General features: G+C 33.4%; 44 protein-coding genes and 2 pseudogenes (1 of these 46 only partly in view). 11 read left to right on the top strand and 35 right to left on the bottom strand.

From position 1 onward, the window contains the following. From HMPREF2580_RS11130 to HMPREF2580_RS11115, 4 genes are all read right to left on the bottom strand, one after another. Positions 1-3,216: putative Ig domain-containing protein (locus tag HMPREF2580_RS11130; protein WP_141756900.1), on the bottom strand; the 3,216-nt coding region annotated here is incomplete at its 3' end. Positions 3,217-3,595: 379 nt separating this feature from the next. Next, positions 3,596-4,561, bottom strand: coding sequence for a biotin synthase BioB (bioB, locus tag HMPREF2580_RS11125; RefSeq protein ID WP_070833076.1), 966 nt, complete (start codon positions 4,559-4,561; stop codon positions 3,596-3,598). Between the two features lie 187 nt (positions 4,562-4,748). Then, positions 4,749-5,627 (bottom strand): 5'-nucleotidase, lipoprotein e(P4) family, encoded by an 879-nt coding sequence (locus HMPREF2580_RS11120; protein WP_070833073.1) that lies wholly within the window; start codon positions 5,625-5,627, stop codon positions 4,749-4,751. 126 nt (positions 5,628-5,753) lie between these two features. Next, entirely contained in the window at positions 5,754-6,668 is a 915-nt protein-coding gene (locus HMPREF2580_RS11115) for a LysR family transcriptional regulator (protein WP_070833070.1), read from the bottom strand. A gap of 220 nt (positions 6,669-6,888) precedes the next feature. On the opposite strand from HMPREF2580_RS11115, the gene HMPREF2580_RS11110 reads away from it, so the two are divergent. The 3 genes from HMPREF2580_RS11110 to HMPREF2580_RS11100 are packed head-to-tail and all read left to right on the top strand — an operon-like array spanning position 6,889 to position 9,441. Then, a complete protein-coding gene (locus HMPREF2580_RS11110; RefSeq protein ID WP_070833067.1) occupies positions 6,889-8,208 on the top strand; it encodes a GntP family permease in 1,320 nt (439 codons plus the stop codon). A gap of 20 nt (positions 8,209-8,228) precedes the next feature. Continuing rightward, on the top strand, positions 8,229-8,984 hold the full coding sequence (locus tag HMPREF2580_RS11105) for an SDR family NAD(P)-dependent oxidoreductase (RefSeq protein WP_070833064.1): 756 nt from the start codon (positions 8,229-8,231) through the stop codon (positions 8,982-8,984). A gap of 34 nt (positions 8,985-9,018) precedes the next feature. After that, positions 9,019-9,441, top strand: coding sequence for a lipocalin-like domain-containing protein (locus HMPREF2580_RS11100; protein WP_070833061.1), 423 nt, complete (start codon positions 9,019-9,021; stop codon positions 9,439-9,441). 135 nt (positions 9,442-9,576) lie between these two features. Here the strand turns inward: HMPREF2580_RS11100 and HMPREF2580_RS11095 are convergent, their stop codons facing one another. The 3 genes from HMPREF2580_RS11095 to HMPREF2580_RS11085 form a co-directional block, all read right to left on the bottom strand. After that, a complete protein-coding gene (locus tag HMPREF2580_RS11095; protein WP_070833058.1) occupies positions 9,577-10,779 on the bottom strand; it encodes an MFS transporter in 1,203 nt (400 codons plus the stop codon). A gap of 132 nt (positions 10,780-10,911) precedes the next feature. After that, positions 10,912-11,583 (bottom strand): MBL fold metallo-hydrolase, encoded by a 672-nt coding sequence (locus HMPREF2580_RS11090; protein ID WP_070833055.1) that lies wholly within the window; start codon positions 11,581-11,583, stop codon positions 10,912-10,914. A gap of 22 nt (positions 11,584-11,605) precedes the next feature. Beyond that, the gene (locus HMPREF2580_RS11085) at positions 11,606-11,830 is read right to left on the bottom strand and encodes a 30S ribosomal protein S17e (protein WP_002444860.1); all 225 of its coding nucleotides are present in this window, start codon (positions 11,828-11,830) and stop codon (positions 11,606-11,608) included. A 501-nt stretch (positions 11,831-12,331) separates the two neighbouring features. On the opposite strand from HMPREF2580_RS11085, the gene argF reads away from it, so the two are divergent. The 3 genes and pseudogenes from argF to HMPREF2580_RS11070 all read left to right on the top strand — a co-directional run bounded on the left by argF (position 12,332) and on the right by HMPREF2580_RS11070 (position 16,049). Beyond that, positions 12,332-13,333 (top strand): ornithine carbamoyltransferase, encoded by a 1,002-nt coding sequence (gene argF, locus HMPREF2580_RS11080; RefSeq protein ID WP_002444862.1) that lies wholly within the window; start codon positions 12,332-12,334, stop codon positions 13,331-13,333. A gap of 21 nt (positions 13,334-13,354) precedes the next feature. Then, positions 13,355-14,293 carry a carbamate kinase gene (gene arcC / locus HMPREF2580_RS11075; RefSeq protein WP_002444864.1) on the top strand — a complete coding sequence of 313 codons (939 nt, stop codon included), beginning with the start codon at positions 13,355-13,357 and terminating at the stop codon, positions 14,291-14,293. 191 nt (positions 14,294-14,484) lie between these two features. Next, positions 14,485-16,049: pseudogene (locus tag HMPREF2580_RS11070) on the top strand (YfcC family protein). A 105-nt stretch (positions 16,050-16,154) separates the two neighbouring features. Here the strand turns inward: HMPREF2580_RS11070 and HMPREF2580_RS11065 are convergent. From HMPREF2580_RS11065 to HMPREF2580_RS11050, 4 genes are all read right to left on the bottom strand, one after another. Then, positions 16,155-17,024 (bottom strand): patatin-like phospholipase family protein, encoded by an 870-nt coding sequence (locus HMPREF2580_RS11065; protein ID WP_070833053.1) that lies wholly within the window; start codon positions 17,022-17,024, stop codon positions 16,155-16,157. Positions 17,025-17,166: 142 nt separating this feature from the next. Further along, positions 17,167-18,528: a branched-chain amino acid transport system II carrier protein gene (gene brnQ / locus HMPREF2580_RS11060; RefSeq protein WP_070833050.1), complete on the bottom strand. Its 1,362-nt coding sequence runs from the start codon at positions 18,526-18,528 to the stop codon at positions 17,167-17,169. 101 nt (positions 18,529-18,629) lie between these two features. After that, on the bottom strand, positions 18,630-19,025 hold the full coding sequence (locus HMPREF2580_RS11055; RefSeq protein ID WP_070833048.1) for a type II toxin-antitoxin system death-on-curing family toxin: 396 nt from the start codon (positions 19,023-19,025) through the stop codon (positions 18,630-18,632). Next, complete coding sequence (locus tag HMPREF2580_RS11050; protein ID WP_070833045.1) at positions 19,025-19,252, bottom strand: AbrB/MazE/SpoVT family DNA-binding domain-containing protein; 228 nt, start codon at positions 19,250-19,252, stop codon at positions 19,025-19,027. Before HMPREF2580_RS11050 ends, HMPREF2580_RS11055 begins: the two co-directional genes overlap by 1 nt. 342 nt (positions 19,253-19,594) lie before the next feature. Between HMPREF2580_RS11050 and HMPREF2580_RS11045 the strand changes: the two genes are divergently transcribed. Both HMPREF2580_RS11045 and HMPREF2580_RS11040 read left to right on the top strand, forming a co-directional pair. Further along, a complete protein-coding gene (locus HMPREF2580_RS11045; RefSeq protein WP_070833042.1) occupies positions 19,595-20,632 on the top strand; it encodes a PTS sugar transporter subunit IIC in 1,038 nt (345 codons plus the stop codon). A 210-nt stretch (positions 20,633-20,842) separates the two neighbouring features. Then, the gene (locus HMPREF2580_RS11040) at positions 20,843-21,397 is read left to right on the top strand and encodes a DUF4334 domain-containing protein (RefSeq protein WP_256326452.1); all 555 of its coding nucleotides are present in this window, start codon (positions 20,843-20,845) and stop codon (positions 21,395-21,397) included. A gap of 74 nt (positions 21,398-21,471) precedes the next feature. On the opposite strand, the gene HMPREF2580_RS11035 is transcribed toward HMPREF2580_RS11040, so the two are convergent. Next, positions 21,472-22,578 carry an NAD(P)-dependent alcohol dehydrogenase gene (locus HMPREF2580_RS11035; RefSeq protein WP_070833035.1) on the bottom strand — a complete coding sequence of 369 codons (1,107 nt, stop codon included), beginning with the start codon at positions 22,576-22,578 and terminating at the stop codon, positions 21,472-21,474. A 137-nt stretch (positions 22,579-22,715) separates the two neighbouring features. Here HMPREF2580_RS11035 and HMPREF2580_RS12265 point away from each other — a divergent pair. Next, positions 22,716-22,829: pseudogene (locus HMPREF2580_RS12265) on the top strand (IS110 family transposase); the annotation flags it as partial. Between the two features lie 185 nt (positions 22,830-23,014). Here the strand turns inward: HMPREF2580_RS12265 and HMPREF2580_RS11030 are convergent. The 9 genes from HMPREF2580_RS11030 to cntK form a co-directional block, all read right to left on the bottom strand. After that, complete coding sequence (locus HMPREF2580_RS11030; protein WP_070833033.1) at positions 23,015-24,199, bottom strand: staphylopine family metallophore export MFS transporter CntE; 1,185 nt, start codon at positions 24,197-24,199, stop codon at positions 23,015-23,017. Positions 24,200-24,210: 11 nt separating this feature from the next. Then, entirely contained in the window at positions 24,211-24,960 is a 750-nt protein-coding gene (locus tag HMPREF2580_RS11025; protein WP_070833030.1) for an ABC transporter ATP-binding protein, read from the bottom strand. Continuing rightward, complete coding sequence (locus HMPREF2580_RS11020) at positions 24,953-25,768, bottom strand: staphylopine uptake ABC transporter ATP-binding protein CntD (protein WP_070833027.1); 816 nt, start codon at positions 25,766-25,768, stop codon at positions 24,953-24,955. Before HMPREF2580_RS11020 ends, HMPREF2580_RS11025 begins: the two co-directional genes overlap by 8 nt. Next, positions 25,765-26,634: a staphylopine uptake ABC transporter permease subunit CntC gene (gene opp1C / locus HMPREF2580_RS11015; RefSeq protein WP_002444882.1), complete on the bottom strand. Its 870-nt coding sequence runs from the start codon at positions 26,632-26,634 to the stop codon at positions 25,765-25,767. Before opp1C ends, HMPREF2580_RS11020 begins: the two co-directional genes overlap by 4 nt. Then, positions 26,631-27,566 carry a nickel/cobalt ABC transporter permease gene (gene opp1B / locus HMPREF2580_RS11010; protein WP_070833024.1) on the bottom strand — a complete coding sequence of 312 codons (936 nt, stop codon included), beginning with the start codon at positions 27,564-27,566 and terminating at the stop codon, positions 26,631-26,633. Before opp1B ends, opp1C begins: the two co-directional genes overlap by 4 nt. 12 nt (positions 27,567-27,578) lie before the next feature. Further along, complete coding sequence (gene nikA, locus HMPREF2580_RS11005) at positions 27,579-29,177, bottom strand: staphylopine-dependent metal ABC transporter substrate-binding lipoprotein CntA (protein WP_070833021.1); 1,599 nt, start codon at positions 29,175-29,177, stop codon at positions 27,579-27,581. An 85-nt stretch (positions 29,178-29,262) separates the two neighbouring features. Beyond that, a complete protein-coding gene (gene cntM, locus HMPREF2580_RS11000) occupies positions 29,263-30,558 on the bottom strand; it encodes a staphylopine biosynthesis dehydrogenase (protein WP_070833018.1) in 1,296 nt (431 codons plus the stop codon). Beyond that, entirely contained in the window at positions 30,551-31,366 is an 816-nt protein-coding gene (gene cntL, locus HMPREF2580_RS10995) for a staphylopine biosynthesis enzyme CntL (RefSeq protein ID WP_070833015.1), read from the bottom strand. The genes cntM and cntL overlap by 8 nt, the downstream gene beginning before the upstream one ends. After that, positions 31,363-32,205: a histidine racemase CntK gene (cntK, locus tag HMPREF2580_RS10990; protein ID WP_070833012.1), complete on the bottom strand. Its 843-nt coding sequence runs from the start codon at positions 32,203-32,205 to the stop codon at positions 31,363-31,365. The genes cntL and cntK overlap by 4 nt, the downstream gene beginning before the upstream one ends. Before the next feature lie 549 nt (positions 32,206-32,754). On the opposite strand from cntK, the gene HMPREF2580_RS10985 reads away from it, so the two are divergent. Next, complete coding sequence (locus HMPREF2580_RS10985) at positions 32,755-33,321, top strand: DUF5067 domain-containing protein (RefSeq protein ID WP_044466453.1); 567 nt, start codon at positions 32,755-32,757, stop codon at positions 33,319-33,321. Between the two features lie 603 nt (positions 33,322-33,924). On the opposite strand, the gene HMPREF2580_RS10975 is transcribed toward HMPREF2580_RS10985, so the two are convergent. The 8 genes from HMPREF2580_RS10975 to HMPREF2580_RS10940 all read right to left on the bottom strand — a co-directional run bounded on the left by HMPREF2580_RS10975 (position 33,925) and on the right by HMPREF2580_RS10940 (position 41,073). Beyond that, entirely contained in the window at positions 33,925-34,848 is a 924-nt protein-coding gene (locus HMPREF2580_RS10975; protein ID WP_070833009.1) for an ABC transporter ATP-binding protein, read from the bottom strand. After that, positions 34,848-35,540: an ABC-2 transporter permease gene (locus HMPREF2580_RS10970; RefSeq protein WP_070833007.1), complete on the bottom strand. Its 693-nt coding sequence runs from the start codon at positions 35,538-35,540 to the stop codon at positions 34,848-34,850. Before HMPREF2580_RS10970 ends, HMPREF2580_RS10975 begins: the two co-directional genes overlap by 1 nt. Before the next feature lie 188 nt (positions 35,541-35,728). Further along, a complete protein-coding gene (locus tag HMPREF2580_RS10965) occupies positions 35,729-36,376 on the bottom strand; it encodes an ABC transporter ATP-binding protein (RefSeq protein WP_070833004.1) in 648 nt (215 codons plus the stop codon). Further along, positions 36,369-37,139, bottom strand: a complete 771-nt coding sequence (locus HMPREF2580_RS10960) for an ATP-binding cassette domain-containing protein (protein ID WP_070833092.1) — start codon at positions 37,137-37,139, stop codon at positions 36,369-36,371. Before HMPREF2580_RS10960 ends, HMPREF2580_RS10965 begins: the two co-directional genes overlap by 8 nt. Then, positions 37,106-37,876: an ABC transporter permease gene (locus HMPREF2580_RS10955; protein WP_070833001.1), complete on the bottom strand. Its 771-nt coding sequence runs from the start codon at positions 37,874-37,876 to the stop codon at positions 37,106-37,108. The genes HMPREF2580_RS10960 and HMPREF2580_RS10955 overlap by 34 nt, the downstream gene beginning before the upstream one ends. A 1-nt stretch (position 37,877) precedes the next feature. Then, positions 37,878-38,828 carry an ABC transporter permease gene (locus HMPREF2580_RS10950; RefSeq protein WP_070833088.1) on the bottom strand — a complete coding sequence of 317 codons (951 nt, stop codon included), beginning with the start codon at positions 38,826-38,828 and terminating at the stop codon, positions 37,878-37,880. 2 nt (positions 38,829-38,830) lie between these two features. Further along, on the bottom strand, positions 38,831-40,384 hold the full coding sequence (locus HMPREF2580_RS10945; RefSeq protein WP_070832998.1) for an ABC transporter substrate-binding protein: 1,554 nt from the start codon (positions 40,382-40,384) through the stop codon (positions 38,831-38,833). Beyond that, positions 40,381-41,073, bottom strand: a complete 693-nt coding sequence (locus HMPREF2580_RS10940; protein ID WP_070832995.1) for a class I SAM-dependent methyltransferase — start codon at positions 41,071-41,073, stop codon at positions 40,381-40,383. Before HMPREF2580_RS10940 ends, HMPREF2580_RS10945 begins: the two co-directional genes overlap by 4 nt. A 408-nt stretch (positions 41,074-41,481) precedes the next feature. On the opposite strand from HMPREF2580_RS10940, the gene HMPREF2580_RS10935 reads away from it, so the two are divergent. Further along, on the top strand, positions 41,482-42,168 hold the full coding sequence (locus HMPREF2580_RS10935; RefSeq protein ID WP_070832992.1) for a Crp/Fnr family transcriptional regulator: 687 nt from the start codon (positions 41,482-41,484) through the stop codon (positions 42,166-42,168). On the opposite strand, the gene HMPREF2580_RS10930 is transcribed toward HMPREF2580_RS10935, so the two are convergent. The 6 genes from HMPREF2580_RS10930 to HMPREF2580_RS10905 form a co-directional block, all read right to left on the bottom strand. Further along, entirely contained in the window at positions 42,145-42,771 is a 627-nt protein-coding gene (locus HMPREF2580_RS10930) for a hypothetical protein (RefSeq protein ID WP_070832989.1), read from the bottom strand. The genes HMPREF2580_RS10935 and HMPREF2580_RS10930 overlap by 24 nt on opposite strands. Continuing rightward, positions 42,768-43,724: an insulinase family protein gene (locus HMPREF2580_RS10925; RefSeq protein ID WP_070832986.1), complete on the bottom strand. Its 957-nt coding sequence runs from the start codon at positions 43,722-43,724 to the stop codon at positions 42,768-42,770. The genes HMPREF2580_RS10930 and HMPREF2580_RS10925 overlap by 4 nt, the downstream gene beginning before the upstream one ends. Before the next feature lie 4 nt (positions 43,725-43,728). Continuing rightward, the gene (locus tag HMPREF2580_RS10920; protein WP_070832984.1) at positions 43,729-44,802 is read right to left on the bottom strand and encodes an insulinase family protein; all 1,074 of its coding nucleotides are present in this window, start codon (positions 44,800-44,802) and stop codon (positions 43,729-43,731) included. Then, entirely contained in the window at positions 44,786-45,919 is a 1,134-nt protein-coding gene (locus HMPREF2580_RS10915) for a hypothetical protein (protein ID WP_256326451.1), read from the bottom strand. Before HMPREF2580_RS10915 ends, HMPREF2580_RS10920 begins: the two co-directional genes overlap by 17 nt. Before the next feature lie 109 nt (positions 45,920-46,028). Beyond that, a complete protein-coding gene (locus HMPREF2580_RS10910) occupies positions 46,029-46,733 on the bottom strand; it encodes an ATP-binding cassette domain-containing protein (protein WP_070832979.1) in 705 nt (234 codons plus the stop codon). Positions 46,734-46,891: 158 nt separating this feature from the next. Continuing rightward, a protein-coding gene (locus HMPREF2580_RS10905; protein WP_070832978.1) for a radical SAM/SPASM domain-containing protein crosses the window boundary here: on the bottom strand, positions 46,892-47,316 show its end. It continues 910 nt past the right edge of the window; the window shows 425 of its 1,335 coding nt (coding positions 911-1,335); its start codon lies beyond the right edge, outside the window — the gene reads right to left on this strand; it ends in the stop codon at positions 46,892-46,894.

Here is a 47,316-nt window from a genome sequence, read left to right as displayed (position 1 = left end):
ACTATTATCTGTTGCTTCAATTGTTATTGAGTCAATTGGCGTGTTCACTTCTTTGGTTTGGTTCGCAATAGAAGTTACCACTGGTTTTGTTGTGTCTACAACTTTAATTGTGAAGTTCGTTTCTGTTTTATTGCCTTCTGCATCTGTTGTCGTCACTGTAATTGGGTAGCTGCCTACTTTTGTTGGTATGCCGCTAATTGTGTTTGTATTACTGTCGAAACTTACTCCGTTTGGTAACCCACTAACAGTATTGCTCACTGCCAATCCACTATTGTCTGTCGCTTCGATTTTGATTGAATCGATAGCTGTATTGACTTCATTAGATTGGTCTGCAATAGAAGTTACTACAGGTGATATTGTGTCCACCACTTTGATAGTAAAAGTCGTTTTCGTTACATTTCCTGATGCATCTGTGGTCGTCACTGTGATTGGGTAGCTGCCTACTTTTGTTGGCGTCCCGCTAATTATGTTTGTATTACTGTCGAAACTTACTCCGTTTGGTAACCCACTAACAGTATTGCCCACTGCCAATCCACTATTGTCTGTCGCTTCAATCTTGATTGAATCAATTGATGTATTTACTTCTTTTGTTTGATCTACAATTGTTTTAACTACAGGTGGCGTTGTATCTACTACTTTGATAGTAAATGTAGTAGTTGTTGTATTACCGTTCGTATCTTTAGAAGTCACCGTAATTGGATAGCTTCCCACTTTCGTTGGTGTGCCACTAATTGTATTTGTTGAAGCGTTGAATGTTACTCCACTCGGTAGTCCACTAACAGTATTAATTACTGTGTCTCCACTATTGTCTGATGCATTAATATTAATGTTATTCAGGACTGAGTTGACTTCTTGTGTTTTATCATTAATTGCAGTAACCGTTGGAGGTGTTGTATCTGTAACTGTAATTGTTATTGCTGGTGATACATTTGACCCTTTATCGGTTGAAGTTATTGATATAGTTTCTTTTCCTGTTAAAACAAAACCACTAGGTACAGACACTGAGAAATTCCCAGTACTATCTGCCGTACCAGATAACGTTCTACCGTCACTAAAGTTTAATGTAATTGTTGTATTAGCCTCAGCTGTACCCTTAATCGCAGTGTCTTGAGTAGTAATATTACTAGCTTTAGGCGCTACGGGGGCAATTCTGTCTATCATATCTATGTAAGAAGTTGCATAAGACCCCAATAAACGTTTATTAGCTGCTCCATTATCAGCTGTATCTAAATAATCCGTTTCTATCCATGATTGAAATGTTTCTCTATCACTTATTTGTGAGGCAATACTTTCCAAAGTATAACCACTCTTCAATTTATATTGAATTGTATAATTTCTTGATTGCCCTAATGCTCCATAGAATATATTTCTATCTAAACTTCCTCTAGCATCATTAAGATGCATAAGTGTATTTGTGTTTTTAATAGATATTTCATCAATTGTACTACTATCAAACATACCATCGCTACTTAAAGTACCATTTACAAACCTACTTGAACTAATCGGGTCACCCTTTACATCAGAAACGTAAATTTTTACAGAACTAGGATCTATATACGGTATTAAGTCTTTATTAACTTGTTCTTTAATATATAACACCCAATTATAGTCAGTTTGTAAAAAGTTTTCATCTGGCTTAAATGCATGAATAGATTTGATTGAGTTATCTGAGCTATCATATCTAATTCTGTTAACAACTTTACCTGAGGTAAACCCAGAAGACTGAGTCGTTTGAGGTGCTTTACTATAAATATTTGGTGCAATCGTAGTAACTTGAACACTTTCCCCCGCAATAGCTCCAGTATTTGTAGTCCAAGTATGTGTCAGATATACGGGTTTACTATTAGAATACCCTAAGCTTGCTATTGTTTGAGAATTCTTTAAAGTAATTAAAACTTCATTATTTGTTACTATTCCTTCCGTTCCCTCCACCGTTTTACTATTGATTGGTGCAGTCCAGTTTTGACCATTATTAGTAGTAGTCATGTAAACGCCATTAATTGTTATGTTTTGAATTTGACTATAAAAATCACTTTGTGAAAAAGAAAAATTTACTTTTCCTCCGTCTATCAAATCATTATTTTCTATCCAATTCGTTAAATTGAGTTTAATCACATTGCCAGTGTCATTTTGAAGTTGAGAAACTCCTGCATAACGTAATCCGCTGTTATCTTTTATAGTTGTTGCATCATATCCTAAATCGTTAAGTAAGTATGCATAATTGGGATTTGATGGTTTCGTATATGTTTTAGCCTTTGTGTCTTTAGTGGCTACAAGTACTCTAAATCTTTTATTATTATTTCTTGTCGTTGTCGTTGCAGTGACTTGATTCGTTAAGCTTGTTTTATTATCACTTAGTGGAATTGAACTTTCTTTTTTACTTTCAATTTTAGTCGTATCTTCGATAGGGGTTGTGGCATTTGTGCTACTTCCTACTGTATTTGTTTCTGTTGTTTCATTTGAAGTATTTGATTTACTTGAAGTTGAGTCTATGTTTGAATTTTGTTCTGAAGTTTTACTAGAAGTAATATCTGTATCTGTAGATTTATCTGTGGTTTTACTAGAAGAAGTTGAATCTGTGTCTTTAGATTGTTCTGTTGTTTGATTTGAACTTTTGTTATTATCTGTGGATTTCTCTGAGGTGCTCTCTTTAGTTGAATCGGTATTCACCAATTCTTCTGATATGTTATCTTTTCTTTCAGTCGTATCTTTATTATTTTCAGTTGCTTTTGTACTTTCGTTTGTTTCTTCTTTAGGTTGTTGTTGACTATCTTTTACTGTGTCATTTGCTTTATTGTTATCATTTGTTGTTGTTTTGTTATCACTTACATCTGATTTACTTTCTTCTGATGCATTTTCATTAGTAACCGGTTCGCTACTTGGTGTTTCATTCGTTTTCAGTTCTGTTGTGTTCTTTTCTTGAGCTAAAGATTGATTTTCATTTGTTTGATTTGTTGTTTTATCTGATGTCTCTTTCACTGATTGATTCGTCGTATTATCACTATTACTTAATTCTTCTACATCGACTGGCTCACTCTTATCTTTGGTACTATTCCCATTTTGAGAGGTTGCATTGTCTATCTCATCTGCTCTTGCTACGCCGCCAACACCAAATACTAATGTTGCGCCGATTAATAAGGAAGCTGTACCAACAGTGAACTTTCTAATTGCATATTTGTTAAGTACATTGGGCAAAAATCCTTGTTTATTTTTCATTTCAAAACCACCCCTAAAAACATTTCATACAATACTAATGATGTATTTATGTATTATAATGAGTTTATTATAAATATACAAATATCTTGTAACTATATATTTATATGTTTTATATTAATAATATATTTGTTTCTTACTAATTATGTTTTACCCTCAATCATAATTAGTATTAGTAATAAATATATTTTTTATATTTGGCCACGCACTTGATTATGATTCGAATTTTTAAGTTTAAACATGAGTAATTTTAAAAATTGAGATAAAGCTAGAGACTCAAATCAATCACTAATCAGTGTATAGGTATCAAATTGACTTTATTTTCAATAAAAAAAGGACATGGTTAACATGCCCTAGGTAAGATAATATCTATATTAATTTCTTAACAATCGATTTCAAATCCTAAATCTTCAATCATACGATAATCTTCTTCGTTAGGTTGGCCTCCGGTAATTAAATAATCTCCAACAAAAATTGAGTTAGCTGCTTTTAAAGCAATGGCTTGAAGTGACCGAAGATTGACTTCACGACCACCTGCTATTCGAATTTCTTTCGTTGGATTAATTAAACGAAACATTGCTATAATTCGCAAACATTTCATCGGTGACAATAAATCTAATCCACCGAATTTTGTCCCCTTAATTGGATGTAAAAAGTTGATTGGGATACTGTCCGCATCAATTTCTTTCAATGCAAATGCCATGTTAATCACATCTTCGTTCGTTTCACCCATTCCACAGATGACACCTGAACATGGAGAAATATTATTTGCCTTCATCATTTCAACAGTATGTACCCGGTCTTCATATGTATGTGTCGTTACTACTTCATCATGATAACGTTCACTCGTATTTAAATTATGATTATATCGGTCTACACCCGCTTCTTTAAGTTTTTCTGCTTGTTCTTCTTTCGTTAGACCTAAACATGCACAAATTTTCAATTGTGGATGCATTTTCTTAATATCTTCTACTGTTTCGCAAATATGATTCACTTCTTTATTAGTTGGACCCCGACCACTCATAACAATACAGTATGTCCCTATTTGATTATTTGTAGCCACTTGGGCCCCTGCTTTAATCTGATCTTGGTCAACTAATGCATAACGTTGCTTCTGTTTCATCTTTACAGATTGACCACAGTACCCGCAATCCTCAGAACAAATACCGCTTTTCGCATTGAGAATCATATTTAATTTTACTTTTTTACCATAATAATGCTTTCTAACAATGTAAGCTTCATTGAGTAATTCAAAGGTATCAATATTGGGATCTTCATATATTTCCAAACATTCATCTTGAGATAACCCATCGTGATAAAGTACGCGTTCTGCTAAGTTTAAATTCATCCTTTTTAACCCCTTACTTCTGAAAAATTAAAGTTCAACATGTACGCCCTTTTTAATGTAAACTTTTTATATATTTAAGTTTACATTAATACTTTCATGATTGAAACCTCACTTTCAAAAATAAAAAGCTACACCGATGAGATCATTCACCGACATAGCTATAAAATTCCTATTTAAACTATAAAAGTTATTTAACGTCGCCTGTTTTAGGATCAAATTGTTTAATAGACTGCTTTCTCAATTGATCCTTTTGCGCTTTACTTATTTGATAATTGTTGTTATAAATGGTTGATTCCCAACTACCATACATAGGATTTGGGAAAATAATGTATTTTTTACCAAAATCATCTTTATGTTTCTGAATTAATTCATCGCGAGATTGAGCAGTAGGTTGTTTAGGATCAGCGAAGTCTAATAAGTTATCACCAAATAACATGACTAATTTATGATGTTTTTGAACTTTCTCACGACGCGTTTCCTTGCTCTTGTCACTTTTACCTTTTAATAAAATATGACTGTCTGTAGCTTGAGGTAATCCTATATTTTTTAAATTCTGTTTCGTACCTTTAAAATCTTTCTCTTTATCTCTATCAGAAATGTAATAAATATCTACACCTTTTTTATTAGCATAATTTAAGAAAGATTTCGCACCATATACTGGTTTCGCCTTCGCTGCTGCGACCCATTCGTGCCAGCCTTGTGGATGGGGTGCATCATTAAGCGCTGCATAGCCTTGATATGGCGAATTATCTAAAACTGTTTCATCTAAATCGAGTGCAATAGCGAGCTTTTTCTTACCTTTATTCTTTTTAATCTCTTTGTCTAGTTGAACTTTCGCACTATTATAGCCTTGTAAATATAGTGCTTTCGCTTCTGCTGAATTTTGATACCAAGATACGGCCATAATATTTTCCGAACCAAGATTAGGATTCTTTTGTTGTTGTGTGGTTTGATGATTCTCATCTTGTTTTGCACGTGAATCACTCGCATATGTATTAAGTGGTGCAGAAATTGTAAACGCTGTTGCTAACGTCGCCGTCGCAATATACTTTGATAGTTTATTCATATATTCACCTCATTGAAAATTAATAAAAAATACTAATTAAAGTATATAGTATTTACAATTAAATTAGAATAGTCAGAATATTAATATTAGATATATTTTGGCTAAGCTAAAAGTATATAAAACATCTTAAATATGCTCTTTAAATCGCATCTTCGCGAGATTTAAAAAAACACTCGCTGCTTTTGAAATATCGCGATTTTTATTATAAGCAATTACCACATTATTTTTATAGTGTGTTTCATCAAGTTTGAAATATTGTATATTTTCATGAGTGGCCTTATTCTTCACACTTTTTGGTACAATCGTAAGGCCAATACCCGCGTTTGTTAAATAGAGTGCATTATCTATATTAATTGTTTCCATCACTGGTTTCGGTACTATATTAAAGTCGTTAAAGAACTTATCCGTAATTGTGCGTAACGTCATATTACCTTTCAACAAAATAAAGTTCTCATTATTTAATTGATGTATGGAAAAAGGAAGTTGATTCGTTTCTGTCGGATTATTATGCGCCAATTCGTGGGACCTTGGTATAGCAAGATAAAGTGCTTCAGAATATAACGTTTCGTAAGTAATTTGATCATTTCCAATTGGTAAAATCGTAAGACTAATATCCATCTTTTGATTTGCCAATAGCACTTCTATTTGATTCGCATTATCTTCTATTAATTCGATTTCAATTCCAGGATAACTGTTGATAAATTCCGGAAGAATATTGTACAACGTATGCGATGCTAAAAATGGATTTACTCCTATTTTCAATCGTCCTTTTTCTAAATTTGCGATTTCCTGTAATTCATATTCCATTTTCTGTTGTATCATTTCCATTTCATCTAAATATGCTAAATAACGTTCTCCTGCATATGTTAACGTTAGAGGATTACTCTCTCTATTGATTAGTTCTACGCCCACCTCATTTTCTAACTCTTTAATGACTTTACTAAGATATGGTTGAGAAACGTAAAGGTGCTTCGCTGCGTTAGAGATATTACCAAATCTCGTTACTGCTTCTAAATATGATTTAGTTTGTAGTTTATTCATACATAACCTTCTTTTTCTATTTATTTTATTTTCAGTTTATTCATTAAAATGCATACCCTCGCCCCAAAACATCATATATTAGTGCGTGATCCCCCACATTATAACTGTTTAGTTATTACCACAATAACTAAATACGTCTTTTACAAACCGCGATAACGAGCGAATAATTATAGTTATACAACACATTATTTTAGATTAACGAGTTAAAGGGGGGAGAAAAATGGAAACCATCGGAACAATTGGGATTATCCTAGGTATACTATTTATCATTTATTTAGCAATGAAAGGCTATTCTATTTTAATTATAGGACCTATAGCTTCAATCATCGTTATTTTAACTAACCGACTTCCATTTTTTGATTCTTTAATAGGAACAAAAGATTCTTATATGACCGGATTAGCTGGTTTTATTATCAGTTTCTTTGGTGTCTTTTTACTTGGTTCATTACTTGCAAAATACATGGACCAAAGTGGTGCAGCACAATCAATTGCTGAAACCATAATAAGTAAAGTGGGTACAAGTAACCCATATTCCATTTTAGTTGCCATATTTATTATTACAGCCATCTTAACATACGGTGGTATTAGTTTATTCGTGGTCGTCTTTGTTCTTGTACCACTTGCTAAACCTTTATTTAAAGAACTCAATATCGCTTGGAATTTAATTGGTATTCCAATCATGTTAGGGTTAGGTACTTTTACAATGACTATGTTACCCGGTACGCCATCAGTACAGAATGTAGTGCCGACTAAATATTTGGGTACAACATTAACAGCCGCACCTTTATTAGGCATTATCGGAACCATCGTCGCCATTGCATTTGGTTTATGGTATATGAAATTTGCCCTTAAGAAAAGTATTGCCAAAGGCGAAACGTTTAGCGACTTCAATTTAAATATAGACGAGTCTCAACCAACGCATAAAGAAACACCTAATATTATTTTAAGCATTTTACCTATTATCGTTTTAATCGCTATCAATATTATTGGGAGTGCCTTTAAAGTTGATAATATCATTCTGATTGGATTAGCTGTTTCAATTATCTTATCAGCGCTTATATTTCATAAATACATTCCTGTACACAAATCAGTGATTAATGAAGGTGCTATCAGTTCGGTGACACCAATGTTTTTAACAGCTTCTGCCATTGCATTTGGTACTGTAGTCACTTTAGCGCCAGGTTTTAATTCAATTAAATCACTTATTTTAAATATTCCTGGTAATCCGCTCATTAGTTTATCAGTTGCATCCGCATTGTTCGGTGTCATTACTGGTTCTGCCTCAGGTTCACTAGGTATTGTGATGCACGCATTTGGTAAACAATATGTCGATATGGGCATTGATCCAGAGGTGATTCACCGTGTAGCTACAATGTCGTCATCTATCTTTACTGTGATGCCACATACAGGATTTGTATTGACATTCTTTGCACTTACAGGACTTAACCATAAGAATGGGTTCAAATACTTATTTATTACTAACACAGGTTCAAACTTATTAGCATTAATCGTAGTTATTTTAGCATCATTAGTATTATAAATTTTTAGGAGGTTTTAAATATGAGTAGAAATGTTATCGTAACAGGTTCAGGACAAGGCATTGGTTACGCCATTGCTCAAGCATTTGATAAAGAAGGAGACCGTGTATTCATCTTCGATATGAGTAAGGAAGTTGCTGAAAAGGCAGCGCAATCACTAAACAATGGTATTGCCTATCAAGTAGATGTAACGGATGAAGAAACAATTCAATCATCTATCGAGGATATCACTAAACAATATGGTGCCATCGATGTTTTAGTCAATAATGCAGGCATTCAATTTATCTCTAAGATTGAAGACTTCCCTCTAGAAAAATGGAATCAAGTCGTCAACGTGATTCAAACAGGTACATTTTTAATGACAAAACATGTAATACCAAGTATGAAACAACAACAAAAAGGTAGAATTATCACAATTTCCTCTGCACATGGTGAAATGGCTGATCCATTTAAATCAGCATATGTCGCTTCTAAATTTGCGCAAATTGGTTTCACGAAAACAACTGCCCTCGAAGTTGTATCAGATGGAATCACTGCTAATGCAGTCTTACCTGGTCCAGTTCGTACATCATTAATCGAAAATCAACTTGCACACCTAGCAGAACAAGATCATTCAACAGAGCAAGAAGCGATGGAGAAATATATTACAGGTAAAATGCCTATGAATCGTCTACTAGAACCTTCAGAAATTGCTGACACTGTCATTTTCCTAGCGTCAGAAGGTGCCTCAGCAATTACTGGCGAAACAATTAGTGTGTCAGGCGGTTCTAACGCATAATATCTAAATAATAATTAAGAAAGGATGTCTTAAAATGGCTCAATTACAAGAACAATTAATCGGAACATGGAGATTAGTGAGATACCAAGATGAAACTGAAAACGGTGAAATCTTCTTTCCATTAGGTAAAGATGCCACAGGTTTCATTATGTACAATCCAGATGGCTATATGTCTGCGCAACTTATGCAACAAGGACGTCCAGCATACGAATCTGGCGATTTACACACTGGAACTACAGAAGAAATGTCTAAAGCAGCACATGGTTATGTAGCTTACGCAGGAAAATATGAACTAGATGAAGACAACTCAACTGTTTATCATACAATGGAAGTAAGCATGAACCCTACATGGTTAGGAGACACACAACCTAGAGTATTCACTTTAGAAGGTGACACACTCAGTATCATTAATGGAAATGTACCTAACCAAAAATTAGTTTGGGAACGTGTGAAATAACTATTTATTACAAAGTGAATCATTAAGCATTAATTAGGGAGCAGGACAGAAATATAATTTAACAAAATTATTTTCGTTGTCCAGCTCCCTTTTCCACTTCACTATGATTAATATCCAGTTTTAACTCGTAATGCTTTATTGCACGTTCGACTTTTTATAATTAATCATTAATAATATAAATGCTAAAATCGCGAGTATCACAATGATGATACTAAACACGATACCTGCGAGTTGGATACCTAATGCTAATTCAAGCAGTCCCACACCAACGACTGGAATTGAAATTGCGATATAAGCAATGGTGAAGAAAGCAGATGTAATTTCGGCTTGTTTGTCTTTAGGTGCTACTGCATTGACTGTTGATAATCCCGCACGAAAGCTAAATGCTTGTCCAAATCCTGAAATCATCGCACCGATAAATAAGATGACAAATGATTCCAATTGAATAGATAGCCCTACTAAGATAACGCCTATGATTAATGTACTACTGCCTAGCATTAGAATATGATAGTCGGATTTACTTTTAAATAATAATTGACCTAACGTTGACGCACAGAATACCAAGAATACCATGACGCCTATCACAGCTTTATTCGTAATATTTAAGATTTCTCCTAAAAAGTTTGGCGAAACAGCAGTAAATAAACCGAGCATTGAAAAACCTACAAAGACAGGAATCACGGCATATATAAATGTAGAACGAATGTCTGCCGGCACACTCAACTTTTGGACTTCAATCTTGAAACTTTGTTTATTCTTAACTGGCTCTGGCATAAACCAAACCCCTATAAACGCTAGGATGACAAGGATAAAATCTACGATAAAGATTAACCGCATCGCATAAGGTAGATATTGCGCTAAGATACCACATAACAAGGGTCCAAACCCTAATCCCAGCATATTGACACTACTAGCAATGGTAGAGGATCTCCCCTTTTTATCCTCTGCAGCTAAATTAACAATTGTAGTTGTCGCTGTACTTGTAAAAAGACCTGCAGAAAGTCCGGAAATCACACGACCAGTAAGTAAGAAACCAACATTCGTGGCAAATAAAAATATCAGTGCACTGATTGCAGATAAAATCACACCTGGAATGAGTACATAACGTCGTCCTATACGATCTGACAATTGCCCAAAAACGAGTAGACCTCCTATTACGCCAGCTGCATATACAGCATAAATAATTGTAATCATTAATGGAGATAAATCGTACACTTTACTATAAATAGGGTAAAGTGGTGTGGGTAATGTCGTCCCCATCATCACGATGAGAAATGCATACGCTGCACTTATCAATCCCCAGTTTACTTTACGATTTTGATGGTTAGAATTTTGCAAGATGCTTCACCTCAACATATGTATATCTCTATAGAAAGGACATGAAACATTGTTATTTTATCTTTAGAGATTCATTTAAAAAAGGTATACCCAACATTAAGCCGGATATACCTTAACGATTGATATTATGGTTTAAGTATTTTCTCCATTTCGAACACGATCTATGATTTTCTGTACACGTTGTTGTTTATCATTCTCATCATTAATAAAGAAGACCGGTGATTCGCCTTCAATTGAAACCCACGGTACGAGTGCATCAAAATCAAGATCTCGAATCATTTCAAGACTCTTTATGGATTGTTCTCTATCACTTGAAGGTAGGACGACTGTGCGCCACTCATCTCCTTCATAACAGAGGAAATCACCTGTAAATAAATAACGATGTTCGCCGTTATCCCACAAATATAATGTTGTTCCAGGCGTATGCCCAGGCGCAGGAATCACCTCTAAATCGTCATATAATTGTTCACGGTCTTTAAATGTTCCAGCAACTTGAAGCGTATCAGTCACAGCTTCTTTATCATCTTGGTGAATATAGTAAGGTGCATTGAAATGCGTTTGACCACCTAACGATTCATGTTCATGATTCATAAGTACGCGATCTGCGCCACCCAGTGACTGAATATCATCTGCTGCTTCGTCAATTCTACCAGAATGGAAAATCACAATATTCCCTTCTGAACGTTCAAGAACGAAAGATTTGAAACGAAATCGTTTATCAAATGGTAGTTCTGTTGTTGGCGTCGCATACAAACCATTTGCTACTTTATCTAATGTTTCGAAATTGTTTTCATTTTCAGCCATATAATCCCACACCTTTAAGACATTAGTCTAAATATTGATCAGCATGTTCTAGTCTATAGTGTTCGATTTTAGATTTTTCTTCATCAAATTCTTTATGCGTTAATTTTGTAATCTTTTCAATTGAATATCCTAACTTTTTTGCGAAAGCGTCAACTTCCCCCTTGTTTTTTGCCACTACAAAAACAGTTAAAATATTTTCGTCAACAATGTCTTTATTGTGTTGATAGTCTAATCTGAAAATCTTCATATGAACCCCCGCCTTTTATATTTTAAATGCCCATTTTCGTGTTAAATATAGTCCTGTTAATATTTTATTATCCCCTTCTTTTCGAAAAATCAAACGTCCCATTCCTACATAAATACGTCATACGTTATTTCTAATAGAAGAAAAGAGACAAGCTTGAACGTATCGTTATAATGACATGTTCTATGCTTGTCTCATAAGTATCATATTTAATTTTCCTATTTTATTACTTATATTTTAATCATTTCACCGTTAAAAGTTTTCAGTGATTTAAACCCTTCTAAACGCTTAAATTAACACAATATTTCATACAATTATACACAACTTTAAAATTACATATAATTTCACCATACTCCTTTTTTGTGAATTTTTCACAAATTCCTTAAAATCTTAAAAAAGTTTTCAATTATTTATTAATAAAAAATGACAACTTTTTAATTTTATTGATTATTATAAGTTAACGCTTACAATGACCTTGAAATCAAATTTAAGGAGTTGTAAAGAATGAAGAATTTACGCAATAGAAGTTTTCTAACTTTATTAGATTTTTCACAGAAAGAGGTAGAATTTTTATTAAATCTCTCTGAAGATTTAAAACGTGCTAAATACATAGGCACTGAAAAGCCTATGCTTAAAAATAAAAATATTGCTCTTCTTTTTGAAAAAGACTCTACAAGAACTCGTTGTTCATTTGAAGTCGCTGCACATGACCAAGGTGCAAATGTAACGTACTTAGGTCCTACAGGCTCACAAATGGGTAAAAAAGAAACTGCTAAAGATACTGCCAGAGTTTTAGGTGGTATGTATGACGGTATTGAATATCGTGGTTTCTCTCAACGTACAGTTGAAACGTTGGCTGAATTTTCAGGGGTGCCAGTATGGAATGGCTTAACTGATGAAGATCACCCTACACAAGTACTCGCAGATTTCTTAACTGCTAAAGAAGTATTGAAGAAAGATTACTCCGAAATTAACTTCACATATGTTGGTGATGGCCGTAATAATGTTGCTAACGCATTAATGCAAGGTGCCGCTATCATGGGCATGAATTTCCACCTCGTTTGTCCTAAAGAATTAAATCCTACTGACGAATTGCTAAGCCGCTGTGAACGCATTGCTTCTGAAAATGGAGGCAACATCCTTATCACAGACGATATCGATAAAGGTGTTAAAGACTCTGACGTGATCTATACAGATGTATGGGTATCAATGGGTGAACCTGACGAAGTATGGCAAGAACGTCTTAAATTATTAGAACCTTACCGTGTTAATAAAGAATTAATGGAAAAAACAGGCAATCCAAATGTAATATTTGAACATTGCTTACCATCATTCCATAACACTGACACTAAAATCGGTAAAGAAATTTATGAAAAATATGGCGTAACTGAAATGGAAGTCACTGATGAAGTATTCGAAAGTGACGCTTCAGTAGTATTCCAAGAAGCGGAAAACAGAATGCATACTATTAAAGCAGTCATGGTGGCTACTTTAGGTGAATTCTAGTACAGACAGGAGGTAATTCAAGTGGCAAAAATCGTAGTGGCATTAGGTGGTAACGCATTAGGTAAATCACCTCAAGAACAACTAGAACTCGTTAAGAACACAGCTAAATCACTTGTGGGGCTAATTACAAAAGGACACGAAATTGTAATTAGTCATGGTAATGGCCCTCAAGTAGGTAGCATTAATTTAGGTTTGAATTATGCTGCAGAACACGGTCAAGGCCCTGCCTTTCCATTCGCTGAATGTGGTGCAATGAGCCAAGCATATATTGGTTATCAACTACAAGAAAGCTTACAAAATGAATTACACGCACTTGGTATAGACAAACAAGTTGTCACATTAGTAACTCAAGTTGAAGTAGATCCCGATGATACAGCGTTTAGTCATCCTTCTAAACCTATTGGTCTCTTCTATGATAAAGAAACAGCTGAAAGCATTGAAAAAGAGAAAAACTATAGCTTTGTTGAAGATGCAGGACGTGGCTATCGTCGTGTTGTTCCTTCACCTCAGCCGAAATCAATTGTCGAACTTGCAAGTATCAAAACTTTAATTGAAAATGATGTGCTTGTGATTGCAGCAGGTGGCGGTGGCGTCCCAGTTATCCGCGAACAACACGATAGCTTTAAAGGTGTTGATGCAGTTATCGACAAAGATAAAACAAGTGCATTACTAGGTGCAGATATTCAATGTGATCAACTAATTATCTTAACAGCCATTGATTATGTGTATGTTAATTACAACACTGAAAATCAAAAAGCACTTAAAACTGTCACACCTGAAGAATTAGATGCATACGTTAAAGAAGATCAATTTGCTAAAGGTAGTATGCTTCCAAAAATAGAATCAGCAATCTCATTTATTGAGAACAATCCTGAAGGTAGTGTATTAATCACTTCCTTAGATCAATTAGACAACGCACTCGAAGGTAAAGTTGGTACTTTAATTAAAAAATCATTTTGATGACTTTTAATTGAACGAACATTGAGTGCTATCAATTGCAAGTCATTTTATTCATACTGACATAGTTGTGCACCCTGTTCTTCCATCTACTCCCAAACTATACAGGGTGCACTTCTTTATTGGAAAAATACGAAAATTTTTATAGATATGCATGAATTTCATGATTCTCGAATGATATAGAAAAAAAGGAGATGAAAATATTGGAACATGCTATCGATTCAAATAAAAAGAAGAAGCGATTTAAATTACGGATGCCCGGTGCATTCATGATTTTATTCTTACTCACAGTGGTTGCCGTGATAGCAACATGGCTAATACCCGCAGGTGCTTATTCTAAATTATCATATGAACCCGCTTCACAAGAATTAAAAATCGTAAACCCTCATAATCAAGTTAAAAAAGTTCCAGGAACACAAAAGAGCTTGATAAAATGGGTGTTAAAATTAAAATTGAACAATTCAAATCGGGAGCTATTAATAAACCCGTATCGATACCAAATACTTATGAACGACTTAAACAACATCCTGCTGGTCTAGATCAAATTACAAGCAGCATGGTAAAGGGTACCATTGAAGCCGTCGATATCATGGTCTTCATCCTCGTTCTAGGTGGACTCATAGGTGTCGTTCAGGCGAGTGGTTCGTTCGAGTCAGGTCTACTGGCCTTAACTCAGAAGACGAAAGGCCACGAGTTTATGCTCATCGCTTTTGTAGCAATTTTAATGGTACTTGGCGGAACATTATGCGGTATTGAAGAAGAGGCCGTCGCCTTTTATCCAGTACTCGTCCCAATATTCATCGCATTGGGATATGATTCCATCGTTTCTGTCGGCGCCATCTTTTTAGCGAGTTCCATCGGTAGTACATTTTCAACGATTAATCCGTTCTCAGTAGTCATCGCTTCTAACGCTGCAGGAACAACCTTTACAGATGGATTGTACTGGAGAATTGGAGCATGTATCGTCGGAGCTATATTTGTAGTAAGTTACCTTTATTGGTACTGCAAAAAAATTAAGAAAGAACCAAAAGCTTCTTATGCTTACGAAGATAAAACAGAATTTGAAAAGCAATGGTCAGTAATGGATCAGAATAGCTCTTCAACATTCACTTTACGTAAAAAAATCATACTTACCTTATTCGTATTGCCATTCCCTATCATGGTTTGGGGCGTAATGACACAAGGCTGGTGGTTCCCAATTATGGCATCAGCATTCCTTATATTTACGATTATCATTATGTTTATAGCAGGAATGGGTAAATATGGTCTTGGCGAAAAAGGCACAGTCGATGCATTTGTCAATGGTGCATCAAGCCTTGTCGGCGTATCATTAATTATTGGTTTGGCGCGTGGTATCAACTTAGTATTAAATAAAGGATTAATTTCAGACACAATCTTGCACTTCTCATCTTCCATCGTGCAACATATGAGTGGTCCTTTATTTATCATAGTCTTATTAGTGATTTTCTTCTTCTTAGGTTTTATCGTACCATCATCATCTGGATTGGCAGTGTTATCTATGCCTATCTTTGCGCCATTAGCTGATACAGTTGGGATACCTCGATTCGTCATCGTCACAACTTATCAATTTGGTCAATATGCGATGTTATTCCTTGCACCAACAGGACTCGTCATGGCAACCTTACAGATGCTCAACATGCGCTACTCCCACTGGTTGAGATTCGTCTGGCCGGTCGTCGCCTTTGTACTCGTCTTCGGTGGCGGTTTACTCATCGCGCAAGTATTGATTTATTCTTAGATATATTTAATTTCGGAAAATGAAGTTCCGAGATAGCACAGATTTTATAAGATGCCATATAAAAGCGAGGTTAGGTCGAAATCCTAACCTCGCTAAATTTTATCTTTATTCATTCCAAAATTGCTTAATCATTTCTGCATCTTTGCGACCTTGTGCTTCGCCTAGTTTTGCGATCTCTGGTCGAATGGATGGATCCACTGTATTACCACCCAATTCATTTAACTTATTGAATACATCTTGACTTGGTGTAACTAATTTAACCTCTGCACCGTTATCTTCTAGTTCTTTAATAGCGTCATCTAATCGATAAGGTGTAGAAATAGGAAGGTTTGTTGATAGAATCAATACTTTTTTAGCACCTTTTGCTAAATCTGCATTTTCCATCGAATGGCAACCACCATCAAAATGTTTCTGACCATTAACTGTTGTAGCAGGCCATACACCGGGTAGTGAGCCACTTGAAGCCATCGCGCGATATAAATCCACTTCAGATTCGGATGTGAATGCGACTCGCTCTGCTTTTTGCGCGTTGACAGCTGTAATCATTAAATTTTGAGGCCATTCATCCATTTTAATTCTGTGTTTTAATCTATTGATGTGTTCATTTTCATCAAATTTGTTATCCTCTAGCGCATATTCACTATAATTTTCAATCCATTCTTTTGGCGTGTTAGCGTTTTTCTCTATTTCATTATAACGGGCGAACACCCCAGACATGTCCTGACTTGGCGGTTCTTCGTTGGATTTTGGGGCAATTTGTTCTTCGAAAATATCTTCCCAACTTTTATTTGAGGTAATACCCGTTGCCGCTTGTGCCCCACCAGACGTCCCGATGACTAAATCTGAATGTCTAACATCTATTCCAGCTTGATCAAGAGCTGAAATATATCCTAATTGCCAACCAATGGCAAGCGAACCGCCTCCGCCTAATACTAGGGCATGGTTTAAATTCTCTTTATGATTTACCACTTTCATTCCACCTTTATGAGTGATGACTCTTCATTATCATAATTACCCTTTTTCATAGAATCAAATTTTAAAACTTTAATCCAAAAAATAAGCTATGCATACCTTATCACTCACGGTATACATAGCTTTTTAAAATTTTTTAATTACATTAATATGTTTGAGGTTGTTTGTTTCCTCGTATTTTATATACAACGAATCCGATAATGAACCCAACTAACGCTGGGATTATCCAACCCATTCCTATAGTGAAGAATGGTAAATACTTTTCACCTAAAGAAATAATGAAACGGGCGAAACTCGTTTTGGCGAAGAATTCAGGACTTGCTTTCACACCATCGATAAATGCAGCAATCATAGTAAAGAATGTTGTAAATCGATACACTACTTTAGAATGATTGAATAATGGACTTGCTAAAGTTAAGAGAATTAACGTAATTGCGAGTGGATAGATAAACATTAATACTGGCGTTGAGTACATAATAATTTTTGTTAAACCCACATTGGCGAAGATACACGCCAACACACTTACCACTGTCGCAAACATAATATATTTTTGTTTAGGAAAGAGCTCTGTAAATGTCTCTGAAAATGCTGTAATTAATCCGATTGCTGTTTTTAAACATGCCACAATGATAATGAGTGACAGCACGATGATGCCGTAATCTCCAAGGTAATGTTGAGCTATTTGCGCGAGTGCGATGCCCCCATTTTCACTGACTTTAAAATTACCTAAACTCATCGTACCCATGATTGCAAGTAAGCTATAAATGAGCCCCATACCGACGATACTAATTGTTCCTGATTTGAATGTTTCTTTAGCAATCGTATTCGGGTTCGTCACACCCAATTTCTTAATCGTCGTCACGATAATGATACCGAATGCTAAAGATGCCAGTGCATCTAAAGTGTTATAACCATCGATAAATCCTTTGAGCAACGCACCATCTTTGTATTGTGGAGTCACCGGCGCATGGCTCACGCCACCCATTGGATGAATAAATGCAAGTAAAACTACGATACCAAGTAAAATTAAAAATACAGGATTTAAAAATTTACCTATATAATCTAAGATTTTTGATGGCTTTCTGGCAAAAAACCAAGCTGCTAGGAAAAATAAAATACTAAATATCGGTAACACAATTTTTCCTTGGCCCGGTGAAATAAATGGCGAAAACGCAATTTCATATGACGTCGTTGCCAATCTCGGTAATGCGAAAAATGGCCCAATCACAAGATATAATCCAATAGTAAATAAATACGCATAGATTTTACTCACTCTTGAAGAAATTTCAAAAATACCATTTGTCTTCGATACACCAATGGCAATAATTCCTAAAAATGGTAAACCAATAGCTGTGATTAAGAAACCTAAATTAGCTGTAAATACGTTAGAACCAGCTGTTTGACCTAGATGTATTGGGAAAATTAAGTTTCCTGCGCCAAAGAAGAGACCAAACAACATCGATCCAATAAAAATATTTTCTTTAATTGTAAGTTTGTTTTTTATCATTAATGTATCTCCTATGTCTATGTTATTAGCTATTATACATGAGATTAAACTCTTTTTTCAGATTATTCAATAAATTATCGCTATAATTATATACACTTTAATCAAAGTAAATTAGTTTTAGTATGTTTTCTTATCCACTCAACAATTATTTTTTCTTCTAAATTTTCAGTAGCTATTTTAACAGTAAATTCTACCGCTTCTTGTGAGTTAACTTCTAAAATTAGTCCATTTTTTCTTAAGAAAATGTTCAATGCCATAAAAGCCGTTCTTTTATTACCATTAAAAAATATATGTTTTTTTACTATATTCCTGTACAAATTAGCACCTTTCATTTCTACAGAGTAATATAGTTCTTGACCAAAAACATTTTGTTTCACAGACTCAATAGTCATATTTAAAGCAGTAGGCTCTTTTACTCCTATAAATTCTTTAGGCGAATATTCTTTGATTACAAATGTATTTAATAAAATTAAATCTTTTTCACTTAAATATTTCATTATCTTTCGACCAATTTTTCAAATACTGTTTTATATTTTTCTGATATTTCCCTAGCTAAATCTAAAATTTCTTCATCATTATCATGTGCAGTCGTTATTTGATAGCCATTTTCTTTTTTTATAAATTGTATACTCATTCCTTCTTTAACGTTTAAGTCCTCTAATACTTTTTTGGGCATTCCGACTACTAGACCATTGCCACTTTTTCTAACTTTTCTAGAAATCATATAATCAACTCCTAAATTAGCTATAAATAAATTCTGTTAAATTAAATATTGTTCTTTTTAGCTCAACTGTTAATTAATCCTATTATAATAAATTAAGTATATACGTAATCACATGTATATACAAATAAATGTTTACATTTTTGAAATCAAATGGCTTTACATAGCCTAGTTGATTTATTACTCACGACCTAATTTTTATAGAATTGTTGCACTTTTGAATTTTCAAAAATATTAAATTCGCATTAACACTCAAAACACAATTAAATTTCCTCCAATTAATTGTGTTACAATTGAGAAATGTTTTGGGAAACATATAGATTTACACTAAAGGGGTTATAAGAGATGAATATCATATTAGGAGTTGGGACATTAGTCATAGTACTAGTTATTATGACATTGTTCTTAAAATTTGCGCCATATGGTAAAGAAGGTCTACAAGCGCTATCAGGGGCAGCTTGTGCAACATTTCTACCACAGGCCTTCTTAAGTTACGCTATTGGTGGCATTTTCCATATTAAATTCCTACAAGAGATTGGTGACCTTGCAGGGAGTCTTGGTGGCATTGCGGTCGGAATTCTCGCATGCATCAACTTAGGTGTTTCACCAGTCTTTGCAGTGATTGTAGGATTAGTATTAAAAGACTTTAGTTTATTACCTGCATTTATAGCAGCGTATCTAACTGCATTTGTGATTAAATTTATTGAAAAGAAAGTTCCAGAAGGCTTAGACTTAATCGTCGTTATCCTTATCGCACCAGCGCTTGTCTATGGATTAGCAACATTGATTAACCCAGGCGTCACAGCAGTATTAAATCAAATTGCGAATGCCGTTAATTCAGTTGGAGATAGCAGTCCATACGCACTCGCGATTATTCTAGGACTCATCATTCCAGTAACAAGTATGACACCATTAAGTTCAATGGTCCTTGCAAGTATCTTAGGACTTACTGGCTTACCTATGGCGATCGGTGCAATCGTATGTACAGGTGCATCATTTGTTAACTTTACATTATTTAACCTTTTAAAAATTGGTCAAAAACCAAATCGATTTGCCGTATTTATCGAACCACTCACACAAATCGATTTAATCGTGAAATACGCACCCGTCTTATATGGTACAAATGCGATTATAGGTATGGTCAACGCATGTATTATCGCGTTCAGCGGTCTAAAAATTGGTGTTACTGGCATGGCCACACCAATGGCAGGTGCGATTGTATTATTCGGTTTCAATAGTCCTATTAAATCAATTATTACGATTGCAGCTGTTGCAGTGACAGGAACTATCTTAGCATTTATTATTGGCTCATTAATTAAAAAATTCGACTTATTACACTTGCATATTCCAATGCCATGGAATAAAGGTAAAAGTCATTCATAATATAGAAGAAACATCTACCCGTTGCCAGATGATAACGCAACCAAGGTAGATGTTTTTTATTACAAATTTAGAAGTAATCATAAATTTTCCAATGGTTTGAGTAGAATATCGACTTTAAAGTGTCGTATTTAACTTTACCGGGTAAATTAAAATATGTGACCTATCATCATCAATATAAATTAAATAATAAAAATGATGGAGATGAAATCAATGGCTCAATTAGATAAATTAAAAGAATTGGCTAAAAAACGCATTTCTCAAGAGGAAGCGTTCGAATTCTTTGATTCACTAGACACTGTAAATTTAGAAGACACTTATGGATTATGGAAAGGTGAAGAGCTCAAAACAGGTCATCCTATGGAAGGTTTACTCACTGCTTCTTCATGGTATGGTAAAAAATTTATCGATAATGAACATGTGCATCCATTAGTATTCCAGAAAAAAGATGGCTTTTTATTCGCAGGCAATCCTGGTCGTGTATCACTTGACCCAATACTTTCTAAATTACCAAAAACGTATGTATCTTTATTTATGAAACTGGCACGCCCATTCATTATTACTAAAAAAAGTAGAGCGCGATTACGTCTTGTGGATTATAGAGGTAAAGCAAGTGCCTCTATGATATATGACCAAAAACCTATTATAGATATCTTCCGTAAAATAGATGAAGATACCATGTTAGGCGTAATGGATATTAAAAATTTCCCATCTGAAAAATCTTATTTCTTCTATCTTAAAAGAGTTCAGAAACAAGAAATTCAATAAATGATTTGTATTAAAATATCATCCAAGCTTAATGCATATTAAATATAAGCTTGGATGATCTATTTTATATTTACTTATTGAAATGACGCATCAAAAACAACAATTGGCTTAATAGTATTTCCGGTTCTAGAATCTTCAAAAGCTTGTCCGATTTCATCAGGTTGATAGAATTTAACCATTTTATCCATTGGGTATTGTCCACGTTTAAAGAATTGAACTAATTCTGGAATTAATAACTGTGGCATTGCATCGCCTTCAAGCACACCTTTGAGTGTTAACGCATTTCTCATAATATCATTTGTAACATTTAATGATACTTCTTTATCATTGACGGCTACTGTGGCACATTCTCCTTTAACAGCTAAGCTTCTTAAAGCTGATAAGATTACATCTGGAACTCCAGTCGTTTCAAATGCATAATTTACACCGGCACCGTTTATTTCATGTACTTTCTCTACTACATCATGTTCTTTACTATTAATGGTATGCGTAGCGCCTAACTCCATTGCTAAATCTAAACGACCATCAAAGATATCTACGGCGATAATAGGATAACAATTAGAAAGTTTCGCAGCCATAATCGCACTCAATCCAACTGTCCCTACACCAAATACAATAAAACTTGAACCTGGTTTAGTTTGAAGTGAGTTGAAAACTGCGCCACTCCCTGTCATAAATCCACAACCTAGAGGGCCTAGATATCTTAAATCTACCTCATCATCTACTTTGACAATATTCTTTTCATTTGCAGTAACATAATTACTGAATGAAGATTGTCCAAAGAATTGAGAAATATCTTCGCCATCTTCAGTATGCAGTGGTGTTTCGTTCTTTTGATTTCTACCAAGTAAGTTTAATGCTACAAAATTTTCACAAGCTCCAGCATTGCCATCTAAACAATTTTTGCATTCACCACAATAAGTAAATCCTAAAACAACGTGATCTCCTTCTTTAACATGTGTCACATGTTCGCCCACTTTTTCAACAATACCTGCACCTTCATGCCCTAATACAGCGGGTTTAGGCGTCGGCATAACATTTCCGATGACTGCAGAATCTGTATGACAAACACCTGTTGCGATAACTCTGACTAACACTTCATCCGCATTTGGTTCATCTAATACAATCGTTTGGTAACTAAAAGGGTTCTCTTCAGTAGTGACAAAAGCATTTGTTTTCATTTGCAAAACCTCCTAAATATATATTTAACGCCTTACTGTAAATTTACCCTTTTTTATTAAACTTTCACCAATATCTTCGAAATTTTCTAAACATTTTTAGTAGGATTAATCCCTAATTATAAATAATGATTGTCATAATAAAAGAGCAGCCTCATGAGAAAGCTCATAAGACCGCTGTAGTCGCTTGTATCAATCGACTATTAAAAACGATTCACTATTTAATAATGAATCATCGATTATATGATTATTAAATGTCCCCACATTAGCCAATCATATAATCAAGTTTATTACACCTTATTCAAAAATTTGAAATTGAACGGTTTATTTCATTATGACTTTTTAAATAAGATAAGTACTTGATTAATCGTAGGAAAGAAGGCTGAGACAATTAATGATGTCCCACTCCCTCCAAACTAACTCAAAATATTTTATTCTCTCATCCTCGGCTGACATTTTGTTTTTTTATCAAGCTCATCATTATCGCGCATATTACCAGTAAACCACATACTAAATACATCCAACTATAGCCGATTAGATCTGAAATCGGCCCCATCAAACTGCCGCCTAATGAAACACCTAAATCTGCACAAGCGATGAATAATCCTAGTAGCATATTCCGTCCCGATTTAGGCAATGCAAAGCTTAAATATGACGTTAATGTTGGATAGACTAATGCTTGCGTGATACCAATCATCATCGCACTTGCGTAAAAGATGACGACATGAAGATGTGGGCCTATAGCCACTAGCATCGAAGCTATAGTAAGTAACATCAGCACATTGACCATATATAATGGATGCCATAATCCGTCTGATGGGATATGTTTACGTAAATATATACGTGCCAATACGACTGCTATCGCCTGAATAGTTAGGAAGATACCTGCATCCGCGAATTCATACTTCACTGTATATAATGGTACAAACGTACTCACTGCACCGAAGACGATAGATACAATAATCATAATACATCCGCTATTGAAGAGTTCCTTATTTTTTAAAAATTGGGCAAACACTGTGATGGCGTTAAATTGTAATGGCTCAATCTTATCACGGGTGTCCGGTTCTTGTTCAGCAAATGTCACACGATATCCAAAGAACGTCGTTATCGTAGCAATACCAATCATGACCATGGCGAACACAGAGATAGGTCCGTAATTCCATATTCCAACTGCTACAAGTGGTCCAATTAAATTAGGTATGGTAGAAAATAACGAATACAAAGATACCCCTTCTGAACGATGTTCTTCTGGCAACGCATCAATGATGCCAAGTTGCAGTGACATGGAGAAGAAAGCCGTACACACACCTTGCATGACCCGTGCCACGAAATAACCTTCTAATCCTGTGAAGCCGTACAATATCAATGCACAAGCATTGATAAAAAGAATGATACGTAATACTTTAATTGGGCCCACACGTGCAATAATTTGACCTGCCCATGGGCGAAATACCATCGCTGTGAGCATATAGGCACCCATGATAATACCGATAATAGAGTTTGTTGCACCTAAACTATGCCCTCTTAAAGGAATAAATACATTTAAAATTGCGTTTGCGCTAAAAAACATTAAGGTTAATATGTATAATCTTAGAAATGGCCAAGCCATGGCTCCTTTCATTGCCTCACTCCTTAAAATGTTAGTTGTTTATTAATCAATGCTGTTGTATAAGGATTACGACTTGAATGTAAATCGCATGTTTCTATGTGCTCCTCAATTTGACCATTTTTAAAAATGATTAACTGATCACACAAATAGGTAGCCGCCTGAATGTCGTGTGTAATAAAAATATAGCTTAGTTGTCGCGTTTGTCTTAATTTCTTTAACAAGTCTAATATTTGCGTCTGAATAGACATATCTAATGAACTAATCGCCTCATCAAATAAAATATATTGAGGATTCATGCATATAGCACGAGCAATGGCCACACGTTGCGCTTCACCACCGGATAACATGTTGGGATATTTATCTAAATACGCTTTCGTTAGTCCTACTTCTTCCAATAATTTAATCGCATCGATTTCCATCTCTTCTTGATGTTTCTTGTCACATCGACACATCACTTCGAACATGATATTTCTAACCGTTTGAAATGGATGTAGCGATGACGTGTAATCTTGAAAGACTGCACTGATTTGATGACGCCTTACTTTCGCGCGATACATCGGTTGATCGTTAAGCGTAACACTTCCTTTATCAGGCCTTTCAATACCCAGAATCATTCGACTGAGGGTAGACTTTCCGCTTCCACTTTCTCCTATAATAGCGATACTTTCCCCGACTGGACATTCAAATGTTACATCTTTGACGATGTAGTGAGGCGCAGGATGGAACCATGATTTTTTACCGTATGACTTCTCAACATTTGTGATTTTAAGCATTGACTTCACCTCTCATCACCCTTTGAAAATGATCACTCACTTTCTTTTTAGTGGATAATAAATATTTCGTATAAGCATGGCGTGGATGATGCAAGACGTCTTCTGTAGAACCACTCTCAACGAGGCGACCTTCTTTCATTACAATGACGCGATCTGCAAGTTGATTAATCACTGTTAAATCATGTGATATAAAAATCATGGCACAATCAAAGTGACGTTTAATATCTTGAAATGCTTCAAGCACATCGTACTGCGTAATCGTATCTAATGCTGTCGTGGGTTCATCCGCGATAATAAGCTTCGGTTTCAATGCTAAAGCCAATGCAATCATCAGTCGTTGCAACATACCACCTGACAACATATGAGGATATGCATTTAAGATGATTTCAGGTTGCTTTAAATTGATATACGTCATATATTTCACAAGCGTTTGTTTCACTTCTGTCTTCGTTAACGTCGTATGTGCACGCATTGTTTCCATCATTTGCTTGCCCACTTTTGCCGAGGGGTCAAATGCGCGTGCCCCGTGTTGCATCACCATTGCAATATGCTTACCTCGTTGACTACGTAATTCCTTTTGAGATAAATGCATTAAATTTTCATTTTCAAAATAAATATCCCCTGACACACGAAGTCGTTCAGGATTTAAACCTAGTAAAGCTTTACACGTAATAGATTTACCGCTACCGCTTTCTCCAATCATCCCGAGCGTCTCGCCTTGTGCTACTTTAAAGTTCACTTCTTCTACAAGTGTAGTATGAGTCCAACCATCCGTAATTCGCAAGTTTTCGACAGATAATAACGTCATATAGACATCACACCTTTCTTCATGGCACGTCTCTTTTCCTTAGAAGTAATTCGTGGATCAATCGCAATTTGTAAGGCATCCGATAGGAAGTTAAAGGCCATAACAATAATGACGATGGCTATTCCTGTAGTTAACATCATTTCAGGATGAGTGAACATCACTTTGCGTGCTTCATTCAACATCATTCCCCATTCAGCTGTCGGGGCTTTTACGCCTAACCCTAAAAATGAAAACCCAGACATTTGCAATATCATTGAACACATTGAACTACTCGAAATAATAGCGATATCAGCGAGTGTTAAAGGCAAGATATGCTTTAGAATAATAGATGAATGGCTCATACCAATCGTTCTAGCAAATTTCACATGATCCGCTTCAGTATATTGCATTACGCTCGTACGAATAATACGACAAAACCATGCCCAACGTGTGAGTATAAATGCCAAAATAATATTCTCTACACCCATACCAAATACTGTAATCAATGCTAATGTCACAACATAACTTGGAAATGCCAACATGACATCACAACAACGCATTATTAAAGCATCAATATAACCTCGGAAATATCCAGCTATCAATCCGAGAATTGCGCCAATCACTACGGACACAAATAACGCGATAAACACATATAATAAACTCGGTCTGATGCCGTAAATCATTCGCGTTAACACATCACGTCCTAAGTGATCAGTGCCTAACCAATGCGACCAACTGATGCCAGCAAATTTATCTGAGGTGTTAATGTGATTAGGTTCGTAATATGTAACGATAGGCGCGAATAAACCGAGCACGACATACAGTAAAATGATGCTCATCGCAATCACTGCACCTCTATCTTGCATTAAACGCTTTAAAATAATCATCTTGTCGCCTCCCTTAATTTAGGATTTAACATTGCGTTAATCATATCTGCTATCGTGTTAAACACAATGAATAATACAGCGACAATGAGCACATAGGCCTGAATAACTGGTAAATCATGTTCGACAATAGCTTTGAGACTTAATTGTCCTAACCCAGGCCATGCGAAGACATTTTCAATAACGACAAGCCCGCCCATAATCATAGGTACTGACATACAGAAGAGCGAGACGGCAACTTGTAGTGCATTACGTAAAACGTGTAAGAGCAATGTTATTGTATGTACACCACTGGCATTTAAATACAACACATAATCTTCATTCAGTTGTTCAATCATCGAGCGTCTCACATTTCTGAAATAAATACCTGCATACGTCATCGTAATTACAAAGACAGGTAAGATATAGCTTTCAGGACCTGTTAAACCAGACGTAGGTAGGAGATTTAACTTTACTGATATATAGATAATGAGCATCGATGCTATCCAATAAGAAGGTAGTGCAGTTAAGAAGAACGCAACTGAACGTATCACACGATCAGTCAACTTTCCTCTTGTTAAAGCACTGATAACTCCTAATATAATAGATGTAATAATAACTGAAATACTTGAAATCAGTGTAAGTTTTAAAGTATTGAAAAAGGCAGGCCCTATACGTTCTGATACTGGATCTCCTGTAATATAGCTCGTACCAAATTTAAATTGTATCGCTTGAATAAGCCAATTTTTATATTGAATGAATATCGGTGCGTTTAAGCCATACTTTTCATTAGTTTCAGCAATTAACTGTGGCGTAATGTTAGGCGTTCCTTGTGCATGTAAAATCGTGACAGCTGGATCTCCTTTAGTTAGATACGTCATCATAAATGTCATAAAACTCACTACAATCAATAACGGGAACATGAGAACAAGACGTTTGAGTATTAACTTGGCCATCTAGACGCTCCCTTATTTATACTGCATCTCATTAAATGGGAGTTCGTATTGCGACTGAGTAAATGACACATGATCTAAATCTTTTGGCGCAACCACCGTCATTCTGCCATAAGAAACAGGAATAAATACGCCTTCATCATCGATACGCTTTAAGATTTTTTGGTACGCCTTAGAACGTTCTTTAGCATTTTGTATTTTGAAAGCTTCATCGATATCTTTATATAAATCTGCTTTATTCTTAATACCTGATGTCGCACTTTCATAACCTGTTTTAGTTTTAAATGCTGCAAGTGTACTTTGTGGATCATAGAGTAATCCCCACGTTTGATTGAACATTAAATCGTAATCTCCTGATGTTCGTCTTTCTGCGACTTTATCTGATGTTTCTCCATTAATGTTTAACTTGATGCCTAACTTTTTAAATTCAGCTTGTAAAAATTCTGCCTGCTCTTTTTGCTCAGAAGAACCTTTATCGTAATACATTGAGAGCGTGAGCGCTTTGCCGTTCTTTTGTCGTACATTGTTATCTTTAGACAACTTCCAACCCGCTTCATCCAGTAGTTTCTCGGCTTTTTTCGTATCATATTCGCGTGTTGGCATATTGAAGTTAATGTCTGTCACATTTTTCGCGAATAATTGCGTTGCTGGCTTTTCCTGACCGTCCAAGATGTCTTTAGAAATTTTATTTCGATTTACCATATGGCCTAATGCTTGGCGTACTGTTTTATCACTTACAGCACTGTCTTTTTTACCTGAATTGGCCACAATCATTTTCGTGTTCATCGGCTGACTTCGTTTAACTTGGTATTGTCCTGTTTCTTTCAATTGATTTAAGCCGTCTTTGTCTAAACTGTCTGTTCCTCTATCATCAGTGAACGTAAAGTTCGTTTCACCTTTCTTCATTGATAAGAAGGCAGTCTCCCCGGCAGGCTTAACTTTTGCTTCGACTTTATTTAATTTAGATTTTTCACCCCAATATTCTTTGTTTTTATTAAATTCTGCGTACTCATCCTTTTTGTGCTGTCCCATTTTAAATGGTCCTGTACCATCGAATGATTTCACACCGTCTTTCGTTGTTCCATGTTTAAAATCTTTAGGAGATACAAAGACATATGGACGAGGCATCGCAAGTTCTGCTAATGCTGGTTGATACGCTTCCTTCAAATGAAGTTGCACCGTATATTTGTCTTTCACTTTAACGTTGTCGATGAGCGTTGATATCTTCAGCCATGAATGTAACTTCTTATTTTGTTGAACAGCATCTATATTTTTCTTTACCGCTTCAGCATCAAATTTTGTACCATCATGAAACGTCACATCATTTCTTAAATGGAATGTATACGTTTGACCATCATCCGAAATATCCCATTTCTTAGCTAGTAGTGGTTTGATGCCTTCCTTTGTATTTCTTACGAGTGGTTCATAAATCATACTCTCTGCTGACATTGAACCACCATAGACATGTGGATTCATATCGCCAATATCTTTCACTGTGGTATATGACAACGTCTTATGTTCTTTCTTTTCTTCTAGTTCTTTATTGCCACCACAACCTGTTAATATCAACCCTGATATCAGTAAAACTGTACTCATTCTTGTTATTTTGTTCATATCATTTCCTCTTTCTATGTTGAAGATGTTTACGTATGACGTATCGTGTGTCTTTGTAGTATCAATAAGGCGTATGACTTTATATTTAAGAATGCTTTTCCTTTAAAAATTGATTCACTAAGGTAATATCTTTGTCATACGCATGTGGATCAAATTGTGCCGATACACGTTGATGTGGATGTTGTGTTTGATAACTTTCGCAATATGCACGATATCGAGCTAAGAATTGATCAATCATTGGTGTTTGTACACCGAGCGTCCTTCCGATTGCCTGAATGATCGATGTGCGGTAGCTGTCTTCACTTGGCATTCTTGGAATATGCAGAATGTCTCGTTCATCAACCTCAATTTGTTTATATGGAACCGCTGAAAAATCAAAATAGTTCCCCTTTTCATCAGGTTGCGAAAATGGATCAATTAAAATGGCGGTATAGCGAACGTATAATAGATATTCTTGATGTATAGAGGGTAACTGTTCAAAATGGTCAATCTCCCATTCAGTCATTGTTTCCGCTCGCACTGGATAATTTTCCTTCACCATAAATTTCAAAAGATTGACTGACGGCACACTTAATTTGTCTAAAATGGCCATCATTTCCTGCCACATTTGACGCATTTCACGGATTAATGTCATCGTAATTGGTCCTTCAGGAAATAGTTTATAAACATATACAGGTACTGAGGTGCCTTCAAATATTGCATGTAATGAAAAGTCATTCATAAACAGTGCGGGGTGCACATAGAGTGAGCTATTATGTATCTCAGCTTGTAATGGTGTGTCCATTACTGTGAGTTGAATTTTTAATTGTTCAAAGCACGTTTTAATGCGCTCAATCAAATTAGAGTGTGCGTGATTAGAACCTACATATAGCTTGGATTTGACCCCTGTCGTAAGCACCTTATGCGGTTGTTCGGCGTCTATTATTCGTGTATCTCCTAAATATGTTGAAAATGAAATCACCTCTACGTCTGGGTTCATTTCTAACATGATTTGTTCAATCAACATGTGTGATCCCAAAGTTGGAGAGACCAAGATGATGTGTTTCGCCCGTTGTAATGTAGATGTTGCGAGTTGTTCAAGTATTGGACGATACGCATCTGCGGTACACGCCATGATTAACGTATTGTATTCTTGATCCACATCTTTAATATCTTTAAAAAATTGATGAATTTTGAATTGTCCTGAAAGTTGATGATGCGCGTCATTTTGAGTGGAAACTTGGAAATATCCTTCACTTTGATACGCATCATACACACGTTGCGACTTAATAGACGTCTTTGCGCGACTCACAATATCAATGTTGCCATCCGTCACTTGATGGCATATTTGTGCAAGTTGAATAGCTACAGGACCACTCCCTACAATTAATGTATTAGACATTTGAAGCCCCCTCTTTAACAGAAGCTTTGCGATAGAGGGCAATATCAAATATTTGATCAGGTCTTGTTTGTTGAGAGACACAATACCAATGTTTGTCATCCGTTTTCTGAGATGGATAATTAAATAATGATTTGATTCCATTTCCATAACGCATGGCGACTACAACATTGTCATTCGTCAATTCATATAATTGGTCTAAGATGTCATATTTAATCGGAATGGTTGAGCTGAAAATAATGTGCGTAATATCATGTGTATCTTCCAATTGATCGACCGTTTGATGCGTGATTTCAATATCTTCATTTGGCGCAAGTACCTTCACGATACGTTGTCCTAAATCTAAAGCTTGAGGATCGATATCGATGCCAATCACAGTCGCTCCCGTTTCTTTAGCTACTTGGATGAGCGTCATTGGATAAGCACCTGAACCTACAAGCAATAATTTATCTTCTTTCTTAATACGACATTGACCAAATTCCTCGTTAATACAATGTTCAATATTATCGAAATAACCAGAGGTAGACGCCCTTCCGTCTAACAACCGCTTAGCGCGTATCACTTCTACTTGTTTGACGCACTGTGCAGTAATATCTTGAAGTTGTTGCGTTAACCTTTCTTTCGCTTCCTTATCGTTCCATGAATCGAATTGATGTTGCGCAATCGGGCTTAATATCAATTGACTATATCGATCAACCAATGTTTCTAGCTCATCAATGTATTGCTCATCTTTTCGCACTTGTTTATATAATGTTTCAAATTGGCTTAAGTATGTTTGTAATCGATGCTGTATATCATGCTTTAAGTTCATAAGTATGTCTTCGTCTCCTGTTCTATATATGCTTGTCCTGTTGCGACAGTTGAAACTTGACCTTTAATAGATGTTAAATAACCCATTTGTTCATTAAATGTTGATGAAACTAGAATGCTTCCACCCGGTTGATTCACCTTGAAATCATTGCTCGCTTGATTTGTTCGATACTGTTGAAACACACCAATCGAAGCCGCCCCTGAGCCACAGCTATTTTCCCAAATTAAACTTTGCACCTCAGGTATATAAATGAGTGGTTGTAAAAACTGCTGCTCCGTGTCAAATAACATGACACCAATGGTTTTATAATTAACGTTCCAACGTTGTGTCCTCACAAATTGTTCTACTTGTTGTTTAAAAGACACCGAAATATCTCGCGTTGGAACGACAAAATGTATGTAAGATTCATAAGTTAGTTCAAGTACGTGATATAGTTGTCCTGCAATGACTAATTGTCTTGGTTTGATTTGTTGTACTTGAGGCATTCCCACTTCGTAACATCGATGGTTATGAACCTTACAAGGTACGAGCTGAGAATATCCTGATACTTTCAACTGACATTGCGAATGTTGTAACAGTTGATGCTCTTGCAAATAATGAATGTATGACATCGTAGCATTCCCGCAAAATTCATTCCCACTCATCACTAAATGATATGTTTCCCAATTATTGTGATTCGTAGATTCTATAAAACCAACTTGTTCACAGCAAACATGTGTCGTTGCCATTAATTGATTGGCAATTGTTGCGTATTCATTTGGATGATGTTTTGAGTGAACAAGAATAGTCATAATCCCCGACGGATTATATTTTGAAAATTCAATCACCTGACGATGCATATGACACTCCTTTGTGTTGTGTATTCTCTTTTAAAGCTACTGTCACAAATAGTTGTACCTATAACTATCAGCAACTTTAAAATAGTTGTACAAAATAAATCGTAACAGTTATGATTTGAAGATTATAGTATACGAGTAGGACCATATTGTCAATATAATTGATAATAAATTTCAATTAGTGAAGTGAGGAATGTGGATCGAATGAGACTTGAGGAGTTATGAGAAGATTTATACTAGAAGAAAAATGAGAGTGGTTGGCGTATTTTAATACTATATAAATACAGACATACTAAATGTTATAACTTAATTTTACAAATTAATAATTATAGTTGAATCTACTTATTTGTGTTTTTTTCGAATTTTAAATTCATTAGTTTTATCATGATATTAACCATTTTAAATTTAAATAAAAGCATTACTATTATGCAATACAAATGATATACTTATTAACGAAAATATTCATTGTTTTAATATATTTTTAAAATTAATAGTTGGATATTTTTATTTTACATACTCATTCCATTAAATACATACAGGAGGATATTGATTATGAAGAAATTATTAGGACTCTTATTTGCGTCAACACTTATTCTAGGGGCTTGTGGAGGTCACAAAGATTCATCTGAAAGTGATTCAAGCAATAAATCTTCCGATAGTGTTTCCGTTGATAAAAGTGATGACTCAGAAAAAACTGACTCAAAATTCAAAAATGATAAATTAACTACTAAAAACTATGATATTGAATTGAAAGATGCAAAAATTCTTAAAGCATCAAAATATTCAGACGATGAAAAGCCAAATTTAGCAGTAGTATATGAAGTAAAAAACAAAACTGGTAAAAAAGATATTACAGCAAACGGAGCATTTTTAGAAAGCTTCGAAGGTTATCAAGATTCTAAAAATGTTAAAAGACATTTATATTCAGGCGACGCTTACGACAGTGAATTATATGAAAAATATAGAGAAAATCAAGATAATGAAATAAACAAAGGTGGTACAGTAAAAGGCGTTAAAATGTATAAATTAAAAGATACTAAAACACCAGTCACACTTGAAGTTAAAGATCCAGACGGACTTCATAAAAAATTAGGCGAAAAAGAAATTAAACTTAAATAATTCACTATAGTGACAAAAAGATATACCGTTTAAAAAATATAATAATATCCTAGATTAGAATATAAGTTAAACGGAGGCTATTTTATTGTTACCTAATATTTTGATGTTGGTTATTACTCTATTAACGGTTTTTTTAATCATGTATAGTATTATATTTAATAAGTCATTTTCAATTGTGGTAATAGCTCCTATAGTTCAATCTATAATACTGTTTATTATTCGGTATTTTTGGCTACAAATGACTTTTAAAAGTGCACTTGTTCATTCTTTCGATTTATTCACTATAGCGATGGTTATCGCTTATGGATTTTATAGATTAGGCAAACGAAAAAATCATTAACTATAAAATAAGACATTGTTCTTAGTCCAAAACAGTTCGGGACACCATTTACCAAAAATAATAGCAGTAAGAGGATTTTAGTTAGAATCTTCTTACTGCTACTTTTATATTCAATACTTCGTTTATATTTTAAGAATAATGCTTTTCTTTTAAATCTATAAGCATTTAGACTGCTCGAATAGTTACTGCAGACAAACCGAAGGCTTACTTCAATCTTTTTAATGCTCTCCCAAATCTGCCTCTATTAATAATATCTACTTCGATTAGTTTTGATCTTTCTTTTCATGCTTGCTACTTCTTAAGAATATATCTTCTAATGACAATTCTTCTAAATCAACTTTGAAGATATCTATATCCAAAGTAACATATAATTTCACTATTGATGGGATCGTGTTTTTCTCTTTAATTTTAAGGTTGGTAAAACCGCTATTGATGTCTATATCTTTTATCTCATGATTTAAATGATTCAATCTTTCTTTTAATAATTGCATTTGATTTTCATTTAACGCCATATGCTCAATTTTTAAAGACAGACTTTCTTCATAAGTTTCTCTTAGTTGTGCTAAATTCCCCTGTACTTCAATATTACCTTGGCTCATAATAGCCATTTCATCACATAACTTTTGAATTTCATCTAAATTATGTGAAGTTAAGAAAATAGTTGTCCCAGACTGAGCAATATTCTTAATCAATTGATGTATTGATAAAATTGAATTCGCATCGACGCCTGATGTAGGCTCATCTAGGAAAAGTATTTTAGGTTTATTAACTACAGCTTGTATAATCCCTAGTTTCTTTTTCATCCCAAAAGAGTACTTTTTAACTTTTAAATTCAAACCATTTTCTAAGCCAATTGATTTGAAAAGATCTTCTATTTCGCTTTGAGAAACATCATACTTTAATATATTACAAAAGTATTTTATATGTTCTTTTCCAGTCATATGATTGTAAAAAGAAGAATAGTCTGGTAATACGCCAATCTCGCGTTTACTATCAACATTTAAAGTGAATGTGCCGTCAGAGGGCTGGCATAATCCTGTTAACATATTTATAAAAGTTGATTTACCGGCGCCATTATGACCTAAAAAACCAAATATCGTTCCTTCTCTAACATTTAAATTGATATGATTCACAACTTCTCTATCTTCATAAATTTTTGTTAAATTATCGGTTTGAATTGCATTCATTATAAATCCCTCTTTCTAAATACATATACACTTATTATCAGAAAGACTACTGGAAAGATAACTACAATAAAAGGCATCGCAGGGTTATCTTTAAGGTAATAAAAGTAAGGCGTGATATAGCTGAATAATTTCAACCAAATTTTATCAGAATTCATACTCCATAAACCTAATATAGTCATGATCAACGAAAGTGCTATACCTAAAAAGTTAGTTAATATCGTATTATCAATGAGAACTGACAACAGTGTCGCCAACGCTAAGAAATAACTCACAAACACGAGACATTGTAATAACTCTAATAAATAAAATTCATGAGAGTAAAAAATTAATAAGAGCGTTGTAATAAATAGACAAGTTAACCAAAATAGTAAAGTGCCAATAAACTTACCTAATAAGATATGGCTTCTATTTATTTTAGTAGCGATAAATCGGATCGTTCTACTTTTGACTTCCTCATTTATAATGTTATGAGAAAGTGTAAAAACAAATAAAGGACTTGTGAGCAATACAGTTAGCAATAATGCTAATTGAAATGGTGTTTTCTCTAATCCTGTCACACTATTAATTTGACTTCCAAATAGGCTTAATAATTTTGCTATGCCTAAACTGATAGCAATCATAATCAAAATGATTAAGATAGACTTTATACTTTTAAATAGAGCAACAAACTCTTTTCTTGCTATAGAAAGCATACATTTTCCTCCAAAAACTAAAAGTTTTTAAAAAATAATTACTTTTCAATTGTATTTATATATTATCATTATTGATTAAAAGTTCAAAAAAAGAACAGGACAGATATCCTATTCTTAATGAAGGATTTCATCTTCCTGTTCTCAAAATTGTTTACCTTTCAAAGGCGACACGCTAATCTACATCCAATCTATTTAAATCCTGATAAATCAAATTTATCTAGTTCTAAAATTTCGCTTTTAAAGGTATTTAACACATAGGAATCATGTGAGATGATGATTAACTTTGTATTATTAAGTGACTTTAACATGTCTAATATCGTCTCTTCACTTATCACATCTAAATTAGTTGTTGCTTCATCTAGAATCAATACTTGAGGTTCAACGATAAGTGCTTTAGCTATCCAAACTCTTTGAAATTGTCCCCCGCTTAATGTTTCAATACGTTGCTTTAAAATCTCTTTAGGTAACATGCACTTTTCAATCACTGTAGCGATTCGATCTTGATAACTTACTTTATCAAATTTGTAATTGATCAATGGCTCTTTTAATGTGTATTCTACGGTCTTTCGCCCATTTAACGTATCACGTTGGTATTGTGGGACATACTGTATGTCTTTCATCCATGCTTTATCTGTAAAATCCTCTTTAGCTGTTCCATTAAAAGACATGTATCCAGAATAATCTGAGTCTAACCCAGCAATTATTTTTGCCAATGTAGATTTACCGCTTCCGCTTTTTCCACAAATTAATAAATACTGCCCTGTCATATTAAAAGAAATACATTCTAAAATTACTTTATGATTAATATATTTGGATAATTGGTTAACTTTAAGCATCATTTCGTCTCCGTCGTTGCGCAATAGTAATTAATTTTTTAGTATAATCATGCTTCGGATTTTCTAAAATTGTGGTAGCTTTTCCAGATTCAATGATTTCACCGTGTTGCATCATACTGATATGCGTGGCATACGTGCGAACTAAGTTTAAATCATGTGTCACAAAAATGATGGTCATATTGTAGCGATTAACAGCATCAATTAAATAACGCATAAATTTATCGCTGTTCTCCTTATCTAATGCACTCGTTGGCTCGTCCAATACTAAGCACTCGGGTTGTCTTATTAATGACATGATGAAGGCAACTCTTTGCGCCATACCCCCACTTAATTCAAACGGATAATAATTCAGTAATTCCTCTCCATTGTCGAACCCAAGCATTTGTAACATCTGTACGACTTCAGCGTTGCGTTGTTGTTGTGACAAATTGGATTGTGTTGCTTCATATAAATATTGAAAATGCTTCTCCAATGTCATGTTTTGAAACAAATTACTATGTACATCTTGAAACATGGCATCTGTTTTATCTAAATTAATTTCAACATGTCCTTCGTATGTTAAAGACGCCTTTTCCATACCAAGAATGGTACGTGTTAATAAAGATTTACCGCTCCCACTTTCTCCAATAATACAGTAAAAATCACCACAGCCTACATCTAAAGCTACTGATTTAATCAAAGGTTGTTCGCGATGATAAATATTTAATTCTTCAACTTTTAATATATGATTTATTTCATTATCTTTTTGTTGATGATTTGGAATAATAAGGCATAACCTCCTAAAAGTAAGCCAGGAAAGAAAAAGAGCCACGGGGCACCATTGAAATAGCTTTTGCCATCAAACAAAATTGTACCTAATTCAGGTGTAGGTGGTTGAATGCCGAGACCTAAAAAGGCAAGTCCTGAAATACTTAACATAATTTTCCCAAAATCTGCAGTGACTAAAGCCAATATATTACTGACTAAATGCGGAATTGTATGTGTCATCGTTGTTTTAAATATGGAATTTCCACTTAATACTGCATAAGTAATAAACGGTCTTTTCTGAATATCACGAGTTAAATTTCTAAAATAACGTAAATATCGGCCGACCCAGCCTAAGGTCAGCGCAAAGATCAGGCCCATCATTGAATTACTCATTAAACTGAGTATAACTAAGGCGATGATGAAAGAAGGAATGGCTAGTAACATATCAGCAATAAACATACATCCTTTATCTATCCATTTCCTTTCAATACCAGCTACAAGTCCTAATGTTAAACCGATTAATATACTTAGAACCATAACGATAGCTGTTAAACCTAGCGTCACACCACTACCAATAAGCAATCTTGTAAAAAAGTCTCTCCCAAGTTGATCTGTACCTAATACGTGTTTAAGATTAGGCGCTTGTAATGCATGTGTGCTATCTGTCCCTGCTGTATTCACAATCATGCATAAACTTACCATGACACATCCTATTAAAGTCATTGCTAAATATCGTTTTAAGTGCTGTGTCATACTACGCGCCTCTTCCTATCTTTCTAGGGTCATTTTGCCGTTTTTGAATTCTGGGTTCATTGTGCAAAATAATTAGGTCCCCGATATAATTCGTAATCATTATTGTAACGATGACGATAACAACTATGCCTTGAATGACGGGATAATCACGCTGATTTATCGCAGTTATTAACAATTTGCCTATTCCAGACATACTGAAAATGACTTCTAAAATCACTGCTTTACCAAATAAATGTATAACACTATTAATTGAAATGGTCATCAATGGTGCAAATATGTCTTTAATTTGTATGAACATACGTGCTTTTAACTTAAATCGTCTTAATAGTGCAAGTTGATATGCATCCTTATCCAACGTTTCCTCGATAAGATGGGAAGTCATTAGAAGAATATGACACCCGTCTATCATGACAATCGTAATAATTGGAAGTAGAAAATGTCTCCATGAATCACTTCCTACAAAAGGTACAAGGTGCCATTGAACACCTAAATAATAAATTAAAAGTATCGCAATCCAATATTCAGGCATGGATGTCATCACTTGAGCAATGCCTCGAACTACACGTGACAACCGACTAAGTGGATGTATACCAATGTAATATCCAATCAAAAATCCAAATGGCAAAAGAATACTTGCAGAAACCATAATTAACGTTAGCGTTGGTGCTAAAGACTCCAATATCATAGAAGTCACTGGTTCATGTGTACTAAAACTGTAGCCTAAATTACCTGTGAGTGCATGGCCCAGCCAATCGAGATATCTCAACAACATATGATGACCGAGTCCAAGATGATGTTGAGCTAATTCAATATTTTCTTCAGTAATAGATGTGTAACCATGTCGTTGTAAATAGAGAATTGCTGGATTGCCAGAGGTCTTTTCAACTAAGACAAAGATAATGAAAGAACTTACTACCAAATAAAGTAGTAATCTAAATGTGCGTTTAAGCATCATTATTCATTAACTTTCAACGTCTTATAGTCTATAGGTGCGTCTGTTAGACCTGAAAATTTAAATGATTTCACTTTATCACTCACCACAAATGTCTCGTTTGGATAGGCAATGGGCACACCATAGTATTGTTGATTAAAGTGTTTGAATATATCATCAAAGTCACGTTGTTGCGCAGCTTTAGATGTTTGAGTTGGAAAATTATCTAGTTGTTTCGTTAACGTTGAGCCATTAGCCAGCACACCTGGTTTCCCGTCCGCATTCTTAAAGACTGAATTCATGAAATTATATGGCATTAAAGCATCTGAGTATGTTCTATAAAAGATAAGGTCATAATCTTTCTTAGTCCATAATGTATCGTAATAGGTTTGAGCATCTAACGTTTTAATATTCAATTGAATTCCAGCTTGTTTCAAATGACGCTGTACTTTCTCTGCTTGGTCTTTCCAATTTGGAAATTCTGCTGTTTGAATAGCTAAGTTCAACTTGAGTGTTTTTCCATCCTTCTCAAAATAACCATCTTTATTCTTCTTATAACCTTTACTCTGAAGTAACTTCTTAGCTTCTTGTACATTGTATACGTGGTCTTCTTGATTATCTTTATTCACGTATTGCACGCTATTCTGGAAAATGCCTTTCATTTGCTTATCAGACAAATGCTTAGTGTCAATACTTTTACTGATTGCTTCACGAATCGCACGTTTCTTTAATACCGGGTTATTAGGATTGAAAGCCATGAAATGACTCACAGTACTTGAAGCCTCTTCTACTTTTAAATTCTTATTCTTCTTATCTTGTTGAATCTGTTGTTCTGAGAGCATACCTAATGCACCACCGGATATGTCTACTGAGCCACTTTGAATCGCTGAATTCCTTGAGTCCCCGTCTTCAATAGTTTGAAATGCTAATTTATAATGGACAGGATGATTTTGATCGAAATGTTGATTAGGCTTTAATGTCGTTTTTTCCTTGCCACTATGATCGACGACAAACGCTCCTGTGCCAATCGCTTTTTTAAATTTTCCAGTCACTTTATTACCTTCAACAGAATGTGGACTCATAATACGTAAAGGTCGCACTTGCGTTAATTCATTGAGAACTTGATTAGATGGAGATTTTAATTTGATTTGAACAACGTGGTCATTTTTTACTACTACTTTGTCCAATTTTTGTAAGGTTTCAACAGTCGTATTCTTGTTCATCGCCTTTGCGCGATCAATTGAGAATTTCACTGCTTTAGCATTGAGTGGCGAGCCGTCAGAGAATTTAATATTTTTCTTCAAATGGAATTCATACACTTTACCGGAATGATCAACAGACCACTTCTCGGCTAATCCTGCTTTAACTCCTTTATGCTTATCATATTTGACTAATGGTTCGTAGACTGCACTATACACTGGCATGGCAGCATCATAACCTTGTGCATCTAATTGGTCTGCCTTTGCTTCTGTCGGTAATGAGACCGTCACTTGTTTCCCATCTTTTGATGAATGCCCACAACCTGCTAATAACAACGTTGCACTTGCAGTTAATGTCATTAATAGTCTCTTATTCATTCATTAATGCCTTCTTTCAAAGTCGCTTTGATTAAAAATGATTCCTCATAAAGCGTGCGTAAATAATCATTAGGTGTTAAGAAAAAGTCGTTGTAATGCGTTAAATCAATCACATCAGGTACGGTTTCTTTAATTACAGCAACTTCAAATCCCGCTTCAACAAAACTATCAACGATATACTTGAGCGAATGATTTTGAGAAGGCGTGGCACCATATTGATTAATCGTGTCATCCATATATTGGCGACTTGGATTGTTCGTTAAATCTGCAAACGTTGCATAATATACCCCATTGGGTTTCAGTACTGCTTTTAAATCTCTAGCATGTTGAGGCACATCCTCTATTAAATAAAGTACGGATGTACTGATGGCAGTATCATAGGTTTTACCAGTTTCTTGTGGCCGATCAGTTAAAAAATATGTAAGTGGTCTATTCCCTTTATACGCTTCAGCCTTTTCAAGTGAAAGACGTGCTAAATCGATACCAACACCTTCTTTAAACGGTGTTACGTCGTATAATTTCCGCAAAAATCCTCCTTGATTGCACCCAAAATCTAAAATCGTTTTATTCTTAATATCAGTTATATCTAACATTTGTATCGTTCTTTCCCAAGCTTCTTGGTGGTCACGAGCCATATCGTCATCAGTTTCTTGCCCTTTTTGCCACCAAACTTCATAACTTTTAGTCATTTCAATCTCCTTAATGTTTATAAATCGCAATTATTACGTTTTAACATCATACTACAGTATTTGAGATTACACAATAAGAATTTGAGGAAACAGATTTTACAATGAATATTAAATTACGGAGATTTTTAATTGAGGAATTGAGTTAGTCACTGATTTTTATCGAATCGTGTCACTGTTCTATTTACTATATAAAACTTAGGTACGATTAATCTTTGGGGCGTATAACAATCTATAATATTTGAACAATAGGGTTATGATTTTAGACTTAATCGTTAAAATTTATAACTTTTAAATTAATTTACTAAATAGTCTTTATTTTATATAAAATAAAGTGTAATATGTAATTGTAATTATCTATTCCTTCACTAATAAAGTTAAAGTCTTATTTAATAAAGGGGACGTTTAGGGATGTTAAAGCTGAATAATGAGTTGTTTAGTCTAATAAAAAGGTATGGGGAATGTAAAAATTTTAAATACAATGAAATTTTTCATTTAAATAATGAAGGGAATTTTTTATATGCTTTCGAAAGAGGAGTGGCTTTTTTAAAGCAAACAGATGTCACTGGTAAAGTTCTATTATCAAAAATCTGTAAAAAAGGAAGCATTTATGTAGAAACTATTGATGATTTCAGTCAATTTCAAATAAACTACCAGTTATTCTTCAAACAAAATACTACTTTATACCAAGTCTCAATTAATAAATTAAGGGAAAATATTGATAACGACTATCTTAATACATTAATTTTGAAATATACACATAATGAAATTAGAAAAAGAGAGTTAACTTTAAGAGATTATACTTTTTATGGTAAAAAAGGAACGATTCTTTCTAATCTAGTTCGATTGGCCAATTCTTTTGGAAAAATATTTAAAAATGGAACGATATTAATAGATGTTAAATTAACACATGAGGATCTCTCACAATTATGTGGTATGAGTAGAGAAAGAATAACCAAAACAATATCTAAATTAAAAAGCGATAACATTCTAGATTATGATAAAAAACGCAAAAAGTTTATCATCTTAGATTTAGAATCAATTAAAGATCAAATTAACTGTGAAGAGTGTCCTTTAAACTTTTGTAATATCTGTTAATTTTCTAATAAAACTTAAGCGACTAGATAAATATATTATTATTGAAAAAACTACTAAAAATAATTGTTCCTCTACTGACAGTAAACATAAAATAACCGTACTTACAAACAGTAAAACTAAATATCTAGTGAAGCGTTTATTGATAATATTTTTAATAAAATTAGAACTATAATAAAAGGTACTTACAAAAGTAAATATATACAATAATATAACTAGCAATAAAGGTAGTTTTAATGAAAAGTGGTTTGAAATCTTTAAGCCTATCCCTATTAGTAAAATAATAGGTACGATACCTTTATAAATAAAATTACCACTAGGAATTTCTATACTTTTTTTGAATTTTTCCATATCAAAATCCTTTTTGTCTCTTTCTTTTAAAAATTTTTCATTAATATAATTAATCTGCTTTATCCTACTATTAATATACATATAAAATGGAACTACTATAAGCGTAATTGTTACAGATATACACGCAAATTCTGCCCACGAATTTTTAATAATAAAAAGCGTTATCCAATAATCAATATATTTATTAATGCCGAAAATATAATAAATGCCTAACATTACCAATACTACAATAAGAAATTTATATTTTGACTTCATGATAACTCCCCCTTAAGTTCATTTATTAAATCCAATAATCTTTCACTTTCACATATATTTTGTATTATCGTGAAAAAATTATTGTGCAGTTTCCAAAACTCTACAATATTTTTTATTTCAACAACTGCACTCATTTTATCTAAAATATCTTTATAGATGTTATCAATCATCCTATTATCTTTCTCAAGTAGAGTAATGTTTTCTATTAATTGTTTCTTTTCACCATAATATAGGAATTGATTATTATAATATACTAAAGACTTGTTATTAGCGATATTTAATAAAAGGATTTTTAGAAAAAGCACTTCTTCGGTCCCTTGTATTTCACACTCTCCATCCTTCGTAATAATCTTCTTTTTGGTAACATCATTATGATAATTACTAAAGTTGTTATCTTTGGTGAATTTAATATCTCCAACAACATAAACACTCATATTATCTTTATCATAAAATTTTTCAGATAGCTTATGTAAATCATGAAATGAAATTTGATTAATATCTTTTTCAGTTCCTAGTATTCGGTCTCTTATGATATTAAGTTTTATATCATGAGATTGAATACTTTTATATCCTTTTATTTCATTAATTACTACTTTCTTTTCTTTTTCAAAACTCTTTTTTGAATAATCATGGTTTTTCAAATACTTTAATAATATATTTAAAGCATCCTCTGACATATGAGGAGCGCAAAAAAATGTAAAATAAGTATTTTTTTCACTAGTAGTAGCATTTAAGACAATACTTAGATTTTTCATTTCTTCATAAAGATGATTATCACCTATCCAAAATTTCATATGTTCCAAAAAATGAGCATATCCTATTTGACTATCCAACCCTCCAAAATTAATCTTTACACTAATACAATTAATATATGCGTTTTTTATATGAAAACCTAAGCCACTAAGCTCCGCAAATTTAATTTTCATAATATTGTTATCTAATCCTCTTAACATAGAATCACCCTTCATCTAAAGCGATAAATGTCATATTTTTAACCATGCTATTAAATTCTAAGTAGTTAAGTTTTTTTATATCATGAAATGGATGGGCAAACTTTTTATATTTTTGTCCTAACTTAAATAAATAGAAGTTATAACCGTATTGTTTGTCTAATAAAAACCTTAATTCGGTATCTAAAAAAGTTTTAATACTTTCAAATTCTTCAATATTCAACCACAAATTTTTCATTATTTTTTTCACACTATTTTTAATATCATTTTTTTCCTTAACATCTGAGCTAAAATGTATAAAAAATAGATTACATTCATTATCAAAATATGAACTGAAATGGTAAAGTTGATAAGCCTTTATTCTAAGTTCTTCAAACAACTTTGAATGTCCATAATGAGAAAGATAAGCTTGTAATAAATTACCATAAAAGCATGTATCCTCGATACAATTAGCTTTAATACTCCAACAGAGGGTATAAAAAGGGTGGTTATCTAATCCTATTTCAGAAATGTTATTTCTTACTTTAAGGTTATTATTGAGATTATAATTGTTATGTATAATAGGATTATCTATTCTAATGAAATTGTTATAGTGAGTATACTTATATTCATAATTCTTTAAAGTGACATCATCGATATCTTTCTTTTGCAGATCTACTAAATAAAATTCTTCTACTTTTCCATATCTATATTTTCCATATATATCGTCTAGACCAAGAATTTCTTTGTATTCATTCCTATGAATGTTAAACGGACTTAATTGATACTGCTTTATCTTTTCTTTTAAACTCATTTTTGCTTTATCTTTTGCTTCATTTAATTCTTCTACTGTGAAATGGCAATTACCATAATTATTATCTAAATTTAAGATACTATATAACCAGAAAAACTGATTATTATAACAAATTAAGTTAGTATACCTTCTACATTTATAGGAATCTAATTTCCCGAATAATTCGTTAAACGTGTAGGATAACAGTTGATAATAATTTAGTTTACTTAAGTTCATTTTTGGTAGTTGTTCTATTTCCATAGTCGAATTATATATAGAAGATTTAACATTTTTAATGCAGAAAGACAAAATAATCACTCCTATTAGACTTAACTTTATTTAAAACAAAAATCACAAGTATTAAAGGGAGTGTAATCCAAATACTATAGGTTAAGGCCATATATATATATGGTATTAAAATGATTAAAGAAATATATTTTTTCGGATTTTTCCATATATCCTGTTTAGATGACCAATTTAATATAGGAAACTTTTGATCAAATTTTAATCTAAAATATGCACAAAAAAGCATAGTTATATATATGTTAATAACTTTTAAATCTACGTTATGTCTAATTAATGAGAATATCACTATACTTATTGTTAACATTGTTAACATTAAAATGAGACATATAAAAAATTTAATTAAAAACACTTTGTGCTTATTTATAGGTAAATATACATATACTCTTTGATAATTTTTATCGGTTGAAAACAATAAATAAACTGGACTCATCGCTAGTATAATTATCATGATTAAAAAGTAATTAATATTTGGGTCTATATTTTTAATAGAATTTAAATTAAATGTCAGTATAGCGGTAAAAATTACTGCTATGACACTATTAATCCAGTTACTTTTATCAGAAACCCATTTTTTTATTTCAATTTTTAATAGTGATACTTTTTCTTTTTTTTCAACAGATTTATTAACCTTTTTGTTTTCTAGCAACTTAATACCATCAAAATAAACATAAATTAAACTTATCATTATAATTATTAATAAAGAGCTAAGTACTAGTGGTGACAATGACACTAATAATAAGAGAATCGTAAGAATTATCTTTTTCAACAAATCAGTTGTTTCAAAAAAAATAATTACACAACTAAATGTTAAAAAAATCATCAATACATATGAAATCATCATTATAATAGTGTTCGTTAAACTAATCCCTGATTGTATATATAAAAATATAGGTAATATCAAAAGATAAATCATTCTCTTTAGACCTACCTCTAAAAAAATATATACAACCATTGATAGATACATTTTTTTTGTATTTACTGGCAATGGTTTAAACATGGTATGTACATAACTGTTTCTAAATGAACTCCAAAAGGATAATGCTAAAACAAACGAGGTCAAAGAAATAATTAATTTAAAATGGGTATGCTTAATAATGGTAATTTCTATACCACTATTCATAATTAAATAAAACTCAAACATCAACAAAATCATTATACTTATTATTAATCTACTTATCGATTTCACATTATATTTGTGACTCTCTGCGAGAATTATATATTTTAGATATTTATGTAGTTTCATCCACACCCAAAACCTCTCTAATTTGACTAGCATTCTCAAATGTTAATTCAGTAGCTTTTCTGTTATTAATTAATACAATTTTATTTGTAAATCTTTCAACTACATCAAGAATATGAGTAGATAAAATTACTAAATACCCCTTATTCTTTAATAGTTGTATATCTTCTATAAACTTCTCAATAGCTTGTATATCTAGTCCATTTAATGGTTCATCAAAAATTAAAATTCTTGTATTTATTAGGTAAGAACATATAATATTTAGCTTCTTGAGATTTCCAAGAGAAAGTTCATCGATTATCTTATTTTTATGGTTTGTAAATTGATACCTTTCCATATAATACTGTAATAATTTATGATCTATTTTCGTGTTGTATACGTCTAAAATTAAGTTTATATATTGCAAACAATTCATGTATTTTATTTTTTCAGGATTATCTGCTATATAAAACCTTTCCTTTTTACTGCTTTGTATTATTTTAGAGGGGCTTTCTGCACTAAAGGAAGCATTGCCCATAACAATACTTCCTTTAAATGTAGGCAAAACCCCACAAATTGTATTGATAAGTGTAGTTTTACCGCTACCATTTTTACCAATCAAAGCATAAATTTCTCCACTCGTCAGTTGTAAATTTACATTTTCTAAAATGAATTCTTTGTCGTACCAAACATATAAGTCAGAGATTTTTATCATTATTAACACCTTGTATTAATCTTAATAAAAATACGATAAAGATAATTCCAAAAATAGCTGAGAAAACCCAATCTTTTTTCACTATGAACACTATTGTTGAAATCACAAAAATTATAACTATTATTAATCTCAATAAATTTTTTGACATATTACCACTCCTAAATATTTTCCATCAGTGGCTCAAGTTTTTGTTCTTTGACCCAGCTGCATTTATCTTTTCGATGATTTTTATTTGTGTTTAGTCCTTTTAAGTAACATCCTGTACAGTAATCACTGAATGGACATTCTTTTGAACATAAACTAGAACTTTGAGGCGATTGTAATTTCCATAATTTATTGACAATATCACTAGAGAAAACTTCTTCATAGCTAGAATCTTTTAAATTACCAATTTTAAATTCTTTTGGAAATAATGCACACGGTCTTACATTACCGTTAGGATCCATAACTATTGATCGCCATCCAGCGCCACAATTATTAGCTTTATTTTCATTAATTGGTATAAGTGGAATAATATCTTTATTTTCTTTTAAAACATTTACCTCAAATTCTTTAAATGAAATATCATTTTGTTTATTTAACT

The organism is Staphylococcus sp. HMSC036D05 (assembly GCF_001836225.1).
Lineage (GTDB): Bacteria > Bacillota > Bacilli > Staphylococcales > Staphylococcaceae > Staphylococcus > Staphylococcus caprae.
The sequence above is the reverse complement of the archived record's forward strand: the minus strand, read 5'-3'. Positions and strand labels throughout refer to the sequence as shown.

Coding starts and splice junctions, on each gene's coding strand:
- bioB (WP_070833076.1), bottom strand. CDS start 4,561: ATGAATTTAAACTTAGCAGAACGCGTACTTTATCACGATGGGTTATCT.
- HMPREF2580_RS11120 (WP_070833073.1), bottom strand. CDS start 5,627: ATGAATAAACTATCAAAGTATATTGCGACGGCGACGTTAGCAACAGCG.
- HMPREF2580_RS11115 (WP_070833070.1), bottom strand. CDS start 6,668: ATGAATAAACTACAAACTAAATCATATTTAGAAGCAGTAACGAGATTT.
- HMPREF2580_RS11110 (WP_070833067.1), top strand. CDS start 6,889: ATGGAAACCATCGGAACAATTGGGATTATCCTAGGTATACTATTTATC.
- HMPREF2580_RS11105 (WP_070833064.1), top strand. CDS start 8,229: ATGAGTAGAAATGTTATCGTAACAGGTTCAGGACAAGGCATTGGTTAC.
- HMPREF2580_RS11100 (WP_070833061.1), top strand. CDS start 9,019: ATGGCTCAATTACAAGAACAATTAATCGGAACATGGAGATTAGTGAGA.
- HMPREF2580_RS11090 (WP_070833055.1), bottom strand. CDS start 11,583: ATGGCTGAAAATGAAAACAATTTCGAAACATTAGATAAAGTAGCAAAT.
- HMPREF2580_RS11085 (WP_002444860.1), bottom strand. CDS start 11,830: ATGAAGATTTTCAGATTAGACTATCAACACAATAAAGACATTGTTGAC.
- argF (WP_002444862.1), top strand. CDS start 12,332: ATGAAGAATTTACGCAATAGAAGTTTTCTAACTTTATTAGATTTTTCA.
- HMPREF2580_RS11065 (WP_070833053.1), bottom strand. CDS start 17,024: ATGAAAGTGGTAAATCATAAAGAGAATTTAAACCATGCCCTAGTATTA.
- brnQ (WP_070833050.1), bottom strand. CDS start 18,528: ATGATAAAAAACAAACTTACAATTAAAGAAAATATTTTTATTGGATCG.
- HMPREF2580_RS11055 (WP_070833048.1), bottom strand. CDS start 19,025: ATGAAATATTTAAGTGAAAAAGATTTAATTTTATTAAATACATTTGTA.
- HMPREF2580_RS11050 (WP_070833045.1), bottom strand. CDS start 19,252: ATGATTTCTAGAAAAGTTAGAAAAAGTGGCAATGGTCTAGTAGTCGGA.
- HMPREF2580_RS11045 (WP_070833042.1), top strand. CDS start 19,595: ATGAATATCATATTAGGAGTTGGGACATTAGTCATAGTACTAGTTATT.
- HMPREF2580_RS11040 (WP_256326452.1), top strand. CDS start 20,843: ATGGCTCAATTAGATAAATTAAAAGAATTGGCTAAAAAACGCATTTCT.
- HMPREF2580_RS11035 (WP_070833035.1), bottom strand. CDS start 22,578: ATGAAAACAAATGCTTTTGTCACTACTGAAGAGAACCCTTTTAGTTAC.
- HMPREF2580_RS11030 (WP_070833033.1), bottom strand. CDS start 24,199: ATGAAAGGAGCCATGGCTTGGCCATTTCTAAGATTATACATATTAACC.
- HMPREF2580_RS11025 (WP_070833030.1), bottom strand. CDS start 24,960: ATGCTTAAAATCACAAATGTTGAGAAGTCATACGGTAAAAAATCATGG.
- HMPREF2580_RS11020 (WP_070833027.1), bottom strand. CDS start 25,768: ATGACGTTATTATCTGTCGAAAACTTGCGAATTACGGATGGTTGGACT.
- opp1C (WP_002444882.1), bottom strand. CDS start 26,634: ATGATTATTTTAAAGCGTTTAATGCAAGATAGAGGTGCAGTGATTGCG.
- opp1B (WP_070833024.1), bottom strand. CDS start 27,566: ATGGCCAAGTTAATACTCAAACGTCTTGTTCTCATGTTCCCGTTATTG.
- nikA (WP_070833021.1), bottom strand. CDS start 29,177: ATGAACAAAATAACAAGAATGAGTACAGTTTTACTGATATCAGGGTTG.
- cntM (WP_070833018.1), bottom strand. CDS start 30,558: ATGTCTAATACATTAATTGTAGGGAGTGGTCCTGTAGCTATTCAACTT.
- cntL (WP_070833015.1), bottom strand. CDS start 31,366: ATGAACTTAAAGCATGATATACAGCATCGATTACAAACATACTTAAGC.
- cntK (WP_070833012.1), bottom strand. CDS start 32,205: ATGCATCGTCAGGTGATTGAATTTTCAAAATATAATCCGTCGGGGATT.
- HMPREF2580_RS10985 (WP_044466453.1), top strand. CDS start 32,755: ATGAAGAAATTATTAGGACTCTTATTTGCGTCAACACTTATTCTAGGG.
- HMPREF2580_RS10975 (WP_070833009.1), bottom strand. CDS start 34,848: ATGAATGCAATTCAAACCGATAATTTAACAAAAATTTATGAAGATAGA.
- HMPREF2580_RS10970 (WP_070833007.1), bottom strand. CDS start 35,540: ATGCTTTCTATAGCAAGAAAAGAGTTTGTTGCTCTATTTAAAAGTATA.
- HMPREF2580_RS10965 (WP_070833004.1), bottom strand. CDS start 36,376: ATGCTTAAAGTTAACCAATTATCCAAATATATTAATCATAAAGTAATT.
- HMPREF2580_RS10955 (WP_070833001.1), bottom strand. CDS start 37,876: ATGACACAGCACTTAAAACGATATTTAGCAATGACTTTAATAGGATGT.
- HMPREF2580_RS10950 (WP_070833088.1), bottom strand. CDS start 38,828: ATGCTTAAACGCACATTTAGATTACTACTTTATTTGGTAGTAAGTTCT.
- HMPREF2580_RS10945 (WP_070832998.1), bottom strand. CDS start 40,384: ATGAATAAGAGACTATTAATGACATTAACTGCAAGTGCAACGTTGTTA.
- HMPREF2580_RS10940 (WP_070832995.1), bottom strand. CDS start 41,073: ATGACTAAAAGTTATGAAGTTTGGTGGCAAAAAGGGCAAGAAACTGAT.
- HMPREF2580_RS10935 (WP_070832992.1), top strand. CDS start 41,482: ATGTTAAAGCTGAATAATGAGTTGTTTAGTCTAATAAAAAGGTATGGG.
- HMPREF2580_RS10930 (WP_070832989.1), bottom strand. CDS start 42,771: ATGAAGTCAAAATATAAATTTCTTATTGTAGTATTGGTAATGTTAGGC.
- HMPREF2580_RS10925 (WP_070832986.1), bottom strand. CDS start 43,724: ATGTTAAGAGGATTAGATAACAATATTATGAAAATTAAATTTGCGGAG.
- HMPREF2580_RS10915 (WP_256326451.1), bottom strand. CDS start 45,919: ATGAATAGTGGTATAGAAATTACCATTATTAAGCATACCCATTTTAAA.
- HMPREF2580_RS10910 (WP_070832979.1), bottom strand. CDS start 46,733: ATGATAAAAATCTCTGACTTATATGTTTGGTACGACAAAGAATTCATT.